The sequence below is a fragment of the Vibrio sp. SCSIO 43155 genome, from assembly GCF_023716605.1.
In the GTDB taxonomy this organism is placed as follows: Bacteria; Pseudomonadota; Gammaproteobacteria; order Enterobacterales; family Vibrionaceae; genus Vibrio; species Vibrio harveyi.
Genome location: NZ_CP071852.1, coordinates 862,378 through 920,048 on the forward strand (window position 1 = coordinate 862,378; position 57,671 = coordinate 920,048).

Genomic DNA, 57,671 nt, shown 5'->3' on the forward strand with positions numbered 1-57,671 from the left:
TAGGTGGTCACGACAACCTAACTTCAATCGACGCGTGTATCACTCGTCTACGTCTAACACTTAAGGATCGTTCTGTTGCAGACGAAGCAGTACTTAAGAAATTAGGCGCGAAAGGTGTTGTTAAGCTAGGCGAAAACAACCTTCAAGTTATCCTTGGTCCTCTTGCAGAAATCGTTGCTGGTGAAATGAAAGCAATCGGTGCAGGTGAAGACCTATCAGATGTAAAACTTCCTTAATTACATCTTAATGACTCTCTATAAAGACCTCCTTCGGGAGGTCTTTTTTTGTTTATACGGATTTAATATGCTGCGCTTTCAAGCGAAGAACAGAAATATTCCCGTTTTAACGACGGTTCTTGTTGTCTAATCGCTAAGAATTGTGGATCATTAGGAACAATGCACTCTGTAAACCGAGTAAGGCTACGGAGTACTGTTTTCTCTGACAATACTAATATTTTTGAGGTGCTATAGATGAGTGAAGCTGATGCTCGTCCATCAAACTTTATTCGCCAGATCATTGATAAAGATCTAGCGGATGGTAAACACACTAGCGTGCATACTCGATTCCCGCCGGAGCCAAATGGCTACCTGCATATCGGTCATGCTAAGTCTATCTGTTTGAACTTCGGTATTGCTCAGGACTACCAGGGTCAATGTAACTTACGTTTCGACGATACAAACCCTGAAAAAGAAGACATCGAATACGTTGAGTCTATCAAGAAAGATGTAAACTGGTTGGGCTTCGAGTGGGATGGTGAAGTATGTTACTCATCAAACTACTTCGACAAGCTTTACGAATATGCAATTGAATTGATTAATAAAGGCTTAGCGTACGTTGATGAGCTAAGTCCTGAGCAGATTCGTGAATACCGCGGTACGCTAACGGCTCCGGGTAAACCAAGCCCATACCGTGATCGTCCAATCGAAGAAAACCTAGCGCTATTTGAAAAAATGCGCGCAGGTGAGTTCGAAGAAGGTAAAGCGTGTTTACGTGCGAAGATCGACATGGGTTCTTCATTCATGGTAATGCGTGACCCAGTTATTTACCGTGTACGTTTCGCGACTCACCACCAGACTGGTGATAAGTGGTGCATTTACCCAATGTATGACTTCACGCACTGTATCTCTGATGCGCTAGAGGGCATTACGCACTCTATCTGTACTCTAGAGTTCATGGACAACCGTCGTCTGTACGACTGGGTTCTAGACAACATCACGATTGATTGTCGTCCACACCAGTACGAATTCAGCCGCCTAAATCTTGAATACACAGTGATGTCTAAGCGTAAGCTAAACCAACTAGTGACTGAGAAATTGGTTGATGGTTGGGACGACCCACGTATGCCTACAGTGTCTGGTCTGCGTCGTCGTGGCTTCACATCAGCATCTATTCGTGAATTCTGTAAGCGCATTGGCGTAACGAAGCAAGAGAACATGATTGAGTTCGGTTCACTAGAATCTTGTATTCGTGACGATCTAAATGAAAACGCACCACGTGCGATGGCTGTTCTAGATCCAGTTAAGATCGTTATCGAGAACTTCGAAGCAGGCGCGGTAGAGACGCTGACTGTTGCTAACCATCCAAACAAACCTGAGATGGGTGAGCGTGAAGTGCCATTCACTCGTGAAGTTTGGATCGAGCGTGAAGACTTCCGCGAAGAAGCGAACAAGAAGTACAAGCGCCTGGTTCTAGGTAAAGAAGTACGTCTACGTGGCGCATACGTGATCAAAGCTGAGCGCATCGAAAAAGACGCAGAAGGCAACATCACAACAATCTTCTGTACTTACGATGCTGAAACGCTAGGTAAGAACCCTGCAGATGGCCGTAAAGTGAAAGGCGTAATTCACTGGGTATCAGCAGACAAAGCATTGCCTGCAGAAATCCGCATGTACGATCGTTTGTTCACAGTACCAAACCCAGCGGCTGCGGATGACTTTGCTGCGACAATCAACCCAGAATCACTAGTGGTTCTAAACGGTTTTGTTGAGCCAAGCCTAGTAAACGCAGAAGCGGAAACAGGTTATCAGTTTGAGCGTATGGGTTACTTCTGTGCAGATTCAAAAGACTCTTCAGCAGAGAACCTAGTATTCAACCGTACGGTTGGTCTACGTGATACTTGGGCGAAAATCGAGAACCAATAATCTCAATCCTTCGCTAATAAAAATGCCAGCATCATTGCTGGCATTTTTGTTTGTTATTCCAATCTAGTTGGTTTTGATGTCGTGACGCTGCCTGTTTTTGAGTCATACCATATGACGAAGCTAGAGTTATCAGGATTGCGATCGTAACCTTTTTTAGTAAAGGTATAATAACAAACAGATTGGTGGGATTCTTTGTCTTGGACTCGTCGGGTAATAAAATCAAACCTATCGTTCGCGTTACGATTATTTGATAGAGAGTATTCATTGCCGAGTAAAGCTTGCCACACGGCAATACAACCAGCATTCCCTTGTCCTATGTTATACGGGTTGCCAATCACGCCATTTCTGTTGCCCTTGTTAGTGCCAAGCGGAAAGCCAAACTCATTTACATCCAGTTCGCCACCACCATATCCATCGATATCTGTTTGAGCTTCCTGTGTTCCACCATTGACTAACCATTGGCTTTGGGTAAATCGCACGCCTGTTTCGAATTGGTCAGCGATGGATTCCATTTTTGCTTGATACGCATCGTCTTGGAGGTTTAAAAAACGAGGAGCTGCAACAACAGCTAGGATGCCGAGAATGACGATCGCAATGATAAGTTCTAGTAGGGTAAAGCCTTGAGGATTCCTTCTCTTCATTGCTCTTCTCCATAAAAAACGTCAGCCTTAGCTGACGTTTTACTATGTTTATCAATAAAAAGAAATACTTCTTATTTTACTGGTTTGTGTGCGTCTGGATTATCTTTGCAAGAACCGTCGCTGCATTTGCCGTATAGGTATAAGCTGTGGTTAGTCAACGTCACGTTGTACTTAGCGGCGATTTCTTTTTGACGTTGCTCAATAACATCGTCAGAAAATTCAATAACTTCACCACAATCCAGACAAACAAGGTGGTCGTGGTGGTGTTGCGTTGATAATTCAAAAACTGATTTGCCGCCCTCAAAGTGGTGACGAGTTACAATACCAGCATCATCGAATTGGTTGAGTACACGATAAACGGTTGCAAGACCAATCTCTTCACCGAGATCAATCAGCTTTTTGTACAAATCTTCAGCACTGATGTGCTGGCAGTCTGGCTGCTGAAGTACTTCTAGAATTTTTAGCCTCGGAAGGGTTACTTTTAAGCCCGCATCCTTCAGCGCCTGATTATTGTCTGACATATACTTTCCCGTTGGATCATCTGCAGCGATTTAACAGAATTCAATATTCCTACCATTATAGGCGAAGCGTTCGAAACATTAAACCACGAACTTCAAAGGGTTAATAGATTCTTTTTGTAAATTAGAAACAGGTCGATTATATTACAGATCAGACCAGTTACAAATTGATAACATCAGAATCGCAAAGACATGGAAAGTTATGAATAAGCGACTTGCTAAGATATATAAACCGGGAATTGTGAAATTTGCGCTCAATATTTGGCCGCCATTTTGGGGGGCGGGTATTAAAATCTTACATATTTCTGAAGACTTTCGAACGGTTAAAGTACGTTTGAAGTTGAGATGGTGGAATAAAAACGCCAATCGCACTCAATATGGAGGGAGCATTTTTTCCCTGACGGATCCTATCTACTCGCTGATGCTCATGGGTATTCTACGTGAAGAATATTATGTATGGGACAAAGAGGCGAGCATCAACTTTATCAAGCCAGGACAAAGTGATTTGTTTGCTGAATTTGAGGTGACGGAAGGAATGCTGGACGACATCTATCAGATGACGCGCAATGGAGAAAAATGTTTCCCTGAGTTTATTACCCACGTCAAAGATAAGGAAGGCAATGTGGTCTCTGAAGTTCAGCGCAAATTGTATGTACGCAAGAAACCACAATTCCGCGAAGAAGAAATTGCTACTGAGGTATCTTGATTACCGCATACAAAAAGACCTCCAGAGTGGAGGTCTTTTTAATGAATGCTTTTAATTAGCCTTCAAGCTCAGCTAGGCACATCTCTTCGTAGATTTGCTTAACCCAGTTTTCAACACGTTCATCAGTAAGTTCTGGTTGACGGTCTTCATCGATACATAGACCTACAAACTGGCTATCATCACCTTCTACAAGTGCTTTAGATGCTTCGAACTCGTAACCTTCAGTTGAAGTGTGACCCAGAATAGTACCACCTTTCGCTTCAACGATATCACGTACTGTACCCATTGCATCACAGAAGTACTCTGCGTAATCTTCTTGGTCACCACAACCGAAGATAGCAACTAGCTTTGTCGAGAAGTCGATTTGCTCAAGTTCAGGGAAGAAGTCATCCCAGTCACATTGTGCTTCGCCGTAGTACCAAGTCGGAATACCTAGAAGCAGAAGATCAAAGTTATCAATGTCTTCTTTGCTGCTTTTTGCGATGTCTTGAACGTGAACTAGTTGTTTACCTAGTTGCTTTTGAATCATCTTTGCAACGGCTTCAGTATTACCTGTGTCGCTACCGAAGAAGATACCTACACTTGCCATAGAGTCTATACCTTTACATTGTTTGTTACTGGCTATGGGATAGAGAGCTTAACCGAGCCCTGTGCCTTCCCAACTGAGCTGAATCAGACCTTTCGCAATGAAGCCAGCGCAGCCAAGGAAAAGAACCAACCACACAATACGACGACCGAAAACAGGTACGTTACCTTGTTTTAGTACATCTTTTATTGCCATCCCGATGAAAAAGAAGATAGCAGCAAAAAGAAGATCGAGCCCGATCGACTCGAGCATGTCCATATAGTCGTATAGCATTGTCGTCCTTCATGCCAAAAATTCTTGGGCGCACTATACCACTGTTAAACCGTAAAGTTAATGCACAACAAGAAGGGTTATTTCAATAATCTGGCGTTGTTTTCCGAATTTGTTAACTGGAAATATATTTCCTGATCACCCGCATAACTTCTGCTGGTTTTTCTGCATGTAACCAGTGTCCTGTGTTAGCAATAATGTGCGCTTTTGCATTGTTAAACTGACGCTTAACTGCAGGCTGGTGCTCTGGCATCAAGTAGTCGGAATCGCCGCCTTTAACAAATAGAGTTGGAATGTCGGTGGGTGCGATGTCGTTCCAACCGATGATGTTGTCGTAGTTGTTCAGTAAGCCCGTGACGTTAAAACGCCAATCCATTTTGTTCCCGTTTTTATATAGGGACTTTGACAAGAATTGTCTGACTCCATCCATCTCGATGTGTTGAGCGAGAATATCCATAGTTTGTTGTCGATTGGCTGGTTGTTCCTCGATTACTGCTCGCAAGCCATTAAATACATTGTCATGACGGTTGGTTTGATAAGCCACAGGAGCCATGTCTAATACAATCAGCTGTTTGACGAATTCAGGTGCGACATCTGCGAGTTTCATCGCTACTTTGCCACCCATTGAGTGACCAATAACTAACGCTGGCTCGATGTTTAAATGGTGAAGTAAATCAGCAACATCTTGTGCCATCACTTCGTAATTGTGTGTATCTGAATGGAAAGAAAGACCATGATTTCGGAGATCAATGCTGATCACTGAGTGATCTTGAACGAGATCGCGAGCCAGTAAACCTAGATTACTGAAACTGCCAAATAATCCATGAATCAAAACAACCGTTTGGCCTTGCCCTTCCTGCTTATAGTTGAGTAATGCTGACATTTTATCTTATTCGTGATGGGTTTAACGTGGAGTATCCGCGAGGATCTCGTTATAATCCCCCAGAGTTTAAACATTGAGAATGTGAAAAGCGAATGAAAACAATTGAGGTTGATGAGGATCTATACCGTTACATTGCAGGTCAAACCAAGCATATCGGTGAAAGTGCCTCGGATATTTTACGACGCCTTTTGAACCTTGATGGTCAGTTGCAGGAAGCAGTCGTTGCACCTGTAGTAGAAAAGCCACAAGGGATTGTAGTAAGTAAAGATGCAGGTAAAGCAGAATCAGTAGATACCGTAAAAGAGATGCGTTCTCTACTTATCTCTGATGAGTTTGCTGGTCTTAAGAAAGCGATTGATCGCTTCATGTTGGTACTATCAACCTTACACAAACTAAATCCAGAGAGTTTCTCCCAAGCGACAAAAGTGAAGGGACGCAAACGTGTTTACTTTGCTGATAACGAAGAGACTCTACTAGCAAATGGTAACACTACCAAACCTAAAGCAATTCCTGGTACGCCATTTTGGGTAATCACTAACAACAACACCAGTCGTAAACGACAAATGGTGGAGCAGGTGATGACGCACATGGAATTCCAGCCTGACTTAATAGAGAAAGTAACAGGTTCAATCTAAGAAACCTGATAGAAGCCTCATAATGTGTAGCGTGTAGCGGATATTATGAGGCTTTTTTGATTTTATTTGTATTTAAAGAAAGGATGTCAAACATGGCTATGCACCCTCGTGCTGGGCAAAAAGCGCAGCAGGAAGATCTTCACAATATCCCAGCACTCGTTGCTAATTACTTCTTACTTCAGCCAGATGCAACTAATGCAGAACATAAAGTTCAATTTGGTACTTCTGGTCATCGCGGTACTGCAGACAAACACACTTTTAACGAAAACCACATCTTAGCGATTGCTCAAGCGGTAGCGGAAGTTCGTGCAGAACAAGGCACAACGGGTCCATTGTTTGTGGGTAAAGACACTCACGCGCTTTCTGAGCCTGCTTTTTCAAGTGTGGTTGAAGTATTGATTGCAAACGGTGTACAAGTGATTGTGCAGCAAGACAACGGCTACACACCAACGCCGGGTATTTCTCATGCGATCCTGACTTACAACATCAAGCACGATGATAAGGCAGATGGCATAGTGATCACACCATCTCACAACCCACCACAAGACGGCGGTATCAAATACAATCCGACTCACGGTGGTCCTGCAGAAGCTGAACTGACTCAAGCGATCGAAGATCGTGCAAATGCGCTAATTGCCGAAGGTCTACAAGGTGTTAAACGCTTACCTCTAGCAGAAGCAAAAGCATCGGATCTGTTTGTAGAGATGGACTTGGTGAAACCGTACATCGATGACCTAGTTAATGTTATCGATATGGAAGCAATCCAAAAAGCAAACTTGAAAATTGGTGTTGATCCATTGGGTGGTAGCGGTATTGATTACTGGCGTCAAATTGGTCAGGTGTACAACCTAGACCTAACGCTAGTAAGTGAAGCGATTGATCCTTCTTTCCAATTCATGTCTCTCGATAAAGATGGCGTTGTACGTATGGATTGTTCTTCTCCTTACGCAATGGCTGGTCTATTGGCATTGAAAGATGAATATGATTTAGCTTTTGGTAATGACCCTGACTACGACCGTCACGGTATCGTTACGCCAAAAGGTTTGATGAACCCGAACCACTTCTTAGCGGTTTGTATTGACTACCTATACCGTCATCGCGATGCGTGGGGCAAAGATGTTGCTGTTGGTAAAACGCTAGTATCAAGTGCTCTTATTGACCGTGTTGTGGCTGATTTAGGTCGTGAACTGTGCGAAGTACCAGTCGGTTTCAAATGGTTTGTTGATGGTCTATACACTGGTAAGTTCGGCTTCGGCGGTGAAGAAAGTGCTGGTGCGTCTTTCCTTCGTAAAGATGGTACGCCTTGGTCAACAGACAAAGATGGCATCTTGTTATGTCTTCTAGCGGCAGAGATCACTGCGGTAACGGGTAAGAACCCGCAAGATTACTATGAGGAGCTAGCTGCGAAGCATGGTGAGTCTAAGTACAACCGTATTCAAGCTGTAGCGAATGGTCCGCAAAAAGACGTACTGAAGAAGCTTTCACCTGAAATGGTAGCGGCTGAAACACTAGCAGGCGATGCAATCACTGCTCGTCTAACGCACGCTCCTGGTAACGGCGCTGCAATTGGTGGTCTTAAAGTCACGACCGCTAATGGTTGGTTCGCAGCTCGTCCATCAGGCACTGAAGACATCTACAAAATTTACTGTGAAAGCTTCAAAGGTGAAGAGCACCTAAAACAAATCGAAGCTGAAGCACAAGAAATCGTTAATCAAGTATTTGCAGCCGCTGGTTTGTAACTTAAGCGATTATTGTTTGAAAGGGTCGACTTTGTGTCGACCCTTTTTTGTTTGTGAAGAGGTAATGCTTCGCTTCAAGATTCGAAGGAGTCTCGCTTGGAGAGGCGAGCAAAAAGACAGGGAGCCCAACTCGTTCGTTTCTCCCTTGTGAAGGTGATGAACTGGATATACTGGACCTCGGCAGCGTCATTCTCGAAAGCGGCGAAAGGTTGTGGTCGAGAATCTTTCTTATAACCGGAAATGTCAAGATTAGCTCGTTGAAAGAACTTGTCCCTAAAAAGACAAAATAAAATGTCTTTCGTTTTTAATTGGGCCACGTATCCGGTACAACAAACCAAAACTGACCGTCCTTTGTCTGCGCGTGAACAAACCTATCAGATGGTTTGTCGATTGGATCCAAGAATTCCTCATTACCAGTTGCCCAGAGCGGTTTAGGAAGTGCGTAAAGTGGCTGTTTAATTTGTTCCCATTGGCTTTGATAACACCAGAAACCAGATATTTGTATAGGGTCTAATTCATAACCTAAACAGGTTGTAGGGATAGGCTCTTTTGAAAAAGGGTTTACGTACAGACGTCCCTGCATTAGTAAATGTTCACTCGGTTCACTGTTTAGCAGTAGTTGCTGACGAAACTCTTCCCTTTGGCTCATTTTTAGCTGGTGGTTGAGCATGCGTTCGAGCTTTTTGTGCAGTTGGTCGTGAGCATTCGGTCCATACCAAACGCCTTGATGAAGTAAGTAGAATTTAATTGCGACTTCCCAATGCTCATGTTGATTACTTTCTACGTCTTTTAAGATCAGATCGACAGCACCAATGGTTCGCCCTGTGGCGTCATTTAATTGAATCTCTTCAGCAACCAGTTCATAACGAGGCGAACAGGTTAGCAACTTGGTGCAAAGGTACTGATACAGAAAACCAAGGCGAGGGTTTCCATCATATTTTTCATTGTCTGGCAGAGTCTGCGTCTGAATATCTTTGACAGTGACAAAAGGGGACTTAAGTTTGAAAAGTGGAGGGGTGTTAGCAATCCATTGTTGGAAACGTTGTAGTGAATTCATCCATTATCCTTGTTGTCACGGGTAAAGCCTTTCTATTGTATCTAAATTTGTTTGAGTTGGGGATGTCACAACTGGCATCTGGGTTGCGGTTCGATATACACTTTGCTCAAGCCACAAGTATTGGAAGTAATAATGAATAATTTACAGTTGGAAAAGATCCTCAACGAGAAATTGTCGCCGCAACTTATCAAAGACTACGCGCCAAATGGAATGCAAGTAGAAGGTAAATCAGAAATCAAACGTATCGTAACTGGTGTCACTGCTTCACAAGCCTTGATCAATAAAGCCATCGAGTTGGAAGCTGATGCTCTGCTTGTGCATCATGGGTACTTTTGGAAAGGTGAACCAGAGCCTATTCGTGGTATGAAAGGTAAGCGCATTCGTAGTTTGATTAAAAACGACATCAACCTTTACGGCTACCACTTACCGTTAGATATTCACCCAGAACTCGGCAATAACGCTGAGCTTGCTCGTTTGTTGAATATCTCGGTTGAAGGTGGGTTAGAAGGTCACCCTCAGTCCGTGGCGATGTTTGGTCGTTTAAAACAAGCGATGACAGGTGCTGAGTTTGCGAACAAAATTAATCAAGTCCTAAACCGTGAACCTTTGCATATCGCACCTGAAAATGCAGACAAAATGATTGAGACCGTCGGTTGGTGTACTGGCGGTGGTCAAGATTTTATTGAGCTTGCCGCTCAGCACGGATTAGATGCGTTTATTTCGGGTGAGATCTCAGAGCGAACAACTTACACCGCTCGTGAGTTAGACATTCATTATTTCTCTGCGGGTCACCATGCTACAGAACGTTACGGTATTAAGGCGTTGGGTGAATGGTTGGCGCAAGAGCACGGGTTAGATGTCACGTTTATCGATATTGATAATCCAGTATAGACGGGACGGACTTCATCCTTCGTGATACGGGGACGCTCTGCTTTCTAAACAGAGAGAAAGAGCAGATCCCCAACTCACTTGTGCCTCGCTCATAAAGAAGACGAAAACTCTGAAGTCTTCACGACGTCATCTCCGATTGTGAGGTAGGAGCAACGTCAGGAATTTCTTGTGTAATAGCTGTAAGAGCGTAGAGAAATAGTCTCTCGATGCGACGCATTTCATAGAACGCTGCGTGTTCTCATCTCTTCAAATAAAGAAAGGGTTGACGCTTTCACGTCAACCCCAACTCTTATCCGATTATCGATTCTAACGGTTATTCACGCTCGTGCAGTGGAGAGAACTCACGCTGAGTTTCACCTGTGTATAGCTGACGAGGACGACCGATTCGGTTTAGTGGGTCGCTGTGCATTTCGTTCCAGTGAGCGATCCAACCGATAGTACGAGAAATCGCGAAGATTACCGTAAACATCGATACAGGAATGCCGATCGCTTTTAGAATGATACCTGAGTAGAAGTCTACGTTCGGGTAAAGCTTCTTAGACACGAAGTATTCGTCAGAAAGTGCAATACGCTCAAGCTCCATTGCTACGTCTAGTAGTGGATCTTTAATGTTTAGCTCTTTTAGAACTTCGTGACATGTTTCGCGCATAACTGTAGCACGTGGATCGTAGTTTTTGTAAACGCGGTGACCAAAGCCCATTAGACGGAACGGGTCATCTTTGTCTTTTGCACGCTCAACGTACTCAGGAATGTTCTCTACACTGCCGATCTCTTCAAGCATCTTCAGACATGCTTCGTTTGCACCACCGTGTGCAGGACCCCATAGAGAAGCAATACCTGCGGCAATACATGCGAATGGGTTCGCACCAGAAGAACCAGATAGACGAACGGTTGATGTTGATGCGTTTTGTTCGTGATCTGCGTGAAGCGTAAAGATTTTATCCATCGCACGAGCAACAACAGGGTTTACTTCGTATTCTTCACATGGGTTTGCGTACATCATGTGTAAGAAGTTTTCTGCGTAGCTTAGGTCGTTACGAGGGTAGATAAATGGCTGACCGATTGAGTACTTGTAACACATCGCCGCCAATGTTGGCATTTTCGATAGCAGACGGTACGCCGCAATTTCACGGTGTTCGTCGTTGTTGATATCTAGTGAATCGTGGTAGAAGGCCGCTAGTGCACCAACCACACCACACATTACTGCCATTGGGTGAGCGTCGCGACGGAAGCCATGGAAGAAGCTTGCGATTTGCTCGTGCACCATTGTATGGCGAGTAACCGTTGTTTTGAATTGCTCGTATTGCTCACGGGTAGGGGCTTCGCCATAAAGCAGGATGTAACATACTTCCAAGTAATCTGCGTTATTGGCTAATTGGTCAATTGGGTAACCGCGGTGCAAAAGAATACCTTTGCCGCCGTCGATGTACGTGATTGACGATTCACAAGATGCAGTGGCAAGAAAACCTGGGTCAAAAGTAAAGTAACCATTGGCTCCCAGTTTACGAACATCAATCACAGGTGTACCTAGCGTACCGTCCATAATTGGCAGTTCGATCGGCGCATGACCTTCAACATGAAGGGTAGCTTTCTTATCCGCCATAACAATCTCCTTTGTTTATTATTTAATCCGTCCAGGATGTTTATGTGCCATTTTTGTACTGTTGTTAAAGCTTAAAGTCAATTTTTCTCCATTTTTGTGTGCACTTGTTATGATTTTTCTCATGAAAATCGTTAAAAATCTGTTCTATGTAGCATAATTTGTTACATCAATTGTATTAGAATGTTGCTAGCCGTATATTGGCACAGAAAATTTTAGTTAAATCCTTATAAATTCGGGGCTAGAAACAAAAGTGAGGTTTGTTTGTGGACTCCGGTTGTTAACAAAGTGTTTACAATTATCTCCGAGCTTATTGCGAGTATTTGTTAATCAAATGTTAACTTTTGTACGTTTGGAAGCTGAAATTGGTTATAACAATAAATGCTCAATGGAGCTGAGTGAGCAAGCCCGTGAAAGAAAGAAAGTCAAGACCTGTTAATTTAGATTTACAGACCATCCGCTTTCCCATCACAGCAATCGCGTCAATCCTACACCGTGTATCTGGTGTGATTACGTTTGTTGCGGTGGGTATATTACTTTGGTTACTGTCCATTTCTCTGTCGTCCCCGATGGGTTTTATGGAAGCCGCTGACATTGTCGATAGCTTCTTCGTGAAATTCATTCTATGGGGCATTCTAACTGCACTTGCCTACCACATTGCTGGTGGTGTTCGTCACTTATTGATGGACCTAGGTCATTTCGAAGAACTCGATTCAGGCGCGATGAGCGCTAAAGTCGCATTTGGTGCAACTGCAGTGTTATCACTACTGGCGGGGATCTTGGTATGGTAAAACACGTTTCTTCATTTGGTCGTAATGGTGTTCACGATTTCTTATTGATTCGTGCTTCAGCCATCATTATGACGCTATACACGATTTATCTAGTGAGCTTCTGTGCTTTCTCAGATATCTCTTACGCATCTTGGACCCAATTCTTTGGTGGTACTTTCACCAAAGTTTTCACCATGTTGGCACTTGTTTCTATTCTGATTCACGCGTGGATTGGTTTATGGCAAGTCTTAACCGATTACATTAAGTGCTCGAAACTTCGCGGTGCACTTCAACTTGGTGTTGTTGCCGTTCTGTTCGGCTATGTCTTCTCTGGTCTATTTATTCTGTGGGGTGCGTAAGTGTCTATTCCAGTTCGTGAGTTTGATGCCGTAGTAATCGGCGCTGGTGGTGCGGGCATGCGCGCTGCACTACAAATTTCGGAGCAAGGCTTATCATGTGCTTTGCTATCTAAAGTTTTCCCAACTCGTTCTCATACTGTATCCGCGCAGGGTGGTATTACAGTTGCGCTTGGTAACTCGCACAAGGACGATTGGCAATGGCATATGTACGATACGGTAAAAGGTTCTGATTACATCGGTGACCAAAATGCGATTGAGTACATGTGTAAAAATGGTCCTGAGTCAGTTATCGAACTAGAAAAAATGGGTCTTCCATTCTCTCGCTTTGATAACGGAACAATCTACCAACGTCCATTTGGTGGCCAGTCAAAAGAGTTTGGTGGTGAGCAAGCGGCTCGTACAGCAGCAGCGGCAGACCGTACTGGTCACGCACTTCTTCACACGCTCTACCAACAAAACGTAAAACACAAAACAACCATTTTCTCTGAATGGTACGCTCTAGATTTGGTGAAAAACCAAGACGGCGCGATCATGGGTTGTACGGCTATCTGTATGGAAACGGGTGAGATTTGTTACTTCAAATCGAAAGCAACCATCCTAGCAACAGGTGGTGCAGGCCGTATCTACGCGTCGACTACTAACGCGCACATCAATACTGGTGATGGTGTTGGTATGGCACTTCGCGCAGGCGTTCCAATGCAAGACATGGAAATGTGGCAGTTCCACCCAACGGGTATTGCTGGTGCAGGTGTTCTTGTTACAGAAGGTTGTCGTGGTGAAGGTGGTTACCTTCTAAATAAAGATGGCGAGCGCTTCATGGAGCGTTATGCGCCAAACGCGAAAGACCTTGCGGGTCGTGACGTAGTAGCTCGTTCTATGATGATTGAAATCCGTGAAGGTCGTGGTTGTGACGGTCCTTGGGGTCCACACATCAAGCTGAAATTGGATCACCTAGGTAAAGATGTTCTTGAGTCGCGTCTGCCTGGTATCTGTGAGCTTTCGCGTACATTCGCGCACGTTGATCCAGTTAAAGAGCCAATTCCAGTAATCCCAACTTGTCACTACATGATGGGTGGTGTTCCAACGCAAGTTTCAGGTCAAGCAATCAAACAGACTGCTGACGGTAATGATGTCGAAGTCCAAGGTCTATACGCTTGTGGTGAAATTGCTTCTGTATCGGTACACGGTGCAAACCGTCTGGGCGGCAACTCACTGCTTGATTTGGTGGTATTCGGTCGCGCAACAGGTCTACACCTTGGCGAAACACTGGCTGCACAAGCTGAAGCTCGTCCAGCAACAGAGTCTGACATCGAAGCTTCACTAGCGCGTACTATGCGTTGGGAGAACAGCACTGGTGGTGAAGACCCAGTTCAAATTCGTAAAGATCTACAATCTTGCATGCAAAACAGCTTCTCGGTATTCCGTGAAGGCGACGCAATGGCAACAGGTCTGGAAGAGTTGAAAGTGATTCGTGAGCGCCTAAAAGATGCACACCTAGCTGACAAGTCTTCTGAATTCAACACGCAACGTATTGAGTGTTTAGAGCTAGACAACTTGATGGAAACTGCATTCTCTACAGCAGTAGCGGCGAACTACCGTACTGAAAGCCGTGGCGCACATGCTCGCTTCGACTTCCCTGAGCGTGATGATGAAAATTGGCTATGCCACTCAATCTACAACCCGGAAACTGAAGCAATGACTAAGCGTGATGTGAATATGACGCCAACTCATCGTGAAGCTTTCCCTCCGAAAGTACGTACTTACTAAAGGGAGGATATGACTATGAAACTGAACTTCTCTTTATACCGTTACAACCCGGATGTAGACACAAAACCTTACATGAAAGACTACGTTCTTGAAGTGGAAGAAGGCTCAGACATGATGGTTCTGGACGCGCTGATTTTACTAAAAGAGCAAGATCCGAGCATTGCATTCCGTCGTTCATGTCGTGAAGGGGTATGTGGATCTGATGGTCTGAATATGAATGGTAAAAACGGTCTAGCGTGCATTACTCCGTTATCTGCGCTTCAAGGTGACAAGATTGTCATCCGACCGTTACCTGGCCTACCAGTAGTACGTGATCTTATCGTTGACATGACACAGTTCTACGATAACTATGCGAAAGTTAAGCCTTTCTTGATTGATGACGGTGCTCTACCACCATCGCGAGAGAACTTACAATCGCCAGATGAACGTGCGCATTTAGATGGATTGTATGAATGTATTATGTGTGCATGTTGTACAACTTCTTGTCCATCATTCTGGTGGAACCCAGATAAATTTATCGGCCCTGCTGGTCTCTTAGCGGCTTACCGTTGGCTAATTGATAGCCGAGATACAGCAACTGATGAACGTTTGTCCGATCTTGATGATGCATTTAGCGTTTTTCGTTGCCATGGCATCATGAATTGTGTAAGTGTTTGTCCTAAGGGGCTAAATCCTACGAAAGCCATCGGTCACATCAAGTCGATGCTGGTGAATCGTTCGATTTAATTAACAACAAAAATTGCCGACCCAAATGGGTCGGCTCTTAATAGCTCGGCGCAGACCGAAGCAAACGTGAAAACTACTGGTTAAGGGAAAATATGCACAACGGCGTGATGAAGGCATGGCTCGAGTCTTCACACTTGGCTGGCGCCAATGCAACGTATGTAGAGGACCTCTACGAACTGTATCTAAGTGATCCCGATCTGGTAAGTGAGGAGTGGAAACGCGTATTTGATGAGTTACCTAAAAACTCAGAAGAAGTGGCAGAACAGCCGCATTCGCGTGTCCGTGACTACTTCCGACGACTCGCTCAAGAAACAAAGCATTACAGTGTCCAAGTTAGTGATCCAGATGTCGACGCTAAGCAAGTAAAAGTTCTACAGCTTATCAACGCATACCGCTTCCGCGGTCATGAAGCTGCTGAGCTTGATCCTCTAGGTCTATGGCAACGTCCACCTGTGGCGGAGCTAGACCCTGCATTCCACAATCTCACCGAAGATGACTTCGAAGAAACTTTCAACGTAGGTTCTTTTGCTATTGGGCAAGAAACCATGCAGTTGAAAGACATCTACTCAGCTCTGAAGAAAACGTACTGTGGTTCTATTGGTGCTGAATACATGCACATGACAGACACAGAACAGAAGCGTTGGATTCAGCAACGTTTAGAGTCTGTGGTTGGTCAGCCATCTTTCGATAAAACTGAAAAACGTACATTCCTTGAGGAGCTAACTGCTGCTGAAGGTCTTGAGCGTTACTTGGGTGCTAAGTTCCCGGGCGCTAAACGTTTCTCTCTAGAAGGTGGTGATGCACTAATTCCGATGACAAAAGAGCTGATTCGTCATGCTGGTAAGAGCGGCATGCGTGAAGTGGTTATCGGTATGGCTCACCGTGGACGTTTGAACATGCTAGTCAACGTTCTAGGTAAGAAGCCACAAGATTTGTTTGACGAGTTTGCAGGCAAACATGACGAAACATGGGGTACGGGTGACGTTAAGTACCACCAAGGTTTCTCTGCAGACTTTGCAACGCCAGGTGGCGATGTCCACTTAGCGCTAGCATTTAACCCATCTCACCTTGAGATTGTAAACCCAGTAGTTATCGGTTCGGTTCGTGCGCGTCAAGATCGCCTTGGTGATTTTGATGGTAGCCGCGTGCTGCCAATCACTATTCACGGTGACTCAGCAATTGCAGGTCAGGGCGTGGTAGCAGAGACGTTTAACATGTCTCTAGCGCGTGGCTTCTGTGTCGGCGGTACGGTACGTATCGTTGTGAACAACCAAGTTGGTTTTACAACATCGAACCCTCGTGATACTCGCTCGACGATGTACTGTACTGATATTGCGAAGATGGTACAGGCTCCGATTTTCCACGTTAACGCTGACGACCCAGAAGCAGTTGCTTTTGTCACTCGTATTGCTCTGGATTACCGCAACGAGTTTAAGCGTGATGTTGTGATTGATTTGGTTTGTTACCGTCGTCATGGTCACAACGAAGCGGATGAGCCGAATGCGACTCAACCGTTGATGTACCAGAAAATCAAAAAGCACCCAACACCACGTAAGCTATACGCTGATGTACTGATCGATAAAAATGAATCAGACATTGAAGTTGCAACTCAGCTTGTGAATGAGTACCGCGACGCGCTTGATAAAGGTGAAGTTGTGGTGAAAGAGTGGCGTCCAATGGCTCTTCACTCTGTTGACTGGTCTCCGTACTTAGGTCACGACTGGGATGTTGAGTGGGATAACAAATTTGATTCAACTCGCTTGAAAGAGCTTGGTCAACGCCTAATTCAATACCCGGATAGCCATAAGCTACAAAGCCGTGTAAACAAGCTTTACAACGATCGTGCTGCAATGATCAGTGGTGAGAAGCCATTAGATTGGGGTATGGCAGAGACACTTGCGTACGCTACCTTAGTTGACGATGGCAAGCGTATTCGTATCTCTGGTCAGGACTCAGGTCGTGGTACTTTCTTCCATCGCCACTCTGTTTTGCATAACCAAAACGATGCGAGCACTTACATCCCGCTAGCGAATATTCATGACAAACAAGGTCCATTCCAAGTCTTTGACTCTGTATTGTCAGAAGAAGCGGTACTGGCGTTTGAGTACGGTTACGCAACGGCAGAGCCAAGCGGTTTGACCATTTGGGAAGCACAATTTGGTGATTTCGCAAACGGTGCGCAAGTGGTGATCGACCAGTTCATTTCGTCGGGTGAGCAAAAATGGGCTCGTCTATGTGGTCTGACGATGCTGTTGCCACACGGTTATGAAGGTCAAGGTCCTGAGCACTCGTCAGCGCGTTTAGAACGTTACCTACAATTGTGTGCTGAACAAAACATGCAGGTTGTAGTGCCATCTACACCAGCACAGGTTTACCACATGATCCGTCGTCAGGTGGTGCGTCCAATGCGTCGTCCACTGATTGTTATGTCACCTAAGTCGCTACTGCGTCATCCACTTTGTACATCGTCTTTGGAAGATCTTTCTGAAGGTACATTCCAGCCAGCGATTCCAGAAATCGATAATCTGGAACCAAGCAAAGTGAAACGTGTTGTGTTCTGTTCGGGTAAGGTTTATTTCGACCTTCTAGAACAGCGTCGCAATAACGAACAAGATGATGTTGCTATTGTGCGTATTGAGCAGCTATACCCCTTCCCGATGGAAGAAGTTCAAGCCGCTATTGAGCAATACACGAATGTTGAAGACTTTGTATGGTGTCAGGAAGAGCCTCAAAACCAGGGTGCTTGGTACTGTAGCCAACACAACTTCCGTGCTGCTATTCCAGCAGGCGCAGATCTTAAATACGCAGGTCGCCCAGCTTCTGCTTCGCCAGCAGTAGGCTACATGTCGGTGCACTTGAAACAACAAAAAGCGTTGGTTGAAGACGCTCTGAACGTGAACTCAAAAACTTCGAATTAAGAACTAGAAGTTAAAGGAAGAAACAGATATGACAATTGAAATTCTGGTTCCAGATTTACCTGAATCAGTTGCTGACGCAACCGTAGCGACATGGCACAAACAACCAGGCGACGTAGTCGAGCGTGATGAAGTTCTGGTTGATATCGAAACTGATAAAGTCGTGCTTGAAGTACCTGCTCCGGAAGCGGGCGTTTTAGAAGCCATTATCGAAGAAGAAGGTGCGACAGTACTTTCTAAGCAGTTGATTGCAAAACTTAAGCCAGGTGCCGTAGCAGGCGAACCAACGACAGATTCAACAGAAGACAAAGAAGCATCTCCTGACAAGCGTCATAAAGCAACGCTGACAGAAGAGAGCAACGATGCGTTAAGCCCTGCGGTTCGTCGTCTTCTTGCTGAACACGGTCTAGAAGCAAGCCAAGTGAAAGGCTCTGGTGTTGGCGGTCGCATTACTCGCGAAGATATCGAAGCGCACCTTGCAAACGCAAAAGCAGCTCCGAAAGCAGAAGCTCCAGCAGCCGTTGAAGCGCCTGCGGCAGCTCGCAGCCAAAAACGTGTTCCAATGACGCGTCTACGTAAGACAGTGGCAAATCGTCTTCTAGAAGCGAAAAACAACACGGCAATGCTAACTACGTTTAACGAAGTGAACATGAAGCCAATCATGGACCTTCGTAAGCAGTACAAAGACCAGTTTGAAGAGCGTCACGGCACTCGTCTTGGCTTCATGTCTTTCTACGTGAAAGCAGTAACTGAAGCACTAAAACGTTACCCAGAAGTGAATGCATCTATTGATGGTGATGACATCGTTTACCACAACTACTTTGATATCAGTATGGCGGTTTCTACGCCACGCGGTCTAGTGACGCCAGTTCTAAAAGACTGTGACACGCTAGGTTTTGCTGACATCGAAAAAGGCATCAAAGAGCTAGCAATCAAAGGTCGTGACGGCAAGCTAACGGTTGATGAGTTGATGGGCGGTAACTTCACTATCACTAACGGCGGTGTATTTGGTTCATTGATGTCTACGCCAATCATTAACCCACCACAATCAGCAATCTTGGGTATGCACAAGATCCAAGAGCGTCCAATGGCGGTTGATGGCAAAGTAGAAATCTTGCCAATGATGTACCTAGCACTATCTTACGATCACCGTTTGATTGATGGTCGTGAGTCAGTGGGTTTCCTAGTAACAATTAAAGAGCTACTAGAAGATCCAGCGCGTCTGTTATTAGACGTTTAATATCGCTAAAACGTCGAGTTGTCCCTGATAGCTCGACGCCTACAGCATCCAAGGCTAGACTGGCTCAGCGTCTGGCCTTCACTTGAACTGCCCCCGATATAATCTATAAGCAGTTGATTTGAGAAGACCCTACAGACGCACCGCATGAAGTGGTGTTATGGAAATAATAAATCCCTTAAGGGATAAACAAACGGAATATCAAAATGAATTTGCATGAATACCAAGCCAAACAGCTGTTTGCAGAATTCGGTTTGCCTGTACCGGAAGGCTACGCATGTGATACGCCACAAGAAGCTTTTGAAGCAGCGGGTCGCATCACTACTGAAAAGAAAGTTGTAAAGTGTCAGGTTCACGCTGGCGGTCGCGGTAAAGCGGGCGGCGTAGAGCTACACGATACAAAAGATGGTGTAAAAGAATTCGCACAAAAATGGCTAGGTAAGAACTTGGTTACTTACCAAACAGACGCAAATGGTCAGCCTGTTACTAAAATCCTTGTAGAAGAAGCATCTAACATTGCTAACGAACTTTACCTTGGTGCGGTTGTAGACCGTGCAAGCCGTAAGATCGTATTCATGGCTTCAACTGAAGGTGGTGTGGAAATCGAAAAAGTTGCGGAAGAAACACCGGAGCTAATCCACAAAGCAGCAATCGATCCACTAGTAGGTCCTCAGGCTTACCAAGGTCGTGAGCTCGCGTTCAAACTTGGTCTTGAAGGTGACCAAATCAAACAATTCGTTAAGATCTTCATGGGTCTTGGCACTATGTTCTCTCAGTACGACCTAGCGCTACTAGAGATCAACCCACTGGTTATTACTGGCGAAGGCAACCTGTTGTGTCTTGACGGTAAGATCAACATCGACTCAAACGCGTTATACCGTCAGCCTAAGCTTCGTGAAATGCACGATCCTTCACAAGAAGATGAGCGTGAAGCGCACGCAGCTCAGTGGGAACTGAACTACGTAGCACTAGACGGCAACGTTGGCTGTATGGTTAATGGTGCAGGTCTGGCGATGGGTACAATGGACATCGTAAACCTACACGGTGGCAAGCCGGCTAACTTCCTAGACGTAGGTGGCGGTGCAACAAAAGAGCGTGTAGCGGAAGCGTTCAAGATCATCCTATCTGATGACAACGTGAAAGCAGTTCTAGTCAATATCTTCGGCGGTATCGTTCGTTGTGACATGATCGCAGAAGGCATCATTGGTGCAGTGAAAGAAGTTGGTGTAACGGTACCTGTTGTTGTTCGTCTTGAAGGTACTAACGCTGACCTAGGTCGCGAAGTTCTTGCTAATTCTGATGTTGATATCATTGCTGCTGAGTCGCTAACAGATGCTGCTCAGAAAGTTGTTGCTGCTGCGGAGGCTAAATAATGTCTGTACTAATTAACAAAGACACTAAAGTAATCTGTCAGGGCTTCACGGGTGGTCAAGGTACTTTCCACTCAGAGCAGGCAATTGCTTACGGTACACAAATGGTTGGTGGTGTATCTCCAGGTAAAGGTGGTCAAACTCACCTTGGTCTTCCTGTATTCAACACTGTACGTGAAGCAGTCGAAGTGACTGGCGCAACAGCAACAGTAATCTACGTGCCAGCGCCATTCTGTAAAGATGCAATCCTAGAAGCGATTGATGCGGGTATTGAGCTTATCGTGACCATCACGGAAGGCATCCCAACAACAGATATGATCGATGTTAAAGTGAAGCTAGAAGAAACTGGCGTTCGCATGATCGGTCCAAACTGTCCGGGTGTTATCACACCTGATGAATGTAAGATCGGTATCATGCCTGGTCATATTCACAAGAAAGGTAAAGTAGGTATCGTTTCTCGTTCAGGTACTCTAACGTACGAAGCGGTTAAGCAAACAACGGATGAAGGCTTCGGTCAATCAACGTGTGTTGGTATCGGTGGTGACCCAATTCCTGGTTCAAACTTTATCGATATCCTTAAACTTTTCCAAGAAGACCCAGAAACTGAAGCAATCGTAATGATTGGTGAAATTGGCGGTACTGCGGAAGAAGAAGCTGCTGCTTACATCAAAGAAAACGTAACGAAGCCAGTGGTTTCTTACATTGCTGGTGTAACGGCTCCTCCTGGTAAACGTATGGGTCACGCTGGTGCGATTATCTCTGGTGGCAAAGGTACTGCTGAAGACAAATTCGCAGCACTAGAAGCGGCTGGCGTTAAGACTGTGAAATCTCTAGCAGAGATTGGCAAAGGTCTACGTGAAGTGACAGGTTGGTAATCAACCAAACCATTACAAAAGCATCAAAAAAGCCTGCGATTTCGCAGGCTTTTCTTTTTCTATCAGTACATTAGGCTTTACGTCTAATCAATTGGCTAAGCATAAACAGGAATGTTGCACTAATGACAACAGAAGGACCTGCTGGCGTATCGAAGTGCCAAGATAGGCTTAACCCCATTAACACTGCAATCGAACCGATAATCGAGGCAAACAATGCCATTTGCTCTGGTGATGAGGAAACTTTACGCGCAGTGGCTGCAGGGATAATCAGTAGAGAAGTCATGATCAATGCGCCAACAAACTTCATACCTACTGCTATGACCACACCCACCATCAGCATTAATACCAAACGCACTAGATCGGTATTCACGCCCTCCACGGCGGCAAGCTCTTCGCTGACTGTGCTGGAGAGCAGTGGGCGCCAAAAGATGTACAAACACGCACTTACAGCAACAACACCAGCGTAGATGAACATCAGATCTTGTGGCGAGACCGCAAGCAAGTCACCGAATAGGTAGCTCATAAGATCTACGCGAACGTTGTCTAAGAAACTGACGGACACTAAACCAATGGACAGTGCACTGTGCGCCAAAATACCAAGCAAGGTATCTGTCGCCACAAGCTGTTGTTTTTGCAGAGTCACAAGCAGGACCGCTAACGCTAAACAGCAAACTAGTAGCGCAAGATATAGGTTCACATTGAGTAAAAAGCCCAGCGCTAACCCCATTAACGAGGCGTGAGCAAGGGTATCGCCAAAGTAAGCCATTTTTCGCCAAACCACGAATGAGCCAAGTGGACCTGCGATGAGCGCAATACCAATACCAGCCAGAATTGAAGGCAATAAAAACTCAATCATGATGATGATGTCCGTGAGAATGGTTTGAACAAGATGTAGCATCGCCAGTGACTGGTGAACCCGCTAAATCGTGGTGGTGATGCTCATGATCATGATGGTAAAAAGCCAGAGATTCTCGAGTCGCATTACCAAACAGCGCAATGTAAGAAGGGTGCTGGGTGATGGTTGCCGGTGAGCCAGAGCAGCACACATGATGATGCAAGCAAATCACATCGTCAGTTTTAGCCATCACTAAGTGCAAGTCATGAGACACCATGAACACACCGCAGTCAAATCGGTGGCGGATGCTCTCAATTAAGTCATAGAGATCGATCTGACCTTGAACATCGACCCCTTGAGCGGGTTCATCTAATACCAACAATTCTGGACGTTGTAGTAGGGCGCGTGCGAGCAATACTCGTTGGTTCTCTCCGCCAGATAGACGGTGCATGTTACTTGCGATGAGATGCTCAGCTCCAACAAGGCGTAGCGCATCGAGACATTCCTGCTTGCTATACTTGCCAGCAAGGTTCAAAAAGCGAATGACATTGAGTGGCAGTGAATCGTTGAGTTTCAGTTTCTGAGGAACATAACCAATTTTCAGTTTACGTTGCTTCGTTAACTTACCGCTGGTCGGTTTTTGGAGACCTAGAATGACTTTGACTAATGTCGATTTTCCCGCTCCGTTGGGACCAATTAGGGTGGTGATCTTGCCCTTTTCTAATTCCATAGTGATATTGTCGAGAACTCTGCGTTCGTCAAACTCGACGCACAGTTGCTCAAGACGGACTAGTGAAGACATGAATGAAACTCATTTGCAAAATAATAATGTTATAATGTAACATTATCTCACTTTCCACGCCATACCCCAAGTAAAACTATGAAAAGAGCTATTATTCTTGCTGTCTCAGCAATATTAACGTTACCTGCTCACGCGGTAACTGTGTTAACCAGTATCAAACCAATTCAAATGATCACGACCGAGCTTACTGAAGGCGTAACAGCTCCGGACGTATTGCTACAAAACAATGCATCTCCGCATGATTACGCGTTGCGCCCTTCTGATGTCCAGAAAGTAGCAGCAGCGGATCTGGTGATTTGGTATGGGCATGACCTCGAACCATTCCTTGAAAAAGTGGTGACAGATAGAGGGAACACACTGACACTAAGCCAAATTCCAGGTTTGTCGCTGCGAGAGTTTGGTAGCGAGCATTCTCATGATCACGATGGTCATGACCATGGTACACATGATCCTCATTTTTGGTTGGGTGTTGAAACAGTACAACAGGTCGCTAATGCAATTGCACACAAGTTAGCGGAAGTTGATCCAGTACATGCCGATACGTACGCCAACAACCTGAAGAAATTTGAAGTAAAGTTGAACGCGACTGATTCTGAGATTAAACAGCAGCTTGCTCCAGTCAAAGATAAAGGTTACTTCGTATTCCATGATGCTTATGGGTATTTTGAAGAGCGTTATGGTTTGAATCAAATGGGTCACTTCACCGTTTCACCGGACCGTAAACCTGGTGCAAAAACACTGATTCGTATCCGTAAAACGTTGGGAACCGGTGATGTAGCGTGCGTGTTCTCTGAACCTCAGTTTACTCCGGCGGTTATTGAGAGTGTGATGCGCGGCAGTGACGTTCGTTCAGGTGTTCTTGATCCGCTGGGTAGTGAGGTTGAGGTGAAATCTGGAAGTTACTTCGAATTTCTTAAAGGAATGTCCAACAGCTTTAGTCAATGTTTGAGCGAAAAGTAACAATTGTGTTGTGCTTCTCTACACGGAATACGTTTTTAACGTGATCTGGCAGTAAGAATTACAAACCTTAAGCGCAGTGAGTCTTTTCTATCAAAGGATTTGAGATATCATTATCAATAATTAGCGGCTCAAAATAACCATATAGACACTTAGCTATGGAAGGCATGAGTGAACCATGAGTCGCATGTATTGATACATGTAAGGATTTTATCTTGCTGCGCCAATTAGCCCTCTTTTTCTGGGCTTTTATCCTCTCATTTCAAGCGTTTGCTTCAAGTGAAGCGAATGCGATCTTTTACCCTTTGCCAAATCAGGTTAAGGGGACTTTTATTGCGGCAAAAAAATTGTTCCCGGGTGAGCATGGTGGGCTTTGGATTCACGATGTCCACGGACGGGTGCTGTTTTATGATGGGCAAACCACTTTGCCAAAATCAGGCAGTTTTCTACGAGCGAAAGTAGAACAACTGGCATACCACAAAGGCTCATTCTGGACGTTTATCGAAAACGAGGTATATCAGACTTACCCTAACCAAGAACGTCGCTTGGTCTTTAGTCTCAATCCTGGTTCTCAAATTCGTAAGATTGGCTCATCTGGCAATTTTATCTGGGTTAGTGACGGCGCGCATTTCTATACCTACAATATTGAAACCAGTGAACTTAACTCCTTCTCTTTACTGCAACTCTATCAGCATAGTAACAACAGTTACGTCTATATTAATGACGCCATTTTCGTCGAAACGAAGTGGGCGTTAGCGACGACATCAGGTGTATATCTATCAGAGGGGAGCAAGTTCAACCATGTTGTTTCGTCGGGTAAACACTACATAGAAAAAGTGTATTACTCACATACTCGTCGAGAGATTCTGGTCGGAACGCTAAAAGGCGCGCTGATTTTTAATATCTCCGAACCAGATAAACCTGTCATTCGAATTGGTACATCTCACGTTCTTACATTTGCAGAAACCAACCAAGAGTATTGGGTCGGAACGGAGCAAGGGCTTTATTTGTATTCGTTCTTAAGCGGAGATGTAACTCAAGTCACCCCGGCAAGCTTCCTTGAGCTGGAATTAGCGACCACTAAGATCTACTCGTTATTGAACGACAACATGGGCGGTATGTGGATTGCTACCAACCAAGGTATTCGTTATTACTCATTATTTAGTAAAAAATTCGAGCGAACAACGTTCAGTAGTTACGATCAATTGACACTTTCTGGGCGAATCCGCCAAACGTTGACGGGACCTGATGGTGCGCTTTGGTTTGCTGATGATCATAAGCTTTATCGCTCAGGACCCAAGGCAATTAGTGAGGTTTTAGATTTATCTTCTCAGATTAATGAGTTCGCTTTTCAAGGTGATAAGTTATGGATAGCGACAGCAAATGGCCTTGAAATATTCGATCTTGAGAACTTAACCCCAATGACCTTCCCGTATTTGCAAGTCATTGCAGGACGAGCCGTTGATCATATTGTGGCTGACGGGGCGAGCCGATTGTGGGTATCAAGTGGTTATCAACTGTTTAATATCGACGCTGAAAAGCAAGAAATGCGTAACTTTGGCAGTGACTGGTTAGTGAGTCAGTATCTACCTGCCAAAATTACTCGTTTGTATGACAAAGAAGAGTTGCTGCTGATTGGTACCGATCACGGTGTCTATGAGTATGATGGAGAGCGGATTCGTTTTAACCGTTTCTCTGAAAAGTACGGAGAGTCGCTTGATATCATTACTGCCAATGATGGCTCCCAGTGGTTTGCATCTGCTTACGGTGTTTTTCGAACCATCCCGGGTCGTAACGAAAAGCAGGTGATGGAAATGAGTGTTTCAAACTCTCGGCCCACTTGTTTACTGAGTGATTCTGAAGGGGTTTGGCTCGCTTCATCGGTAGGGTTAAGCTATTACCATCTCTCCGGTCAGTTGATGAAGCACTATTCCTCTTCTTCAGGCTTAATTAATAATGAATTTCTTCCAGGCGTTTGTAATCTGATTCGACGTTCAGAGGATAGTGACCGCCAACTTATCTTTGGATCTCAATACGGTTTAGTGAAAGCTGATTCATCAAAACTGCTAGTGTCTAATACGCCAGAGTCCAAACTTATTGTTAGCCAAGTCATGTTGGAAAATGATGTTGTTCAAGTAGGAAGCTCTAACTTAGAAGATATGAAGTTGCCTTATGGGTCTTCATTGAGTTTCTTGTTTGGTGTGATGCCAAAACCAGATAACCAAAACCTCTACTATCGCTTGAATGAGAGTGAACAATGGCAATCTTTGGAAGGTGGACAGTTAACACTAGAGCACTTAAATTCCGGAGATTATCACCTTCAAGTAAGTAATGACTCACAGCTCGCCTCTGGTTTGATTGGACTTGAATCTAAGTTTACGGTACTCAAGCCTTGGTATTTGTCAAAGTTGGCAATATCTGGATTTACGTTAATTACGATCGCAACGTTAGCACTCCTGATGTACTGGCGTTCGCGATTTGTATTGCAAGCGAACCGTGATCTAGCGGCGCAGGTGACATTAAAAACCAATCAGTTACGTCATCAAAGTCGAGTTCTATTGACGAGCAATCAACAGCTTAGAAAGCAAATTCAAGTGAGAAACTTGCTGGTGGACCATGTTGCACAATCAATTAAATCTAGTGTGGATTCGATTGCCCATAAGCTTCCACTGGATTTAGATTCAGTAACTCAAGATCACCTTTCTAAAACCTATTGGCAATTGAACGAGCTTAAGAGCTCACCAGAAGATACCAGCAATGGTAGTCAAAACTATAACTTAAGCCAGATTACCCAGTCCGTCGTTGATGTGTGGCGAGAGGACTTCACTAAAGCTGGCATTAGTGTTGAGTTAGAAGATGACAACAAAGCGAGCCGTATTTCACTCGAAAGCTTTAATCTTGATGTCATTTTTAACAGCATCTTCGCCAATATTATTAAACGCTCTTTTAGAGGGCAGTCGGTTAAGCTGGTATTGGAGGAGGGGAATGACATTGTCTCGTTAAGTTTTATCGATCATGGTACCCAGTTACCGAGTAAGGCTTCGACGATGCGACCATCAAACAGCAGCAATGTTGATTTAAGTATGGATAATTTGCCTCAATTGGTGGCGGTCAGCGGTGGTCATTTATCTATGTTTGCGTCGGATGCTCAAAATAAAATTGAAATCACGTGGCCATGTGCTCAAGAACCGAGTCATGTCGAAGAGGTCTTGCCGGAGTTTGCAGAAGTAGAGAAACCACAGCAAGATACATCGCCGGAACAAGAATGGTTGATGAAAGTGTATCAACTTGTCGCAGAACATTATCACGACCCAGAATTTGGTACAGCGTCTGCAGCGAAGATGCTCTACATGTCAGAAAGAAGCCTACAACGACGATTTAAATCTGCTTCTTCACGAACATTGAAAGACTACTTAACGGAAGTTAGGTTGGAAACCGCATGTGAACAATTGCTCGCTGGTGAGAAGATCAGTGAAGTTGCCTTTAACTGCGGCTTTAATGACCCGTCGTACTTTAGCCAGAAGTTTAAGCTACATTTCGGGCTGCCACCTTCTAAGTTCGCAATGACTCAAGAGAGCCAAACAAGCCTCTAGCTCTTAATTCGACATTACCGAGCCCAGCCTTAGCGTTGGGCTTTTTTACGTCTGTAAGGTAAACGGTATCGTAAAGAGCTCAATATAGATTCTGGACACAAGGGAATGACATTTAGTCTGGCGTGATGCGTGATGCGTGATGCGTGATGCGTGATGCGTGATAAAGGGCTCGAGCTATATAACGCAGAGTACGTGCAGCACAATGGCGATATAGTGTTGATAGATAATGAGAATAACAGGGATTTGTTCGAGTAAAACGTTTAGGAATTATTGGGACTTAATTGAGAAGCGAATGAAGAAAGAGAAGAAAAAAATATCGTGGTATAGCCGGGGGGACTATACCACGGGTGTCAATGACACCTTCGCTTGCTGCCGGAGTGACATGTTGCCATGCCACCTCTGGAATTCTTTTGAGAGGCTGTTGTCTCTCGATGGGTTAACTATACGAGACCTTACTTATTTTTCTTATAAAAATAACGACAGCTTTATGTGAGAAAAGCGACAAGTTGCCTTTTTCTATTTAAGGTGCTGAATTTATTGGTTTTTTAATTTTTCGAAACTGCAAATGTTACGCTTGTGTTAATTTGCATTTGTCTGAAAATATTCAATTTTGACGAAAATGACGTGAAATTAATTAACGGAGTTGACGTTAGATTTCGCCAAAAGCATTAATGAAATCTTTGATTTCACACAATGAATGAGAGGGTATAGAAGAGTAACATTAGCGCCCTATACTATTAATAATAATATTTATCATTTGCACTACTCTTAAGGGCCACTATGAAGCTATCAGAAATCAAACCTGGCGAAACAGTGACAATTCGGTTGTTAGAAGGACTTACGTCGGACGTCAGAAAAAAGCTAATGGTAATGGGACTACTTCCTAATACTGAGGTTAAAGTTATTCGACGCGCACCAATGGGAGACCCACTGCAAGTTGAAGTTCGTGGTGTTTCTGTTGCATTACGAGAGACTATTGCGCAAAACATCGAAGTGGAGCGAGCATAATGCAATACCAAATTCTTACTGTTGGTAACCCAAACAGCGGTAAAACCACACTTTTTAATGGCCTGACTGGTGCAAAACAACAAGTTGGTAACTGGGCTGGTGTAACGGTTGAAAAGAAAACTGGTCAGTTCAAACATGCTGGTGATGAATTTCTTCTGACGGACCTTCCGGGTATCTACTCCCTCGACAGTGGCAATGACAGTAATAGTATCGACGAATCTATCGCGTCGCGTGCGGTTTTGACGCACCCTGCTGATCTGATTATCAACGTAGTAGACGCAACGAGTCTTGAGCGCAGCTTATACATGACGCTACAACTGCGTGAACTTGGTCGTCCTATGATTGTTGTATTAAACAAAATGGACGCACTGAAGCGTGAACGCCAAGTCATCAATGTTGCAGAACTAGAAAAAACCTTGGGTTGTCCAGTCGTTAGCCTATCAGCGACAAATAAAGCACAAGTTGCAGAATTTAAAGAGAAGTTGCACAAGTCAGTGGTTCAAGGTGTTGCACTAAAAGACATCGCTTTGAATTACGGCGAACAAATGGAAGCGGCGATCAACAACGTTTCGGCTCTTTTCAATGATCAAACCGTTTCTAACCGTGCTCTAGCAATTCGTGCACTGGAAAAAGATGCACTGGTCCTTAACAGCATGTCGGATGCAGACCGCAATAGTGTTGAAAATACGATTGCCGAGCTTGAGCTTGATGTTGACTTACATGTTGCAGATACAAAATACACACACCTTCATGAAGAGTGTAAGAAAGTACGTCGCAGTGAGGGCAAGCTAAGTCGCAGTGTGACTGAAAAGCTAGACCAATTTATCTTGAACAAGTGGGTGGGCATTCCATTCTTCTTCATTGTTATGTACCTAATGTTCATGTTCTCTATCAACATTGGTAGTGCGTTCATCGACTTCTTTGATATCGGTGTCGGTGCTCTGTTGGTTGATGGTGGACACCACTTGTTAGACGGTCATTTGCCTGTGTGGTTAGTGACGGTGCTTGCTGATGGTATTGGTGGTGGTATCCAAACGGTTGCAACCTTTATTCCAGTTATCGCGTGTTTGTACTTGTTCTTAGCGGTACTAGAAAGCTCAGGCTACATGGCTCGTGCCGCATTCGTACTAGATAAAGTGATGCAGAAGATTGGTTTACCAGGCAAAGCATTCGTACCGCTTGTTCTTGGTTTTGGCTGTAACGTACCGTCAATCATGGCAACCCGTACTCTAGATCAAGAGCGTGAGCGTAAACTAGCTGCATCTATGGCGCCATTTATGTCATGTGGTGCTCGTCTACCAGTATACGCACTATTCGCTGCGGCATTCTTCCCAGGTTCTGGTCAGAACATTGTATTCGCACTTTACCTACTTGGTATTGTGGCAGCGATCTTCACGGGGCTTTTCCTTAAGCACACGCTTTACCCAGGTAGCAGTGACAGCCTAGTAATGGAAATGCCTGACTATGAGCTTCCAACGTTACAAAACGTGGTGATCAAAACTTGGCAAAAGCTAAAGCGCTTCGTTCTTGGTGCAGGTAAAACCATCGTTATCGTTGTTGCTATTCTGAGTTTCTTCAACTCATTGGGTACTGATGGCAGCTTTGGTAACGAAGACAGCGAAAACTCTGTGCTTTCTAAAGCAGCGCAAGTTGTGACTCCAGTATTCGCGCCAATCGGTGTTCAAGAAGACAACTGGCCGGCGACGGTAGGTATCATTACCGGTATCTTCGCAAAAGAGGCGGTAGTTGGTACGCTTAACAGCCTATACACTACACCAAGCGATGGTGAAGACGCAGAATTTGACCTAATGGGCAGCCTAGAAGAGGCAGTAATGAGTATCCCTGAAAACCTAGCAGGTTTGAGCTACTCAGATCCACTAGGCATTGAAGTGGGTGACTTAACTGACTCAAATGCAGTTGCAGAAGAACAAGAAGTCGATGCTTCTATCTTCGGTAACATCAAATCGCAGTTTGCTTCTGGCAATGCCGCATTTGCTTACCTAATCTTTATCCTACTGTACACACCTTGTGTGGCGGCGATGGGTGCTTACGTACGTGAGTTTGGTCATAAGTTCGCACGCTTTATCGCGGTTTGGACAATGGGCTTAGCTTACCTATGTGCGACGTTCTACAACCAATTGACGCATTTCGCAGATAGCCCAGTGACAAGTGGTATTTGGATGGCTGTGATCGTTGCTATCTTCTTTGGTACCTACCGCGTGTTCAAACAAGTTGGTAAGAAACAAAACGGTGCATTAGAGGCGCAAGTAGCATGATTTTAAAAGAGCTTTATCAATACATTGCAGACAAAGGAACCGTCTCCCAGTCAGATCTGGCTAAACAGTTTGGGATGAGTGAAGATGGCGCCGACGCGATGTTAAACGTGTGGATTAAGAAGGGCAAAATTAGCCGCCTAGTCGACACTAATAAAGCTCATGATGTGACTCGTGTTCGCTACTCAGTGACTAAACAAGATGGTTTGTCTTTGACAGTCACCATGTAGCGATTGTCAAAATTAGTCACCTAAAAAGTTATTACGTAAAAACGACAAAGCCGCATCAGCAATGATGCGGCTTTTCTTTTGCTGGTTATTGTTTGTGAATACAGCGAAATTAATGCTCTTCAGAGTGTTTAGTCACGCCTAACCCTAGGAACTTCAAACCAAGACTTAAAACTAAAATCGAAATAGGTAATGTTAAGATCGTCCAATCTAAGCTGTCGAAGTTAATCAGCACGAGCTCTAAGAACTTCACAAACAAGATCACGATGATGACTTCAGCCAAAATGTTTTTTAGGTGGCCGATGTTTGGGGTTCTGATCCAATGCAAAACCGACGGTTCTTGTGTTTTCGCTTTAGCTTTGTTGGAAATAAACAGTGTGTAGATGCCGTGAGCAAAGATGAACAAAACTAGTGCGACAAGAAACGTATCCAGTGATTTGATCAAATATGCGATCGCGATGTCTGCTTTATCTAAATGTGCGAGTGCTTCTGGAGGTGTTTGATTGAGAATGAAGACCGCAAATGCCGAATAGGTTTTTGCTGCGCCCATAACAAAAAGCAAGAATGAAGCAGCCATAGAACAGATGATGGCGATCCAGCTGACGTATCGGAATGTGTTGAAGACTTGTTTCATGATGACCCTCTCTAACTGAGTTGGCAGTCTACACAAGTTTTATTTTAGTGATAATCCTAGAAAAATGAGAAAGATTGTTACAAATACGTATTAATCTTTCTCTGTCTGTTTCAGCCGTATTCAAAGGCGAATTATTTTCGCTGGCAGCGGCTATGCTTTTTGGAAAATAGAGCTCAGTGATAGCACGTTTTTAATACGACCAAGCAATTCGTTTTGCTCTTCTTCTGTACGGAATTCACCTTTGGTGTTGCCCCAAACTGGTCCCGGCCATGCTACGTCATCTTTGAAGCGAGCAATATGGTGAATGTGTAGCTGAGGTACCATGTTACCTAGTGCGCCTAGGTTTAACTTGTCTGGACGGAATGTTGCTTCTAGTGCTTGGCTTACTGCCTGAGACTCTAGCAAAAACTGTTGCTGTTCTTTCATTGGCAAGTGGTGAAGCTCTTTTAGGTTTGCACGTTTTGGTACCAAGATAACCCATGGCACGGCATTGTCTTTATGCAGAAGCGCCACACACAGTGGGAAGTGACCGATAACGGTAGTGTCTTTTGCCAATTGAGGGTGCAGTTCAAAACTCATTATATTATCCGATTTGAATTGAATGACATCAGTATACGCCAGATAAAACAAAAGGTTGACGCTTTCACGCCAACCTTTCGAAATCATCTCGATTCTCGATTCTCGATTCTCGATTCTCGATTCTCGATTCTCGATTCTCGATTCTCGATTCTCGATTCGCTTACATACGCTCTAGAGTATCAATACCTAGTAGAGATAGACCTTGCTTGATGGTCTTCGCTGTTAGGGCTGCCAGTTTCAGACGGCTTTGTTTCACTGCTTCGTCTTCAGCAACCAGGATAGGGCATGCTTCGTAGAAGCTAGAGAACTGACCTGCTAGTTCGAATAGGTAGCTACACATGATGTGTGGCTGACCTTCGCGAGCAACAGATTGAACCGCTTCTTCGAACTGCATAAGTTTTGCGATAAGCGCTTTTTCTTTCTCGTCAGTGATCTTAATTTCACCTTGTAGATCATCCATAGAGACGCCTGCTTTAGCGAATACAGATGCTACGCGAGTGTAAGCGTATTGCATGTACGGTGCAGTGTTACCTTCGAACGCTAGCATGTTGTCCCAATCGAACACGTAGTCCGTGGTGCGGTGCTTAGAAAGGTCTGCGTATTTAACCGCTGCCATTGCAACTGTGTTCGCGATCGCTTTCTTCTCGTCTTCTGCTAGTTCTGGGTTCTTAGATTCGATCAGTTGTGCTGCACGAACTTCTGCTTCATCTAGAAGATCAGCAAGACGAACTGTACCACCTGCACGAGTCTTGAATGGCTTACCATCTTTACCTAGCATCATACCGAACGCGTGGTGCTCAAGAGATACTGACTCTGGCACGTAACCCGCTTTACGAACGATAGTCCAAGCTTGCATTAGGTGTTGGTGCTGACGAGAGTCGATGAAGTAAAGTACGCGGTCTGCGCCTAGTTCTTCGTAACGGTATTTCGCACATGCGATGTCCGTCGTTGTGTATAGGAAGCCGCCGTCGCGTTTCTGAACGATAACGCCCATCGCTTCGCCGTCTTTGTTCTTGAATTCTTCAAGGAACACAACTTGCGCGCCGTCATCTTCAACCGCAAGACCTTGTGCTTTAAGGTCTGCTACGATCTTAGGTAGCATGTCGTTGTACATGCTCTCGCCCATTACGTCATCACGAGATAGAGATACGTTTAGACGATCGTAGTTACGCTGGTTTTGGATCATGGTTACGTCAACCAGCTTCTTCCACATTTCTGCGCAGAACTCGTCGCCGCTTTGCAGTTTCACAACGTAGTTACGTGCTTTCACTGCGAATTCTTCGTCTTCGTCGTATAGTTTCTTCGACTCACGGTAGAAGCCTTCAAGGTCAGCCAGCTCCATAGAAACTTCGCCAGACTCTTGTTGTACACGCTCAAGGTTTGCGATAAGCATACCGAACTGAGTACCCCAGTCACCGATGTGGTTCGCACGGATCACTTTGTGACCTAGGAACTCAAGAGTACGTACTACTGCATCACCGATGATGGTTGAACGTAGGTGACCAACGTGCATTTCTTTAGCAACGTTTGGTGCAGAGTAGTCAGCAACGATAGTTTGAGCTTCGTCTGCTGCAACGCCAAGACGTGAATCAGCCAGTGCTGCTTCCGCTTGTTTTGCTAGGAACTCTTCGCTTAGGAAAATGTTGATGAAACCAGGACCAGCGATTTCTGTTTTGCTCGCAATACCATCTAGGTCTAGAACATCCAGTACTTTCTGTGCAAATTCTCGTGGGTTAGTACCCAGTTTTTTAGCAACGCCCATTACGCCGTTTGCTTGGTAGTCACCAAATTGTGGCTTTGCTGATTGGCGTACTGCCGCAGGACTGCCTGCAGGTGCGCCAGCGGCTTCTAGAGCCTGAGATACTTTGTCATTAATAAGTGCTTGGATATTCACACGCGTTTCCTTCAATTCAAGGACGAAGAACTCGGCGAAGTAAGTGCCGAGTTCTGTTGGAGTTCACAAAAATGGGGCTAATGATAACAACTTTATTGCTTTTCATACAGAGAGGAATTGGGGAAATTTATACTTTTTCGATTGAATGGAAATGTGGCTTGGTTTGCGTTTACTATTGCGCTCAGAGTAATGAGATAAATCGCCCCATGAGAGAGCCACAATGACGACTCAACTAGTTGAAAAACGCCTAGCGCCTGAATTGATGATCCAAGATCTGGATGCATTTATGGCGAAGATTGAAGAGCTTGCATCCTTGTTAAAACTGGATCTGAGCTTTGCTCAAGCTGACCATATTGCGCTGCGTATTAATGATACTGAAACAGCGAAAGCCGCGCATGAAGCATGGAATCAATACGGTAAGGTGATTTCACAAGCGAAAATTAACGGTCGCCCAATTATTGTTATCGAATTCGACAAAGCGTTGGAAAGCCGTGGTTGGAAGATTGAGTGTCTGGAGCTGCCATACCCTGCGGAAGGCAAAATCTACCCAAGCGAAAGTTGGGAGCATGTGGAGTTCGTGATTCCATCTCACGCCGATACCGCAGATGAGTTTCTTGCTGATTTGAAACACACTTACCCAACGTTTGGCGCGCGTTTTGACGAGTTGGAAGAGCTGGGTGTGAAGATCAAACTGTCGAGCCCGAAAGGGGAAGGCGAACGCTTGAACAACCCAACTGTGGCGTTTAAGTATCAAGGCATTTGTATCAAGCTGCACCCGCATTCACTTAAGCGTATTGTGGAATCTGAGCAGGCTGAATAAGTTGGCTCTGAATAACTATAAAAAAGAAAGGGTTGCCAAATGAGCAACCCTTTCTTTTTTCAAATGCGGTGAACTTAAAGGATAACCGTCTTATTGCCGTAAACAAAAACGTGGTCATTGATCACTTTATTCAAAGCTTTACTCAATACGTTCTTCTCTACATCACGACCTGCTTGCGCCATATCTTGTGCGCTGAACGTGTGATCCACTGGAATAACGTCCTGCTTGATGATTGGACCTTCATCCAAGTCATTTGTCACGAAGTGCGCTGTTGCACCGATGATCTTCACACCGCGGTCATAAGCTTGTTGGTATGGCTTAGCACCGATAAACGCGGGTAAGAAGCTGTGGTGGATGTTGATGATCTTGTGACGGTATTTCTCTACGAAAGTCGGAGTGAGAACTCGCATGTACTTCGCAAGTACAAGGTAATCGGCATCGTATTGATCAATCACTTCAAGCATCTTCTGTTCGTGCTCTTCACGGCTAAGATCTTCGTGAGTAACGTGATGGTAGGGAATATCAAAACGCTCAGTGAGTGTTTGCAGTTTGTCGTAGTTACCAACAACCGCAGCAATTTCAACATCTAAGCTGCCATCGTAAGTCTTCATCAGAATATCACCCAGACAGTGTGCTTCTTTAGTTACTAGGATAACGATGCGTTTGCGGCGAGAGCTAATGAGTTTGCGTTTTGCACCTTGTGGCAGTGCTTGGTCTAAATCGGCGAGTAGCGTTTGATCGTTGAAGTAACCCTCCAACTCGGTTCTCATGAAAAAGTGTCCACTGGTGTTATCAACAAACTCGTTATTATGAACGATATTCAGCTGATGCTTATAACAGATATTGGTGATTTTTGAGATCAAACCCGGTGCGTCAGAACAATGGGTTAACAGTGTTTTCTTTTCCATAAATCAGATACTTCCATGCATTATTTTTCTAGCGTACGAATAAAAGGGTCACGTCAGAAGCGTGAATCGTACTGCAATCTGACTTCATAAATAATCTATTCTCGGCGCGGTTTCAACAAATTATCCGCGCGATGCTAAAACCTAGTGCTTTTGTTGGCTGATGTTTACGCTCAACTCCTGATATACTCTCGACAATTTTTCCAACCAGATGTCAGGCATGATCGCAAAAACATTCTCCTCTGAGGGCGCGTTAGGCAAAGCCATTCCGGGCTTTCAAGCTCGCCAGCCACAAATCGATATGGCAGAAGCTGTCAGCAGTGCGATCAAAGACCAAACTCAGCTGGTGGTTGAAGCAGGAACGGGAACGGGTAAAACCTTCGCTTACCTTGTGCCTGCGCTATTAAGCGGCAAAAAAGTCATCATCAGTACCGGGTCGAAGAACCTGCAAGAGCAGTTGTATCACCGTGACTTGCCGTTGATGGTCAGTGCTTTAGGCTTTTATGGACAAGTCGCGCTACTAAAAGGTCGATCCAATTACTTATGTTTGGATCGTCTAAGTCGACAAATGGTCGAGAGCCATACCAATGAAGCCGATCCAACATTGTTGACCCAACTGGTGAAGGTTCGAACTTGGTCGTCTGAGACCAAAACGGGCGATTTAGGGGACTGTGAGGATCTGCCAGAAGACAGCATGATCATCCCGACCATTACTTCAACCAACGACAACTGTTTGGGCAAAGAGTGTCCGAGCTACACCGATTGTTTCGTCTTAAAAGCACGCAAACGAGCAATGGATTCAGACATTGTTGTCGTTAACCACCACTTGTTCCTTGCAGACCTTGCGATCAAAGAAACTGGCTTTGGTGAACTGATCCCTGAGGCAGATGTATTCATTTTCGACGAAGCTCATCAGCTTCCAGACATTGCCAGCGAATACTTCGGACAATCGATCTCTAGCCGACAGATCCAAGAGCTCGCTAAGGACATTGAGATTGCCTACCGTACTGAAGCAAAAGACATGCGCCAGCTACAAAAAGTGGGCGATAAGCTGATGCAAAGTGCCATGGATATGCGCATCGTACTGGGTGAACCGGGCTTTCGCGGTAACTGGCGTGAAGCGCTGCAGTCGGAATCGATCAAACGTGAATTGGTGCGCTTAACCGATAGCTTAGACTTGGCGATTGACGTATTGAAACTGGCATTAGGTCGAAGCCAATTGCTGGATACCGCCTTTGAGCGTGCCAATCTGATCAAAGGGAGAATTGACCGCGTCTGTGATGTCGATATTACTGGTTACTCATACTGGTACGACACATCTCCCCGCCATTTTGCTCTGCACATTACGCCGCTATCGGTGGCAGATAAATTCCATGAGCAAATCGAAATCAAACAAGGTGCGTGGATTTTTACCTCAGCAACCCTTGCGGTTTCGGGGGACTTTAAACACTTTACCGACCGTCTTGGATTGAAGCCGAAGCAGCAGTTTTCGTTGCCATCTCCGTTTGATTACGAGAAGCAAGCACGCTTGTGTGTACCTCGTTATCTACCAGAGCCAAACAGCCCTGGCTTAGCCGACAAACTGGTGCGAATGCTTGCGCCTGTAATTGAAGAAAACGATGGGCGTTGTTTCTTTCTGTGTACTTCACACAGCATGATGCGTGAGCTTGGTGAACGTTTCCGTGAAGTACTGGATCTGCCTGTGCTGATGCAAGGTGAGATGAGCAAACAAAAGACCCTTGCCGAGTTTATGGAACTGGGTAACGCGCTGCTGGTGGCGACTGGGGCATTCTGGGAGGGGATCGATGTTAGAGGTGATGCGCTGAGCTGTGTTATCATCGACAAATTACCGTTTACTGCCCCTGATGACCCGCTACTCAAAGCCCGAATCGAAGATTGTCGATTACGTGGTGGTGAGCCGTTTGCAGAAGTGCAAATCCCAGACGCGGTTATCACGTTAAAGCAGGGCGTAGGACGTTTGATTCGAGACCAAAAAGACCATGGGGCTTTAATCATTTGCGACAACCGTTTGGTGACGCGTGATTATGGTGGCATCTTCCTTGGCAGTTTACCGCCAATCCCAAGAACACGGGATTTGGAACGAATCAAAACATTCCTAAAAACAGAACAACCTGCCGCAGACTAATGCGCTGTGGCATCAATAAATTAAAGAAGAATTGTAGAGAGTTACATGAGCGCAAAAATTCTTGCTATCGATACGGCAACTGAGAACTGTTCAGTTGCGCTACTGGTTAATGACCGAGTGATTTCACGCAGTGAAGTGGCTCCTCGTGATCACACTAAGAAAGTGCTGCCTATGGTAGACGAAGTACTGAAAGAAGCCGGTCTAACTCTACAAGATTTAGACGCATTGGCGTTTGGTCGTGGTCCGGGCAGCTTTACTGGTGTTCGTATCGGTATTGGTATCGCGCAAGGTTTGGCGTTTGGTGCTGACTTACCAATGATTGGCGTTTCAACGTTGGCTGCGATGGCACAAGCAAGCTACCGTCTGCACGGTGCAACGGATGTTGCGGTTGCGATTGATGCGCGTATGAGTGAAGTTTACTGGGCACGTTACACTCGCCAAGAAAACGGTGAATGGGCAGGTGTGGATGCAGAATGCGTTATTCCACCAGCACGACTTGCGGAAGAAGCGCAAGCAGACGACAAAACGTGGACTAAAGCAGGTACTGGTTGGGATGCTTACCAAGAAGATCTTGGCAAACTGCCACTCAACTTAACGAGCGGTGATGTGCTTTACCCTGATTCACAAGACATTGTGATTCTTGCTGAGCAGGAGCTTAAGAAAGGCAACACAGTTCCAGTAGAAGAATCGAGCCCGGTTTATCTGCGTGATAATGTGACGTGGAAGAAACTTCCGGGTCGCGAATAATCGGTCTTTCAATGATTTGACAAAGTGCAGGGCATTCGCCCTGTATTTTTATGGAGCGTTATGGCGTCTATCAATGGTTTACCTCCTGCGTTAATACCGGGTGCAAATCGCACCAATAAAGTCGGTAAAAAAGGGCAGGTAAAGAAAGCTCAAGATAAGCAGCCCGTTGGTCAACCTTCTAAGGTGGCGAACGCTGTCGCGCATTCCATTAAGCAAGTGGATGAGTCTCAGATTCATCGCGCTCAAGTGCAATATGATTTGCCCGAGGGTCATGCTCGCAAAGCAATGGAACAGTATATGGACGTCATGAATCGAGCGAAGAAAGAGGAACTTGCTCAGTTACTTGGTGTCGATATCTATGTGTAAAACAACGAATTTATAGTGGGGGTTTATGAAACTTTCTGGACGTATTTTTCTGGTTATTATCGCGGCATTCGGGCTTTCTGCCTGTAGTTCTCTTCCTGAAGAGCTGAATGCAAGCACCGAGCAGGTTTTGACGGATTACAAAGCCTTTGCTGAAGACCAAGGACAGGCTGCTAATGATGTCCGTCTTGGTGGTGTTATCGCGAAAGTGGATAACTTGAAAGACCAAACGCGTCTGGAGATTGTAAACCTACCAATCAGCAAATCAGGCAAGCCAGACATCGACCAAGAACCAACGGGTCGCTTCGCGGTTTATTTTGATGGTTACCTAGAGCCGGTTGCTTTCAGTAAAGGTCGAATCATTACCGTGGTGGGTAAAGGTGCGGGCGAAGAAGAAGGTAAAATTGGCGAGCATCAATACATCTTCCCTGTCATCAAAGGCGATGGTTACCGCTTATGGAAGATTGAAGAGCGAGTACGTATGTACGACACGCCAACCTATTACTACCCTTGTTACTCCATAAACTGCCGTATGATGCGTTCGGATTTCCCGCCAGACGGTAAGGTGATCAAGAAGGTTAAATAATCTGTGATGAATGAGCGCCGTTTCGAACTCCCAAATGGGAGCATGGCAGCCTTAGAGATCGGAAATGAAAAAACGACTGCTTGTTCAGTCGTTTTTCTTCATGGGTGGATGGATAACGCAGGCAGCTTCAAAACCTTGATGCAAGCTATCCATCACTGCAACCCTGATCTTCATTTACTAGCAATTGACCTATTTGGTCATGGCTTATCCAGTCATAAATCCTCAGACAATTACTACCCCTTCCACGACTACATTGCTGATTTACACCAATTATTGGATGAATTATCGCCAAACAGACTGGTGTTAGTAGGTCATTCACTAGGCGCTTTAATCGCAAGTTGCTATAGTGCTGCCTTTCCTGAACAGGTCGAAGCGTTAGTGCAAATTGAAGGAGCGGGTCCACTCGCAGAACAACCTTCCAATAGCGTAAAACGACTGCGTGATGGTGTCCTTAGCCGGCAACGTCAACGCAACAAACCGGAGCGAGCTATCGCTTCTTTCGATCTGGCGTTAAAGCTACGCATGCAAGCGAATCACCTGACCGCCGAGCAGTTGATGCCAATCGTAGAGCGCGGAACCGAATGTCGCGAGAACCAATGGTTTTGGCGACACGATGCCAAATTAAAGTGCGATTCTCTTTATCGCATGGCTCAGGATCACGCGAACTCGATCACCAGCCAAATACGCTGTCCGCACCTAATCATATTGGGTGACAAAGGATTTCAGCATTTACAGTCTAACCAAGTCGATTGGGGCGAAAATCCACCGAAAGTGGTTTCTGTCTCGGGTGGGCATCATTGCCATTTAGAGCAAACACTCGAGGTCGCAAAGCGAATTCTTGGTGTAGTTAACAAAATTTAAACAAGTGTTTGAGAGTTACGTGCTCAAGCACGTTTGCTGTGCTGTAATAGTGCTCAAAATAAAAAGGACGCTATTTTTTAGCCAGTTATAAACGAGGAGTAACATCGTGGATAAACCATGGCTTTCACGTTATCCAAGTGACGTACCTGAAACCATTAATCCAGAGCAATATGAGTCTTTGGTAGAAATGTTCGAGCAGTCTGTTCAAAAATACGCAGACCAACCGGCATTCATGAACATGGGCTCGGTCATGACCTTCCGCAAATTGGAAGAGCGTAGCCGCGCATTCGCCGCATACCTACAAAACGAACTTAAGCTGAAGAAGGGCGACCGCGTTGCTCTTATGATGCCAAACCTGCTTCAATACCCTGTCGCGCTATTCGGTATTTTGCGTGCAGGCTGTATCGCTGTGAACGTGAACCCACTTTACACTCCTCGTGAGCTTGAGCACCAGCTAAACGATGCTGGCGCAACGGCGATCGTTATCGTTTCTAATTTCGCGAACACACTAGAGCAAATCGTAGAAAACACGCCAGTGAAACACGTGGTTCTGACCAGCCTTGGTCAAATGTTGCCACGTGCAAAAGGTACGCTTGTCGACTTCGTGGTTAAGTACGTGAAGGGCATGGTGCCTAAGTACGATCTACCGGGTGCAATCTCAATGCGTAAAGCGTTGCACAAAGGTCGTCGTCTTCAGTACGTGAAACCATTTATGTCTGGCGATGATATTGCATTCCTACAGTACACTGGTGGTACAACGGGCGTAGCGAAAGGTGCAATCCTGACGCACCGCAACATGATCGCTAACGTAATGCAGGCGAAAGGCGCTTATGGTCCTGTATTGTCTCCGGGTCGCGAGCTTGTTGTTACGGCACTGCCTCTTTACCACGTATTTGCACTGACGGTGAACTGTCTACTGTTCGTCGAAATGGGCGGCAACAACCTGCTTATTACTAACCCGCGTGATATTCCTGGCTTTGTGAAAGAGCTGCAAAAATACCAGTTCACTGCGATTACCGGTGTAAACACGCTGTTTAACGCGCTAGTGAACAACGAAGATTTCCATGAGCTAGATTTCAGCAACCTTCGCCTTGCAGTAGGTGGTGGTATGGCCGTGCAGCGTGCTGTCGCTGAAAAATGGCAAAAGACCACAGGCTGTTACCTACTAGAAGGTTACGGTCTGACAGAATGTTCTCCATTGGTGGCGGCTTACCCGCACGACCTAGTGGAATACAACGGCTCTATCGGTCTGCCTGTGCCATCAACTGAAGTACGTATTGTTGATGAAGAAGGTAACCCACTAGCAAATACTGAGACAGGTGAGCTTCAAGTTCGCGGTCCTCAAGTGATGCAAGGTTACTGGCAGCGCCCAGAAGCGACTAAAGAAGTGATCAACGAAGACGGTTGGCTATCGACGGGTGACATCGTTAAGTTTGATGATGAAGGTTTCCTGCACATCGTTGACCGTAAGAAAGACATGATTCTTGTGTCTGGTTTCAACGTTTACCCGAACGAAATCGAAGACGTGGTTGCTCTGCACGGTAAAGTGCTAGAAGTCGCGGCAATCGGTCAGCCTCACGAAGTGTCTGGCGAGTTGGTGAAGATCTACGTTGTAAAACGCGATCCAAGCCTAACCAAAGACGAAGTGATTGCACACTGTCGCCAACACCTAACTGGCTACAAAGTGCCGAAGTTGGTTGAGTTCCGTGAAGATCTACCGAAGACCAATGTAGGTAAGATCCTTCGTCGCGTATTGCGTGAAGAGAACGATGCAGAGCTAGCGAAGAAGAGCGCATAAGCGGATTTCTTTGTGCAACAATCATTTATTGCCAAATAGTGTTAGAATGCCAGCGTTTTGCTGGCATTTTTTTATAGCGAGAAGCATGTGAACTATCAGATCATTACGAAAAACAAAGACCTAGAAGAAGTCTGCGCTCTAGCAAGAGAAGCCGACGTAGTTATGCTGGATACCGAATTCGTGCGAATCAGGACTTACTATCCGCAGCTAGGTTTGATTCAGCTTTTCGATGGCAAACAACTTTCCCTTATCGACCCGACCGAACTGACTGACATGACGTCGTTCGTCGAGTTGCTAAAAGACACCTCAGTGCTAAAAGTACTGCACGCGTGTGGTGAAGATTTAGAAGTCTTCCAAAATGCCTTTGGCTGCACACCATTCCCAATGGTGGATACTCAGCTGATGGCGGCATTTTTGGGTCACGGTCTGTCGACGGGCTTTGCTACGCTGGTGGAAGAATACCTAGGCGTGGAGCTAGACAAGAGCGAATCTCGCACTGATTGGATGGCGCGCCCACTTACTCAAAAGCAGCTTGATTACGCCGCGGCCGACGTACACTACCTAATGCCTCTTTATGAGAAGCTATTAGATAAAGTCAACGAAGCTGGCTGGTGGGAAGCGGTTCAGCAAGAGAGCGACCTGCTTGTATCAAAGCGTATTCGTAACTTAAATGAAGAAACCGTCTACCTCGACATCAAAGGTGCATGGCAGCTAAGACCGGCTGAACTTGCGATTCTTAAGCCTTTGGCGACTTGGCGCTACCGCGAAGCGATTAAGCGTGACCTAGCGTTGAACTTCATCTTTAAAGAAGGCGACTTGCTGACGGTGGCTCGCCTTGGGTTGACAAACTTTAAGAAGATGGAAGCGGAAGGCATCGACATTCGTGCGATTAACCGCCATGGCGCACGAATTGCTGCTATCGTGAAAAGTGCAAAGCAAACACCTGCCGATGATTACCCAGCTAAAATCGAGCGTTTGATGGATTACCCAGGCTACAAGCAAATCTTCAAGAACATGAAAGATGTGGTGAAGGTAGCATCGCAAAAATCAGGCTTGGCGACCGAGTTCTTGGCGTCTAAAAAGCAGATCAACCAAATCATCAGTTGGGTATGGAAGAAAGACCGCGATCCAGCGCGTCTACCGGATGTGATGCAAGGCTGGCGTCTTGAATTACTCGGCGAGAAGATGAATAAGGTGCTGAAGTAAGTACCAAATAAAAAAGGTTGGCATTATCGCCAACCTTTTTTGTAACACGCATTTGTAATTGGCTTTGAAGCCAAAACCTATTTTCAACAACCCGAGCACGCTAGTCGTAGATTCTGAATCACGCTCGTGCCTCGCTGTTCAGAATGACGAAGGGGTCTTGAGTCATTCCAGCGAAGTTGGGTGAAAGCCAAAAGCTTAAGTGAGACTAGGAATCTACTGACAGCCCGCTTTAAAGCCAAAACCTTCTTTCACCAAGCCGAGTACTCTGGTAATAGATTCTGAATCGCGCTCGTACCTCGCTGTCCAGAATGACGAAGAGGAAGACTCTCAAGCAAAGTCGAAAAGTAATTACTTCTCGTCTTCTGGCAACTTCACGTTTAGCTCAAGAACCGAAATATCATCGTCCTTGTGCTCAAACGTCAAATCCACCATGTTTGGATCAATCGCAACGTATTTGCTGATCACCTTCAAGATGTCCTCTTTCAATTGAGGCAAGTAAGAAGGCGCAGGATCGTTCTGGCTACGACGCTCAGCAACGATGATCTGCAAACGCTCTTTGGCTAGATTCGCTGAAGTTTTCTTTTGCGGGCGGAAAAATTCTAATAGTGACATTTCTAGCCTCCGAATAGTCGTTTAAAGATTCCTTTCTTCTCCTCGGTAAGGAAACGAAATTCAACCTGGTTGCCCAGTAGGCGGTCTACCGTATCAGAGTAAGCCATGCCTGCGTCTGTGTTCTCGTCAAAGATCACTGGCACACCTTTGTTTGATGCGTTTAGAACGGCTTGGCTTTCTGGAATCACGCCCAGTAGAGAAATGTGTAGGATCTCTTCTACGTCTTCAACGCTTAGCATTTCACCTTGTGTTACGCGAGATGGGTTGTAACGCGTCAGCAATAGATGCTGCTTAACAGGCTCAAGACCTTGCTCAGCACGTAGAGACTTAGAATCCAAAATACCTAGGATGCGGTCAGAGTCACGTACCGAAGACACTTCTGGGTTGGTCGTTACAATCGCTTCATCTGCGTAGTACAGTGCCATCAGAGCACCTTGCTCGATACCTGCTGGAGAGTCACAGATGATGAAGTCGAAGCCCATTTCATCCAACTCAGTGAACACACGTTGCACGCCATCTTTGGTTAGCGCGTCTTTATCACGTGTTTGAGAAGCTGGAAGAATGAATAGGTTATCTGTGCGCTTGTCTTTAATCATCGCTTGGTTAAGCGTTGCTTCACCGTTGATGACGTTAACAAAGTCATACACCACGCGGCGTTCACAGCCCATGATAAGATCGAGGTTACGCAAGCCGATATCAAAATCGATCACCGCAGTCTTTTTGCCCTTAAGAGCCAGACCAGAGGCGATGGCTGCGCTTGAAGTGGTTTTACCAACGCCACCTTTACCAGACGTTACTACAATAATGCGTGCCATTTTATTTCCTTTTTAGACTAAATCGTGAGTGTTTCTAGATGTAATGATTCTTCGGCTTTACTGATCATTACTTTCTTTTGCCAATACTCACTCTCAATTTGATCGCTCAACCAGTAATCTCCTGCAATGGAAACCAGTTCAGCTTGTAAATCGTGACAAATAATTCGTGCTTCTTGTTGACCACTCGCCCCTGCAATGGCGCGTCCGCGTAGAGTGCCATGAATGTGGATAGAGCCATCAGCAATCACTTCTGCACCAGCGCTTACGTGTGCTAGTACAACCAAGTCACCGTCTTTGGCGTAAATCTGCTGACCAGAACGCACAGGCGTACGAACGATTTTGGTCGGCGCCATTTTCGCTGGTGCTTGAGTTGGAGATTTGCTCGCAGACATGATGGCGAAGCCCGCTTCTGAGGCAAGGTTTTGAACGCGCTTATCTTTACAGCCAGTCACACCAACCGGAATAAACCCTGCATCGGCGATGCCTTGTTTAAGTGTGGTGAAATCAATGTCGCCTTCTACTTTTGCTATATTGATAACCAGAGGTGCGGATGCGAAGAAAGAGGGTGCTTGAGAAACCTTTTCTTGCAAAAATTCGACAGTCTTAGCGATCTCGTTGTCAGAAAGGTGTAAAACTGACAATGTAAAACTGCTACCTTTAAGGTCAGGTGAATGGGTCATCGTGGACTTCTTGCCTTTATTGAAAGAGCGTTGCCTTAAACTAGGTCTGTCATGTTATATTTCATCCTTTAGCGCAGCAAGTTCTCAAGCGGGCAAATAAGTGAATTAATCTCAAATTTGCTATCAAGTTTGCGAGAATTTTACGTTTTCAACAAAATCCGCACTCAAAGCGGGTAAATCAGCACAAAAGGCTCGTCATGCTTTGTTCTATTTATAAAAGCTCCAGAAAAGAAGGCACTTATCTCTATATTCCGAAAAAGGATGATTTCTCACAGGTTCCTGACACGTTAATGCAGATGTTCGGTAAGCCTATGCCGGTGATGACAATCAAACTTGATGGTCGTACTTTGGCACAAGTTGATGTCGAGAAAGTGAAAACGTCACTAATCAATGATGGTTTCTTCCTACAGGTTCCGCCTCCGCCGGAAAACCTACTAGAAAAATACAAAGAACAAAAAGCCCAGCAGAAAGGCGAATAACGTCACCGCTTTTCATCTGGGAATTCTGCCTCGCTCAAGGAGGGCGATATGAAAAAGATACTGGCAGTAATGCTCAGCGTTGGTATGTGCACTTCAGCCTTTGCAAGCAGCGATGGCTTTGATGAATACCTAAATAAATTGCGTGCAGAAGCGCGTGATAAAGGCATTTCCGAACAGGTGATCAGTGCCGCTTTTGCTGATGTGGAATACAAACCACGAGCAGTCAAAGCCGACCGTAACCAACCTGAGAAGAAACTGACGTTAGATGAATACATTCCGCGCGCGGTACCTGAGTGGAAGGTAAAACAAGCGAAGCAACTGTACAAAGAACACTACGCTGAGCTAAAACGCATTGGTGATGAGTTTGGCGTGCAGCCGCGCTTTATCGTTGCACTTTGGGGCGTGGAAAGTAACTTCGGTAAGTTCACTGGTAACTTCCGCGTGATCGACGCGTTGTCGACCATGGCGTTTGAGGGCCGCCGTGAAGAGTTCTTCCGTAAAGAAACCATGGCGGCACTACAAATCCTAGATGAAGGTCATATCGAGCTAGAGAACTTCAAAGGTTCTTGGGCTGGTGCGATGGGTCAATGTCAGTTTATGCCAAGCTCATTCCTACGCTTTGCCGCGGATGGTAACGGCGACGGCAAGAAGGATATCTGGCAATCAGAAGCTGATGTGTTTGCTTCTACTGCGAACTACCTAAGCAAATCTGGCTGGGATGATAAGTTCACTTGGGGTCGTCAGGTTAAAGTGCCACACGGCATTGACCACAACCTGCAAGGTCGCGAAGCGGAAAAAGGTAAGTACCTGCAAGACTGGAGCAAACTTGGCATCACCAAATACGATGGCAGCCCACTTCCTAAGCTGGACGAAGACATCAAGGCTTGGTTGATCATGCCAGACGATGAGAACGGTCGTACTTACCTGGTGTACAACAACTACAATGTGTTGATGAAGTGGAACCGCTCTTACTACTTCGCACTAGCGGTAAGTCATTTAGCTGACCGCATCACATTCTAGATTGAATATATAAACGAATAAAAAGGGGCTCTTCGGAGCCCTTTGTTTTCTCTATTTGAAACGAGGTTTGCGTGTTATCTGAACGTGCTGCACAAATGGTGATCTTCTCAGCGTTGATCAAACATAAGAACTTTACCGCTGCGGCAAAGAGCCTAGGCGTGTCTGTTTCTCACGTCAGTAAACAGCTCAGCCAGTTGGAAGCGTCACTGGGTATCAAGCTCGTGCAACGCACCACGCGCAGCTTCACGCCAACCGAAGCCGGGCAAACCTTCTATCACCATTGTGAACAAGTGGTGCAAGCCGTTAGCAGTGCCACGTTAGAGATGGAAAGCCAACGCGATGAAGTCGCCGGTTTGGTTCGTCTCGGTTTGTCGCAGTCTTTTGGCACGTTGCACATCATCCCTGCCATTCAAGAACTTCGTGAGAAATACCCGCAACTGCAAGTCGAAGTGCATTTGTTCGATTACAAAGTCGATATGCTCGAAGAAGGCTTGGATCTGTGGATTACCAATAATGAACATTTGCCAGAAGGTTACATTGCTCAGCGCTTAGCAGATTGCCAATTTGTGGTTGCTGCTTCGCCAGATTACTTACTCAAGTTCGATACGCCAACCGAACCGAATGACTTGTCGCAGCACAACTGCCTTATTTACCGCAGTTGGGAGCGTGACTACACCAGTTGGGCGTTCACCAATCGCGAGCAAGAGCTCAACGTGAAAGTCTCTGGTAACTACTCGGTCGATTTAGCAGAAGCGGTGCGTGATGCCGCAATCGCAGGGTGGGGGATTGCTTACTTAGCCACTTATTTGCTGGGGGATGAATTCCGCTCAGGCAAACTAATACAGCTTCTACCTGATTGGAGAGCCAGCCAATCCATGCCGTTTTATGCGGTGTACCCAAGCCGTCAACATATGCCGAAAAAGATCTCAGCAGTGATCGAATTCATCAAACAAAAGATCGGATCGCCTTGCCATTGGGATCAGCGATTAGCACCGTATATTTCGATTCCGAAGTAGGGAATACATAAGGTGATTTGAATCACAAAATTTTTCCAAATCCAGAAACATCTTTTCCATTTGGAAATAATAACTTTAGGCAAACGTTTATCTTTATTTAATTCAAAGAGTTATTTTGCTGATTAAAGAGTGAGCAGACAAGATTCTCAGCCTGTTAACATCCCCAACTTGCAGCATTTTTTACGCTCTATACAATCCGACGCCTTTCCTGTTCCCCCTTTTGTCGGATTCATTTTATGAACTCAATTCTTGGTATCGTAGCCATCCTATTCGTAGCATGGCTGCTTTCGACTAACCGTAAGAACATTCGTCTACGAACGGTGTCTTTGGCTTTTGCTCTGCAAGTAATCTTCGCGCTATTGGTACTGTATGTACCAGCGGGTAAAGAAGCGCTTAACGCAGTAACTGGCGCGGTTTCTAACCTAATCAACTACGGTCAAGAGGGCATCGCGTTCCTATTCGGCGGTCTTGCGACCAACGGCTTTACCTTCGCGATTAACGTACTTGGTATCATCATCTTCTTCTCGGCACTGATTTCTGGTTTGTACCACATCGGTCTAATGCCAAAAGTGATCAACCTAATCGGTGGTGGTCTTCAGCGTTTGCTAGGTACAGGTCGTGCAGAATCGTTATCTGCAACAGCGAACATCTTTGTTGGTATGATTGAAGCGCCGCTTGTAGTAAAGCCATACCTGAAGCACATGAGTGATTCTCAGTTTTTCGCAGTAATGACTGGTGGTTTGGCATCGGTTGCTGGTGGCACGCTAGTAGGTTACGCATCACTGGGTGTGGATCTTAACTTCCTAATCGCGGCAGCATTCATGTCAGCACCTGCAGGTCTTCTGATGGCAAAAATCATGATGCCAGAGACAGACACCACAACACCAGATATCGACCTAGACCAAGTAGAAATGCCACGCGCAACCAACGTGGTTGAAGCAATGGCAGACGGCGCAATGTCTGGTCTACGTATCGCAGTGGCGGTAGGTGCAACCCTATTGGCGTTCGTAAGTGTTATTGCGATGCTAAACGGCATTCTAGGCTGGTTCGGCGGTCTATTCGGTATGGAACTGAGCTTCGAGCTAGTACTTGGCTACCTATTCGCACCAATCGCATGGTTGCTAGGTATTCCTTGGAATGAAGCTATCGTGGCAGGCTCCCTGATCGGTAATAAGATCGTGGTAAACGAGTTCGTTGCCTTCATCCAACTGATGGAAGTGAAGTCTCAGTTAAGCGCACACTCACAAGCTATCGTAACCTTCGCACTGTGTGGTTTCGCAAACATCTCAACCATGGCGATGCTAATTGGTGGTCTAGGTTCACTCGTACCGGAGAAGCGTTCATTCATCTCTAAATACGGCTTCCGTGCAATCGCAGCAGGCGTAATGGCGAACCTGATGAGTGCATCAATCGCTGGCGTGATTTTGAGTCTTTAATTGAAAGGCGATGGAAGGTTCCCTTAAGTGGGGATCTTCTTCCAATTGAAGTAATAGAAAGAGAAGAAATGAGTATCCCTAAAGGCATTTAGGGATACTTTTTTCGTTAAGCAGCTTTAAGATCTTTTGCTTGAGCTAGGTGCTCTTGAATGCTTAAAGCCAATGCTTTTGCAAAAGGGACAGCAACAGCATTACCGATCATCTTGTAGCCCGCAGCAACATTGTTGTAAACGAACTCAAAGTCATTCGGGAAGCCCTGAATTCGTGCACACTCACGCACACTCAGACGACGATATTTGTCTTCATGACCTTCCACAAACTTAAACTTGTCTGTCTCTACTTTTTCCATTTTTGGCGCGCCTGGGTGAATTGGTGCATGGCGACCGCCAGCCTGAATGGTAAAAGAAGGCTCATCCCAAGTTCTCACTCGGTTTCGAGACATAAACATCGTAGAGAAACCGCCAATCATGTATTCGTGGTTTAGCACTTTTACATCTGGGTTTGGCTTCTGCTTGTCTAATGCAGGCACTGCCGTTCCATCAAGGTCTGCAATCACGTGCTTCAAGGTGCGACGTTCTGTTTTTTCCATTGGTTCTGGGAACGTGTACTTGATGTTTAAGTCACTTCTGAAGCCAATAAAGATAACGCGCTTTCTGTCTTGCGCAGCACCGTAGTCAACTGCGTTCATCATCTGGTAATACAAATCATAACCAGCATCTTTAAACATCTGCTTGATGTTGTTGAGCGCGTTTGCATGGCGTGTGTGCTGCATACCACTTACGTTTTCAGCCAAGAAGAACTTAGGCTTTTTCGCTTCTAGGATACGGATAAAATCGAAGAACAGCTGACCACGCTTGTCTTCGATACCACGTTGCGCACCCGCTTCACTCCAGCTTTGGCATGGTGGACCACCAATAATACCATCACATTCAGGCACTTCATCCGCATCAATGTTTGTAATACTACGTCTGTCCAACGTAGTGTGAGGATGGTTCTTCTCGTATGTCGCCCAAATATCTTTATCGTATTCGTTAGCCCAAGTTACATTGAACCCAGCTTGTTCGAACCCTAGGTCTAAGCCACCAGCCCCAGCAAAAAAAGAAACGATTCGTTGTGTCATGCTCTGATATATGTCGTCTAAATAATGGGCGTATTGTACCAACTTACTGTACATAAGGCCAGTGATTTTTTCTCACGTTATTTCAATAAGTTGAATGTATGGCTGCACTTATACCCAAGTAACCTCGATATGCTAGGTTCAGCGAGACTGACTTGGTTTGTAGACGCGGCGGCGATTTAAAGGTTTAGTGGGTCTAAATCAAGAATCGGCAACAAAGTATACAAGCCAAGGCAGCTCGCCCTTTGGGAGCGTGTCATTGACCCGATTGCTGCGTCAAACAACTTGGAAAGAGCTGGCTATTACACTGCGTTGTTTTCCTTACTCTCGAATCAATGACAACGCTCTGAATCCTGCATCTTGAAGTCACTTGGGTATAGTAGAAGCCAGACTCAGAAAGCGCGATGGGTGAGAGGGCATTGAGTTAATACTTCAAAATAAGTGACAAGCTCATCGGCAAGTTTTGGATTGTTGCGACTCAAATAGTAGGCATTCACCTCGGAATGTGTCCCTTCGTAGGTGGTATCAGGCATGTTGACGAGATTCATTGATGCAACATAACGGTAAATAAATTGAGTCTCTGTCAGGTTACCCGTGGAGATAATGATTGTGTCATCGACGATGATAAATTTAGCGTGCAAAGAGGTGTTGAAGTAATACGCCGTGTTTGGTCTTTGTTTGAGGAAGTTGACCATCTGGAGAAAGTTAGTGGTATTAGAAGGCATCCGCGTTTCCACTAACTGCTGGCTGATGCAAACGTAGTGTTTACCTGATTTTTTAATTTTGTGTTCATCCGTATAGGTTTGGGAAATGACGCGCAGCTCGACATCGGGATGGTTAGGTATTAAGTTCTGATCATTAATGTGCTGTGCACACAGAATGACCCTTTTTCTCGCATTGCGAATCAGGGTATAAATTTTATCCTGCACAATGGTATTGGATTCATTTAAAAAGTGAGCGGTAAAGTAGATGCCTTGATCCCATGAGGGGGAAGACAATCTCTCTTGTGTCTTCTCTTGATAGCTATACCCTCGTTTTTTCTCGTAATGTTTGATGTTTTCGCTATTGATTTTTAAGTGGTCAAAAAACTCCTGACACCTTTGATGATCGTGTTCTGAGTTTTCCGTATGAACCAATAACTCATGCTTAATTAAGTCCCTGACAGCCATATTTGAAGACGTGACCATGGAGTGACTAGACCCCGATTTGAACTTAATAAATAGGTGTTTGATATGGAGAGAGTAGGGCATTCTTCCTCGAGAGAAGGGCTTAACATACTTCGATCGGACATACATATGATCACAGATGTACAAGTTGATTTTTGGATTCTCAGACTTGGCAAATCTGCCATATAAATATTGGGCGATGTCCTTTTTGGAGAACGGTTTTTTCTGTTTACTTTGTAGTGCTTTGTTTTTGCTTAGCTTGGGTGCGAAAGTGGGAGATTGCGCCGGAGTTTTATCGTAGCCCTCTAAAGGAATAGAGAAGATATTCAATGTAATTCCAGCCTTCAACGCTGATCCAATCATACTTTCCAGCATCAACTTGTTATTGCATAAATACAGCGCGAGATTGATCTCTTCGATCTGCTCTTTTTGTTGGTCGATAAAATTGCAAATGAAATCAGTAAATTTGGGGCTTCCACCTTCCGCGTAAAACTCATAATCCGGTAGGTTTTGTTTTGGTGATGGACCATCAAACAGTATTCTTTCTCGCATGGTGTTTAGCTGTACAGAAACAAATAAAAACCACTATACCGCGACTAAATTGTGTATTGGCTGTGTTTGAATGAACTTAGAAGTGGTTCAAAAAATACTCACTCTCTATTGAGTCATATTGTTATTAACGGCTGGGGTTAGAGTTACAGCCAATAAAAAAGGCTCCGCTGGAGCCTTTTTTCATCGGGGGGCGTACTTACTTTTTGGTGTGGAACTGTTCGCATGCCAGCATTGTGTTCTCAATTAGGCTTGCCACTGTCATCGGACCAACACCACCTGGTACTGGGGTAATGAAGCTCGCGTTTTCACGCGCTTTATCGTATTCCACGTCACCCACTAGTTTGCCTGACTCAAGACGGTTGATACCCACATCAACCACAACCGCGCCTTTCTTAATCCACTCTCCAGGAATGAAGTTCGGCTTACCAACCGCAACTACAACAAGGTCTGCTTGGCGAACGTGACCTTCTAGGTCTTTGGTAAAGCGGTGACAAGTCGTTGTTGTGCAGCCAGCAAGAAGCAGCTCAAGAGTCATTGGGCGACCAACAATGTTTGATGCACCAACCACAACTGCGTGTTTGCCACGTAGTTCGATGTTGTAACGATCAAGAAGCGTAATAATGCCTTTTGGTGTACAAGAACGAAGCTTAGGAATGCGCTGTGCTAGACGACCCACGTTGTAAGGGTGGAAGCCATCCACGTCTTTCTCTGGGTGAATGCGCTCAAGAACGTGCGTTGCGTCGATGCCAGCAGGAAGAGGCAACTGAACAAGAATACCGTCGATTTCTGCGTCGTTGTTCAACTCATCAATTAGAGCCAGCAATTCTTCTTCCGACGTTGTCGCAGGAAGGTCAAAAGACTTAGAGACAAAGCCAACTTCCTCACACGCACGGCGCTTACTGCCAACGTATACTTGAGAAGCTGGATCTTCACCAACTAGAACAACTGCAAGACCAGGAGCGCGAAGACCAGCTTCAATACGAGCTTTCACACGTGCTGCAACTTCGGATCGAACAGTTTGGGAAATAAGAGTTCCATCTATATTTTGAGCAGTCATGACTTTCCTTTTAAATTGAGAAGGCAAATTATTTGCGGCGCATTGTCGCAGAAAATCTATTTAACATCCATACGCAAACGTTTGCTTTGTGGTGTTTTTGAACATTTAGCCTTTTGGTGCCCTTTTTTTAGGCATTCAGATCAGAATGTTATGAAAACTCGTTGATTTAAGCGCTTGAACTCGTATAATCCTGTCCCTGTAGCGCGCCCTTAGCTCAGCTGGATAGAGCACGTCCCTTCTAAGGATGTGGTCATAGGTTCGAATCCTATAGGGCGTGCCATTTATTCAAAAGCCCCGATAACTCTCTGAGTTGTCGGGGTTTTGTCGTTTTGGATTGTCCAAAATGACTCATTTCATAGAATTTGGTTCTCTTCTATTCCATTTAGTAAATCATGAAAAAAATAATTCTAACCGCAGTTGTGCTTTCTATTTTAAGTGGATGTGTCACGCGTAAAGTTCGTGTGCTTCCACAAGCTGTCAATATTTCTCCGATTACTGACGTAGCAATTAAAAATCTTAATTGTCAGATGGTGGACTCTTACACGATTGAAGATATCCATCCTAACAACGTTGACCGTATGTTGAAGAATCAAACATACGCATCGGGAGGTAACCGTTATCACATTGCTACCGTGCTCGATACCAGTCGTGGTCGTCCTTCCAGTGTGGTTGCTGAGTTGTATCATTGTCCATCGGCACCGAGCGTAAGTGTGGCTAAAGCAACCAAGACCATGCTATTGCCTGGTGCCAATGAGGTGCAGCCAATCTCATTTGCAGAGGTGGAAAACAATGAGTGTAAAGTCATCGGTAACCAAGTTGTGTCTGAGCAACAAAAAGGTTCGTTATTTGAGGAACTTGCAAACCAAGTTTATATGGCGGGTGGTAACCGATATCACGTGGTGAAGGTGATAGAAACCGATGGACAAACCCCAACGTCAGTTTCAGCAGATATTTATCGCTGTAAGCACCGCTCTGTAGCTTACGAATAGAACAAAAAAGCGCTAGTTAAGAAGCTAGCGCTTTTTGTTTAAAAGGGGTTTAGATCTTTTTAAAGATGAGTGAGGTGTTGATACCGCCAAACGCAAAGTTATTGCTCATTAGGTATTCAACATTGAGCTCGCGACCTTGTCCTGAGATGTAATCTAGGTCGCCACACTGTGGGTCTAGGTTCTCTAGGTTAAGGGTCGGGTTAAACCAACCTCCGTGCATCATCTCTAGGCTTAGCCACGCCTCGATAGCACCACAAGCACCTAAGGTATGACCAAAGTAGCTCTTCAATGAGCTGATTGGCACTTTACCGAGTGCATTTGCCGTGGCGTTGCTTTCTGCAATGTCGCCGCGGTCAGTCGCCGTACCGTGCGCCGATACATAATCGATTTGATCTGCCGAAATGCCTGCGTTCTGTAGCGCCATCTCCATACAGATTTGCATGGTTTCCATTTGAGGTTGTGTTACGTGTGCAGCATCGCAGTTGCTTGCAAAACCAATGATCTCGGCATAGATTTTCGCGCCGCGAGCCACTGCGTGTTCGTACTCTTCTAAAACCAATGTACCTGCGCCTTCGCCAATTACTAAGCCATCGCGCTCGGTATCGTAGGGTCTTGGGGTACTTTTCGGTGCGTCGTTTTTCAAACTGGTCGCGAAAAGGGTATCAAACACAGCCGATTCTGTTGGGCAAAGCTCTTCAGCGCCACCTGCAACCATCACGGTTTGGTAACCGTGCTTAATGGCTTCGTAGGCGTAACCAATCGCTTGGCTGCCAGAAGTACATGCGCTACTGGTTGGGATTACGCGACCTTTTAAGCCAAAGAACAGACCAACGTTAACTGCAGTCGTGTGTGGCATCATTTGTACGTAAGTTGTCGCGGTAATCGCTTTGGTGGTTTTATCATTTAGCATTACACCAAATGCGCCAATGGCATCGGTACTGCCTGTAGATGAGCCGTAAGCGATACCGGTTTGACCGTTAGTGAGAACATCATTGCCAATCAGACCAGCTTGGCTTAGCGCGTTTTCTGTTGCGACAGTCGCAAGCTTAGAGACACGACCCATACCGCGGACTTGTTTGCGTTTGTAATGCTTCGGTAGTTCGAAGTCAGTTACAGGTGCAGCAAGCTTGGTGTTCAAACCATCATATTGCTCATAAGAAGGCATGTATTGAGTGGCGTTCTGGCAGTCGCGCAGTTTAGGCTCTACTGCTGACCAATCGTTACCAAAGGCGGTAACACCGGACATACCTGTCACAACGACTCGACGACTCATACTAAGCCTCCATTTACTGAGATAACTTGGCGGGTAACATAACCTGCGATATCAGACATCAAGTAGCTTACCAGACCAGCCACTTCCTCTGGTTCACCCATGCGACGAAGAGGGATTTGCGGCATCGCGTGCTCTTTTACGTGCTCATCCACCATGCCAGTATCAATAAGACCTGGTGCCACACAGTTCACGGTGATCTTACGTTTTGCGAGTTCAAGCGCGAGAGATTTCGTTGCACCAATCACGCCAGCTTTTGCCGCGCTGTAGTTGGTTTGACCACGGTTGCCCATCAGACCAGACACCGACGCGAGAGTCACAATACGACCGCCTTTGCGTTTTTGTACCATTGGCATTACGCAAGGGTGCAGTACGTTGTAGAAACTATCTAGGTTGGTATGAATCACGCCATCCCATTCTTCTTCCGTCATAGCTGGGAAAGCAGTGTCGCGAGTGATGCCAGCATTGTTGACGACACCGTAGTAAGCACCATGCTCTGCGATGTCGGCTTCTAGTTTAGTACGGCATTCTTCGCGGTTGCTGATATCAAACTGGATCAGACGACCTGAGCCACCATGTTGTTCAATGGTCTCTAAAGTGTTTTGTGCGCCTTGTTGATCGCCCATGTAATGCACGACGATGTGGAAACCGTCTTTGGCAAGTTGAACGGCGATGGCTTTACCAATGCCTTTACTGGCACCAGTTACGAGGACTTGTCGGGTCATTGTTGACTCCTGATTTTCATTTCTTTTAATTTTTCTTCTGATGGAACGTATACGTTCAACTGACAGGTAGCGATGGTTTTTTCTTGCCACTCCATGCGAGCAGAAAACACCGCCATGCCATTGTCTTCCATCATTTTCTCGGCATATACGTCGAGCTGTTGACCTTGAGTAAAGGCATCGCACTCAGAGGTGTAACGTCGACTGCCTAATAAGAACCCAATAGGTGGCTCCTGTCCTTGAATAAGGGCATGGTAGCCAGACCAAGCGGCAACAGACTGTGCCATAAACTCTATGCCGACATACGCCGGAACCGTTTGAGTATGACGGTTGAAAAAAGGGTTATGCTCGCCAATATCAACCTGACAATGGATGGTGTCTTGTTGAATATCGATAGCACGATCAACCAAGATCATTGGTCTATCGTGCGGAAGCAGTTGTTCAATTGGGGGAAGTTTAGTCATGAGCGTAACCAAAAATAAGACTAACGTTATTACCGCCGAAAGCAAAAGAGTTGCTTAAAATCGCTTTTCCACCAAGTTTTGATGGTGCTTCAACGAGGGAGATTTCGATATCTTCCGCTTTGTTCGCGCAATGCTGGGCGGGGAGATCGAGATCGTAATTCAAAATATGCCATGCGATTGCCGCTTCAGTTGCGCTGGCCGCACCTAGAGTATGACCGGTTAACGGTTTGGTTGAGCTCACTCGTACAGCATCGCCAAAGCAGCGGAAAATGGCTTTGCTTTCCATCGAATCGTTCAATGGGGTCGCGGTTCCATGCGCATTGATGTAACCAATATCTTCAGCCGTTAAGCCTGCG

55 protein-coding genes and 1 tRNA gene (2 of these 56 only partly in view) are annotated in these 57,671 nt (G+C 45.4%); 33 read left to right on the plus strand and 23 right to left on the minus strand.

Features of this window, described 5'->3' with window-relative positions:
• A protein-coding gene (nagE, locus tag J4N44_RS04045) for an N-acetylglucosamine-specific PTS transporter subunit IIBC (protein ID WP_005446396.1) crosses the window boundary here: on the plus strand, positions 1-236 show its final stretch. It extends 1,339 nt beyond the left edge of the window; the window shows 236 of its 1,575 coding nt (coding positions 1,340-1,575); its start codon lies beyond the left edge, outside the window; the stop codon is at positions 234-236.
• A gap of 234 nt (positions 237-470) precedes the next feature.
• Positions 471-2,141 carry a glutamine--tRNA ligase gene (gene glnS, locus J4N44_RS04050; protein WP_005446398.1) on the plus strand — a complete coding sequence of 557 codons (1,671 nt, stop codon included), beginning with the start codon at positions 471-473 and terminating at the stop codon, positions 2,139-2,141.
• Positions 2,142-2,194: 53 nt separating this feature from the next.
• On the opposite strand, the gene J4N44_RS04055 is transcribed toward glnS, so the two are convergent.
• Together J4N44_RS04055 and fcrX are read right to left on the minus strand one after the other, a co-directional pair.
• On the minus strand, positions 2,195-2,782 hold the full coding sequence (locus J4N44_RS04055) for a pilus assembly FimT family protein (protein ID WP_005446400.1): 588 nt from the start codon (positions 2,780-2,782) through the stop codon (positions 2,195-2,197).
• Between the two features lie 71 nt (positions 2,783-2,853).
• Positions 2,854-3,303 (minus strand): ferric iron uptake transcriptional regulator FcrX, encoded by a 450-nt coding sequence (gene fcrX, locus J4N44_RS04060; protein ID WP_005446402.1) that lies wholly within the window; start codon positions 3,301-3,303, stop codon positions 2,854-2,856.
• Positions 3,304-3,502: 199 nt separating this feature from the next.
• On the opposite strand from fcrX, the gene J4N44_RS04065 reads away from it, so the two are divergent.
• The gene (locus tag J4N44_RS04065; RefSeq protein ID WP_005446404.1) at positions 3,503-4,006 is read left to right on the plus strand and encodes a DUF4442 domain-containing protein; all 504 of its coding nucleotides are present in this window, start codon (positions 3,503-3,505) and stop codon (positions 4,004-4,006) included.
• Between the two features lie 55 nt (positions 4,007-4,061).
• Here the strand turns inward: J4N44_RS04065 and fldA are convergent, their stop codons facing one another.
• The 3 genes from fldA to J4N44_RS04080 all read right to left on the minus strand — a co-directional run bounded on the left by fldA (position 4,062) and on the right by J4N44_RS04080 (position 5,745).
• Entirely contained in the window at positions 4,062-4,595 is a 534-nt protein-coding gene (fldA, locus tag J4N44_RS04070; RefSeq protein ID WP_005446405.1) for a flavodoxin FldA, read from the minus strand.
• Positions 4,596-4,643: 48 nt separating this feature from the next.
• Positions 4,644-4,865: a DUF2788 domain-containing protein gene (locus J4N44_RS04075; RefSeq protein WP_005446406.1), complete on the minus strand. Its 222-nt coding sequence runs from the start codon at positions 4,863-4,865 to the stop codon at positions 4,644-4,646.
• A gap of 112 nt (positions 4,866-4,977) precedes the next feature.
• A complete protein-coding gene (locus J4N44_RS04080) occupies positions 4,978-5,745 on the minus strand; it encodes an alpha/beta fold hydrolase (RefSeq protein WP_009698588.1) in 768 nt (255 codons plus the stop codon).
• Positions 5,746-5,837: 92 nt separating this feature from the next.
• On the opposite strand from J4N44_RS04080, the gene seqA reads away from it, so the two are divergent.
• Both seqA and pgm read left to right on the plus strand, forming a co-directional pair.
• The gene (gene seqA / locus J4N44_RS04085; protein ID WP_005446408.1) at positions 5,838-6,380 is read left to right on the plus strand and encodes a replication initiation negative regulator SeqA; all 543 of its coding nucleotides are present in this window, start codon (positions 5,838-5,840) and stop codon (positions 6,378-6,380) included.
• A gap of 92 nt (positions 6,381-6,472) precedes the next feature.
• Positions 6,473-8,119 (plus strand): phosphoglucomutase (alpha-D-glucose-1,6-bisphosphate-dependent), encoded by a 1,647-nt coding sequence (pgm, locus tag J4N44_RS04090; protein WP_005446413.1) that lies wholly within the window; start codon positions 6,473-6,475, stop codon positions 8,117-8,119.
• 304 nt (positions 8,120-8,423) lie between these two features.
• On the opposite strand, the gene J4N44_RS04095 is transcribed toward pgm, so the two are convergent.
• On the minus strand, positions 8,424-9,176 hold the full coding sequence (locus tag J4N44_RS04095; RefSeq protein ID WP_252044864.1) for a DUF1853 family protein: 753 nt from the start codon (positions 9,174-9,176) through the stop codon (positions 8,424-8,426).
• 132 nt (positions 9,177-9,308) lie between these two features.
• Here J4N44_RS04095 and J4N44_RS04100 point away from each other — a divergent pair, with 132 nt between their 5' ends.
• Entirely contained in the window at positions 9,309-10,067 is a 759-nt protein-coding gene (locus J4N44_RS04100) for a Nif3-like dinuclear metal center hexameric protein (RefSeq protein WP_005446417.1), read from the plus strand.
• A 313-nt stretch (positions 10,068-10,380) separates the two neighbouring features.
• Here J4N44_RS04100 and J4N44_RS04105 read toward each other — a convergent pair whose 3' ends face one another.
• The gene (locus J4N44_RS04105) at positions 10,381-11,670 is read right to left on the minus strand and encodes a citrate synthase (protein WP_005446419.1); all 1,290 of its coding nucleotides are present in this window, start codon (positions 11,668-11,670) and stop codon (positions 10,381-10,383) included.
• A gap of 395 nt (positions 11,671-12,065) precedes the next feature.
• On the opposite strand from J4N44_RS04105, the gene sdhC reads away from it, so the two are divergent.
• The 8 genes from sdhC (at position 12,066) to sucD (ending at position 21,686) form a co-directional block, all read left to right on the plus strand.
• Positions 12,066-12,458, plus strand: coding sequence for a succinate dehydrogenase cytochrome b556 subunit (gene sdhC / locus J4N44_RS04110; protein ID WP_005446421.1), 393 nt, complete (start codon positions 12,066-12,068; stop codon positions 12,456-12,458).
• A complete protein-coding gene (gene sdhD / locus J4N44_RS04115; protein WP_252044865.1) occupies positions 12,452-12,796 on the plus strand; it encodes a succinate dehydrogenase, hydrophobic membrane anchor protein in 345 nt (114 codons plus the stop codon). The genes sdhC and sdhD overlap by 7 nt, the downstream gene beginning before the upstream one ends.
• On the plus strand, positions 12,797-14,563 hold the full coding sequence (sdhA, locus tag J4N44_RS04120; RefSeq protein WP_009698584.1) for a succinate dehydrogenase flavoprotein subunit: 1,767 nt from the start codon (positions 12,797-12,799) through the stop codon (positions 14,561-14,563).
• 15 nt (positions 14,564-14,578) lie between these two features.
• Positions 14,579-15,289 (plus strand): succinate dehydrogenase iron-sulfur subunit, encoded by a 711-nt coding sequence (locus tag J4N44_RS04125; protein WP_005446424.1) that lies wholly within the window; start codon positions 14,579-14,581, stop codon positions 15,287-15,289.
• A gap of 92 nt (positions 15,290-15,381) precedes the next feature.
• Complete coding sequence (gene sucA / locus J4N44_RS04130; protein WP_009698583.1) at positions 15,382-18,207, plus strand: 2-oxoglutarate dehydrogenase E1 component; 2,826 nt, start codon at positions 15,382-15,384, stop codon at positions 18,205-18,207.
• Positions 18,208-18,235: 28 nt separating this feature from the next.
• Entirely contained in the window at positions 18,236-19,444 is a 1,209-nt protein-coding gene (odhB, locus tag J4N44_RS04135) for a 2-oxoglutarate dehydrogenase complex dihydrolipoyllysine-residue succinyltransferase (RefSeq protein WP_005426699.1), read from the plus strand.
• Positions 19,445-19,647: 203 nt separating this feature from the next.
• Positions 19,648-20,814 carry an ADP-forming succinate--CoA ligase subunit beta gene (gene sucC, locus J4N44_RS04140; protein WP_005446426.1) on the plus strand — a complete coding sequence of 389 codons (1,167 nt, stop codon included), beginning with the start codon at positions 19,648-19,650 and terminating at the stop codon, positions 20,812-20,814.
• On the plus strand, positions 20,814-21,686 hold the full coding sequence (gene sucD, locus J4N44_RS04145) for a succinate--CoA ligase subunit alpha (RefSeq protein WP_005436989.1): 873 nt from the start codon (positions 20,814-20,816) through the stop codon (positions 21,684-21,686). Before sucC ends, sucD begins: the two co-directional genes overlap by 1 nt.
• Positions 21,687-21,756: 70 nt before the next feature.
• Here sucD and znuB read toward each other — a convergent pair whose 3' ends face one another.
• Positions 21,757-22,542 carry a zinc ABC transporter permease subunit ZnuB gene (gene znuB, locus J4N44_RS04150; protein ID WP_009698582.1) on the minus strand — a complete coding sequence of 262 codons (786 nt, stop codon included), beginning with the start codon at positions 22,540-22,542 and terminating at the stop codon, positions 21,757-21,759.
• A complete protein-coding gene (gene znuC, locus J4N44_RS04155; protein WP_009698581.1) occupies positions 22,535-23,323 on the minus strand; it encodes a zinc ABC transporter ATP-binding protein ZnuC in 789 nt (262 codons plus the stop codon). Before znuC ends, znuB begins: the two co-directional genes overlap by 8 nt.
• Positions 23,324-23,401: 78 nt before the next feature.
• On the opposite strand from znuC, the gene znuA reads away from it, so the two are divergent.
• From znuA to J4N44_RS04180, 5 genes are all read left to right on the plus strand, one after another.
• A complete protein-coding gene (gene znuA, locus J4N44_RS04160; protein ID WP_017188397.1) occupies positions 23,402-24,283 on the plus strand; it encodes a zinc ABC transporter substrate-binding protein ZnuA in 882 nt (293 codons plus the stop codon).
• A 212-nt stretch (positions 24,284-24,495) separates the two neighbouring features.
• Positions 24,496-27,873, plus strand: a complete 3,378-nt coding sequence (locus tag J4N44_RS04165; protein WP_252044866.1) for an AraC family transcriptional regulator — start codon at positions 24,496-24,498, stop codon at positions 27,871-27,873.
• A gap of 780 nt (positions 27,874-28,653) precedes the next feature.
• Complete coding sequence (locus tag J4N44_RS04170; RefSeq protein WP_005426705.1) at positions 28,654-28,881, plus strand: FeoA family protein; 228 nt, start codon at positions 28,654-28,656, stop codon at positions 28,879-28,881.
• On the plus strand, positions 28,881-31,157 hold the full coding sequence (feoB, locus tag J4N44_RS04175; RefSeq protein ID WP_005446432.1) for a Fe(2+) transporter permease subunit FeoB: 2,277 nt from the start codon (positions 28,881-28,883) through the stop codon (positions 31,155-31,157). Before J4N44_RS04170 ends, feoB begins: the two co-directional genes overlap by 1 nt.
• A complete protein-coding gene (locus J4N44_RS04180) occupies positions 31,154-31,384 on the plus strand; it encodes a FeoC-like transcriptional regulator (RefSeq protein WP_005382192.1) in 231 nt (76 codons plus the stop codon). Before feoB ends, J4N44_RS04180 begins: the two co-directional genes overlap by 4 nt.
• A 109-nt stretch (positions 31,385-31,493) precedes the next feature.
• Here the strand turns inward: J4N44_RS04180 and J4N44_RS04185 are convergent, their stop codons facing one another.
• The 3 genes from J4N44_RS04185 to argS all read right to left on the minus strand — a co-directional run bounded on the left by J4N44_RS04185 (position 31,494) and on the right by argS (position 34,488).
• The gene (locus J4N44_RS04185) at positions 31,494-32,015 is read right to left on the minus strand and encodes a YqhA family protein (RefSeq protein ID WP_017818955.1); all 522 of its coding nucleotides are present in this window, start codon (positions 32,013-32,015) and stop codon (positions 31,494-31,496) included.
• A gap of 150 nt (positions 32,016-32,165) precedes the next feature.
• A complete protein-coding gene (locus J4N44_RS04190; protein WP_005446436.1) occupies positions 32,166-32,594 on the minus strand; it encodes an HIT family protein in 429 nt (142 codons plus the stop codon).
• A 160-nt stretch (positions 32,595-32,754) separates the two neighbouring features.
• Entirely contained in the window at positions 32,755-34,488 is a 1,734-nt protein-coding gene (argS, locus tag J4N44_RS04195) for an arginine--tRNA ligase (RefSeq protein WP_005446437.1), read from the minus strand.
• Positions 34,489-34,708: 220 nt separating this feature from the next.
• On the opposite strand from argS, the gene J4N44_RS04200 reads away from it, so the two are divergent.
• Positions 34,709-35,308, plus strand: a complete 600-nt coding sequence (locus J4N44_RS04200) for a VOC family protein (RefSeq protein WP_252044867.1) — start codon at positions 34,709-34,711, stop codon at positions 35,306-35,308.
• 74 nt (positions 35,309-35,382) lie between these two features.
• On the opposite strand, the gene purU is transcribed toward J4N44_RS04200, so the two are convergent.
• Complete coding sequence (gene purU / locus J4N44_RS04205) at positions 35,383-36,216, minus strand: formyltetrahydrofolate deformylase (protein ID WP_005428723.1); 834 nt, start codon at positions 36,214-36,216, stop codon at positions 35,383-35,385.
• A gap of 217 nt (positions 36,217-36,433) precedes the next feature.
• On the opposite strand from purU, the gene yoaA reads away from it, so the two are divergent.
• From yoaA to rnd, 7 genes are all read left to right on the plus strand, one after another.
• Positions 36,434-38,359 carry a DNA repair helicase YoaA gene (yoaA, locus tag J4N44_RS04210; RefSeq protein WP_009698575.1) on the plus strand — a complete coding sequence of 642 codons (1,926 nt, stop codon included), beginning with the start codon at positions 36,434-36,436 and terminating at the stop codon, positions 38,357-38,359.
• Positions 38,360-38,404: 45 nt separating this feature from the next.
• On the plus strand, positions 38,405-39,106 hold the full coding sequence (gene tsaB, locus J4N44_RS04215; protein WP_005446440.1) for a tRNA (adenosine(37)-N6)-threonylcarbamoyltransferase complex dimerization subunit type 1 TsaB: 702 nt from the start codon (positions 38,405-38,407) through the stop codon (positions 39,104-39,106).
• Positions 39,107-39,166: 60 nt separating this feature from the next.
• On the plus strand, positions 39,167-39,472 hold the full coding sequence (locus tag J4N44_RS04220) for a hypothetical protein (protein WP_005437006.1): 306 nt from the start codon (positions 39,167-39,169) through the stop codon (positions 39,470-39,472).
• A gap of 25 nt (positions 39,473-39,497) precedes the next feature.
• Entirely contained in the window at positions 39,498-40,055 is a 558-nt protein-coding gene (locus tag J4N44_RS04225; protein ID WP_252044868.1) for a Slp family lipoprotein, read from the plus strand.
• 6 nt (positions 40,056-40,061) lie between these two features.
• Positions 40,062-40,916, plus strand: a complete 855-nt coding sequence (locus tag J4N44_RS04230; protein WP_252045078.1) for an alpha/beta fold hydrolase — start codon at positions 40,062-40,064, stop codon at positions 40,914-40,916.
• A 106-nt stretch (positions 40,917-41,022) separates the two neighbouring features.
• Entirely contained in the window at positions 41,023-42,714 is a 1,692-nt protein-coding gene (fadD, locus tag J4N44_RS04235; protein WP_005437015.1) for a long-chain-fatty-acid--CoA ligase FadD, read from the plus strand.
• Between the two features lie 87 nt (positions 42,715-42,801).
• Positions 42,802-43,920, plus strand: a complete 1,119-nt coding sequence (gene rnd, locus J4N44_RS04240; RefSeq protein WP_005437016.1) for a ribonuclease D — start codon at positions 42,802-42,804, stop codon at positions 43,918-43,920.
• 348 nt (positions 43,921-44,268) lie between these two features.
• Here rnd and minE read toward each other — a convergent pair whose 3' ends face one another.
• The 3 genes from minE to minC are packed head-to-tail and all read right to left on the minus strand — an operon-like array spanning position 44,269 to position 46,027.
• Positions 44,269-44,532, minus strand: a complete 264-nt coding sequence (minE, locus tag J4N44_RS04245; RefSeq protein ID WP_005437690.1) for a cell division topological specificity factor MinE — start codon at positions 44,530-44,532, stop codon at positions 44,269-44,271.
• Between the two features lie 2 nt (positions 44,533-44,534).
• Positions 44,535-45,347: a septum site-determining protein MinD gene (minD, locus tag J4N44_RS04250; RefSeq protein WP_005446449.1), complete on the minus strand. Its 813-nt coding sequence runs from the start codon at positions 45,345-45,347 to the stop codon at positions 44,535-44,537.
• 17 nt (positions 45,348-45,364) lie between these two features.
• Positions 45,365-46,027 (minus strand): septum site-determining protein MinC, encoded by a 663-nt coding sequence (gene minC, locus J4N44_RS04255; RefSeq protein ID WP_005446451.1) that lies wholly within the window; start codon positions 46,025-46,027, stop codon positions 45,365-45,367.
• Positions 46,028-46,224: 197 nt separating this feature from the next.
• On the opposite strand from minC, the gene J4N44_RS04260 reads away from it, so the two are divergent.
• The 4 genes from J4N44_RS04260 to J4N44_RS04275 all read left to right on the plus strand — a co-directional run bounded on the left by J4N44_RS04260 (position 46,225) and on the right by J4N44_RS04275 (position 49,978).
• On the plus strand, positions 46,225-46,506 hold the full coding sequence (locus J4N44_RS04260; protein WP_005430875.1) for a YcgL domain-containing protein: 282 nt from the start codon (positions 46,225-46,227) through the stop codon (positions 46,504-46,506).
• A 48-nt stretch (positions 46,507-46,554) separates the two neighbouring features.
• Positions 46,555-47,526 carry a lytic murein transglycosylase gene (locus J4N44_RS04265; protein ID WP_005446455.1) on the plus strand — a complete coding sequence of 324 codons (972 nt, stop codon included), beginning with the start codon at positions 46,555-46,557 and terminating at the stop codon, positions 47,524-47,526.
• A gap of 71 nt (positions 47,527-47,597) precedes the next feature.
• Positions 47,598-48,542, plus strand: coding sequence for a LysR family transcriptional regulator (locus J4N44_RS04270; RefSeq protein ID WP_005446456.1), 945 nt, complete (start codon positions 47,598-47,600; stop codon positions 48,540-48,542).
• 236 nt (positions 48,543-48,778) lie between these two features.
• The gene (locus J4N44_RS04275; RefSeq protein ID WP_005446458.1) at positions 48,779-49,978 is read left to right on the plus strand and encodes a NupC/NupG family nucleoside CNT transporter; all 1,200 of its coding nucleotides are present in this window, start codon (positions 48,779-48,781) and stop codon (positions 49,976-49,978) included.
• 106 nt (positions 49,979-50,084) lie between these two features.
• On the opposite strand, the gene J4N44_RS04280 is transcribed toward J4N44_RS04275, so the two are convergent.
• The 3 genes from J4N44_RS04280 to folD all read right to left on the minus strand — a co-directional run bounded on the left by J4N44_RS04280 (position 50,085) and on the right by folD (position 53,870).
• A complete protein-coding gene (locus tag J4N44_RS04280; RefSeq protein WP_005446460.1) occupies positions 50,085-51,098 on the minus strand; it encodes a DNA cytosine methyltransferase in 1,014 nt (337 codons plus the stop codon).
• Positions 51,099-51,487: 389 nt separating this feature from the next.
• Positions 51,488-52,813: a phospholipase D-like domain-containing protein gene (locus tag J4N44_RS04285; RefSeq protein ID WP_252044869.1), complete on the minus strand. Its 1,326-nt coding sequence runs from the start codon at positions 52,811-52,813 to the stop codon at positions 51,488-51,490.
• Positions 52,814-53,009: 196 nt separating this feature from the next.
• Complete coding sequence (gene folD / locus J4N44_RS04290; RefSeq protein ID WP_005446463.1) at positions 53,010-53,870, minus strand: bifunctional methylenetetrahydrofolate dehydrogenase/methenyltetrahydrofolate cyclohydrolase FolD; 861 nt, start codon at positions 53,868-53,870, stop codon at positions 53,010-53,012.
• A gap of 203 nt (positions 53,871-54,073) precedes the next feature.
• Between folD and J4N44_RS04295 the strand changes: the two genes are divergently transcribed.
• A tRNA-Arg gene (locus tag J4N44_RS04295) sits at positions 54,074-54,150 on the plus strand.
• Positions 54,151-54,262: 112 nt separating this feature from the next.
• On the plus strand, positions 54,263-54,859 hold the full coding sequence (locus J4N44_RS04300) for a hypothetical protein (protein ID WP_009701281.1): 597 nt from the start codon (positions 54,263-54,265) through the stop codon (positions 54,857-54,859).
• 49 nt (positions 54,860-54,908) lie between these two features.
• On the opposite strand, the gene J4N44_RS04305 is transcribed toward J4N44_RS04300, so the two are convergent.
• The 4 genes in view from J4N44_RS04305 to J4N44_RS04320 are tightly spaced (each overlapping or abutting the next) and all read right to left on the minus strand, a layout consistent with a single transcriptional unit that may run on beyond the window.
• On the minus strand, positions 54,909-56,132 hold the full coding sequence (locus J4N44_RS04305) for a beta-ketoacyl-ACP synthase (RefSeq protein ID WP_005446466.1): 1,224 nt from the start codon (positions 56,130-56,132) through the stop codon (positions 54,909-54,911).
• Complete coding sequence (fabG, locus tag J4N44_RS04310) at positions 56,129-56,854, minus strand: 3-oxoacyl-ACP reductase FabG (protein ID WP_005446468.1); 726 nt, start codon at positions 56,852-56,854, stop codon at positions 56,129-56,131. Before fabG ends, J4N44_RS04305 begins: the two co-directional genes overlap by 4 nt.
• Complete coding sequence (locus tag J4N44_RS04315) at positions 56,851-57,315, minus strand: hotdog family protein (protein WP_252044870.1); 465 nt, start codon at positions 57,313-57,315, stop codon at positions 56,851-56,853. Before J4N44_RS04315 ends, fabG begins: the two co-directional genes overlap by 4 nt.
• On the minus strand, positions 57,308-57,671 hold the final stretch of the coding sequence (locus tag J4N44_RS04320; RefSeq protein WP_252044871.1) for a beta-ketoacyl-[acyl-carrier-protein] synthase family protein. It continues 824 nt past the right edge of the window; 364 of the gene's 1,188 nt are visible here — the last part of the coding sequence; its start codon lies off the right edge, out of view — the gene reads right to left on this strand; its stop codon occupies positions 57,308-57,310. Before J4N44_RS04320 ends, J4N44_RS04315 begins: the two co-directional genes overlap by 8 nt.

What these genes read in the sequence shown, in the direction of transcription:
- glnS (WP_005446398.1), top strand. Translation starts at nt 471, where the DNA reads ATGAGTGAAGCTGATGCTCGTCCATCAAACTTTATTCGCCAGATCATT.
- J4N44_RS04055 (WP_005446400.1), bottom strand. Translation starts at nt 2,782, where the DNA reads ATGAAGAGAAGGAATCCTCAAGGCTTTACCCTACTAGAACTTATCATT.
- fcrX (WP_005446402.1), bottom strand. Translation starts at nt 3,303, where the DNA reads ATGTCAGACAATAATCAGGCGCTGAAGGATGCGGGCTTAAAAGTAACC.
- J4N44_RS04065 (WP_005446404.1), top strand. Translation starts at nt 3,503, where the DNA reads ATGAATAAGCGACTTGCTAAGATATATAAACCGGGAATTGTGAAATTT.
- fldA (WP_005446405.1), bottom strand. Translation starts at nt 4,595, where the DNA reads ATGGCAAGTGTAGGTATCTTCTTCGGTAGCGACACAGGTAATACTGAA.
- J4N44_RS04075 (WP_005446406.1), bottom strand. Translation starts at nt 4,865, where the DNA reads ATGCTATACGACTATATGGACATGCTCGAGTCGATCGGGCTCGATCTT.
- J4N44_RS04080 (WP_009698588.1), bottom strand. Translation starts at nt 5,745, where the DNA reads ATGTCAGCATTACTCAACTATAAGCAGGAAGGGCAAGGCCAAACGGTT.
- seqA (WP_005446408.1), top strand. Translation starts at nt 5,838, where the DNA reads ATGAAAACAATTGAGGTTGATGAGGATCTATACCGTTACATTGCAGGT.
- pgm (WP_005446413.1), top strand. Translation starts at nt 6,473, where the DNA reads ATGGCTATGCACCCTCGTGCTGGGCAAAAAGCGCAGCAGGAAGATCTT.
- J4N44_RS04095 (WP_252044864.1), bottom strand. Translation starts at nt 9,176, where the DNA reads ATGAATTCACTACAACGTTTCCAACAATGGATTGCTAACACCCCTCCA.
- J4N44_RS04100 (WP_005446417.1), top strand. Translation starts at nt 9,309, where the DNA reads ATGAATAATTTACAGTTGGAAAAGATCCTCAACGAGAAATTGTCGCCG.
- J4N44_RS04105 (WP_005446419.1), bottom strand. Translation starts at nt 11,670, where the DNA reads ATGGCGGATAAGAAAGCTACCCTTCATGTTGAAGGTCATGCGCCGATC.
- sdhD (WP_252044865.1), top strand. Translation starts at nt 12,452, where the DNA reads ATGGTAAAACACGTTTCTTCATTTGGTCGTAATGGTGTTCACGATTTC.
- J4N44_RS04125 (WP_005446424.1), top strand. Translation starts at nt 14,579, where the DNA reads ATGAAACTGAACTTCTCTTTATACCGTTACAACCCGGATGTAGACACA.
- sucA (WP_009698583.1), top strand. Translation starts at nt 15,382, where the DNA reads ATGCACAACGGCGTGATGAAGGCATGGCTCGAGTCTTCACACTTGGCT.
- odhB (WP_005426699.1), top strand. Translation starts at nt 18,236, where the DNA reads ATGACAATTGAAATTCTGGTTCCAGATTTACCTGAATCAGTTGCTGAC.
- sucC (WP_005446426.1), top strand. Translation starts at nt 19,648, where the DNA reads ATGAATTTGCATGAATACCAAGCCAAACAGCTGTTTGCAGAATTCGGT.
- sucD (WP_005436989.1), top strand. Translation starts at nt 20,814, where the DNA reads ATGTCTGTACTAATTAACAAAGACACTAAAGTAATCTGTCAGGGCTTC.
- znuB (WP_009698582.1), bottom strand. Translation starts at nt 22,542, where the DNA reads ATGATTGAGTTTTTATTGCCTTCAATTCTGGCTGGTATTGGTATTGCG.
- znuC (WP_009698581.1), bottom strand. Translation starts at nt 23,323, where the DNA reads ATGTCTTCACTAGTCCGTCTTGAGCAACTGTGCGTCGAGTTTGACGAA.
- znuA (WP_017188397.1), top strand. Translation starts at nt 23,402, where the DNA reads ATGAAAAGAGCTATTATTCTTGCTGTCTCAGCAATATTAACGTTACCT.
- J4N44_RS04170 (WP_005426705.1), top strand. Translation starts at nt 28,654, where the DNA reads ATGAAGCTATCAGAAATCAAACCTGGCGAAACAGTGACAATTCGGTTG.
- feoB (WP_005446432.1), top strand. Translation starts at nt 28,881, where the DNA reads ATGCAATACCAAATTCTTACTGTTGGTAACCCAAACAGCGGTAAAACC.
- J4N44_RS04180 (WP_005382192.1), top strand. Translation starts at nt 31,154, where the DNA reads ATGATTTTAAAAGAGCTTTATCAATACATTGCAGACAAAGGAACCGTC.
- J4N44_RS04185 (WP_017818955.1), bottom strand. Translation starts at nt 32,015, where the DNA reads ATGAAACAAGTCTTCAACACATTCCGATACGTCAGCTGGATCGCCATC.
- J4N44_RS04190 (WP_005446436.1), bottom strand. Translation starts at nt 32,594, where the DNA reads ATGAGTTTTGAACTGCACCCTCAATTGGCAAAAGACACTACCGTTATC.
- J4N44_RS04200 (WP_252044867.1), top strand. Translation starts at nt 34,709, where the DNA reads ATGACGACTCAACTAGTTGAAAAACGCCTAGCGCCTGAATTGATGATC.
- purU (WP_005428723.1), bottom strand. Translation starts at nt 36,216, where the DNA reads ATGGAAAAGAAAACACTGTTAACCCATTGTTCTGACGCACCGGGTTTG.
- yoaA (WP_009698575.1), top strand. Translation starts at nt 36,434, where the DNA reads ATGATCGCAAAAACATTCTCCTCTGAGGGCGCGTTAGGCAAAGCCATT.
- tsaB (WP_005446440.1), top strand. Translation starts at nt 38,405, where the DNA reads ATGAGCGCAAAAATTCTTGCTATCGATACGGCAACTGAGAACTGTTCA.
- J4N44_RS04220 (WP_005437006.1), top strand. Translation starts at nt 39,167, where the DNA reads ATGGCGTCTATCAATGGTTTACCTCCTGCGTTAATACCGGGTGCAAAT.
- J4N44_RS04225 (WP_252044868.1), top strand. Translation starts at nt 39,498, where the DNA reads ATGAAACTTTCTGGACGTATTTTTCTGGTTATTATCGCGGCATTCGGG.
- J4N44_RS04230 (WP_252045078.1), top strand. Translation starts at nt 40,062, where the DNA reads ATGAATGAGCGCCGTTTCGAACTCCCAAATGGGAGCATGGCAGCCTTA.
- minE (WP_005437690.1), bottom strand. Translation starts at nt 44,532, where the DNA reads ATGTCACTATTAGAATTTTTCCGCCCGCAAAAGAAAACTTCAGCGAAT.
- minD (WP_005446449.1), bottom strand. Translation starts at nt 45,347, where the DNA reads ATGGCACGCATTATTGTAGTAACGTCTGGTAAAGGTGGCGTTGGTAAA.
- minC (WP_005446451.1), bottom strand. Translation starts at nt 46,027, where the DNA reads ATGACCCATTCACCTGACCTTAAAGGTAGCAGTTTTACATTGTCAGTT.
- J4N44_RS04260 (WP_005430875.1), top strand. Translation starts at nt 46,225, where the DNA reads ATGCTTTGTTCTATTTATAAAAGCTCCAGAAAAGAAGGCACTTATCTC.
- J4N44_RS04265 (WP_005446455.1), top strand. Translation starts at nt 46,555, where the DNA reads ATGAAAAAGATACTGGCAGTAATGCTCAGCGTTGGTATGTGCACTTCA.
- J4N44_RS04275 (WP_005446458.1), top strand. Translation starts at nt 48,779, where the DNA reads ATGAACTCAATTCTTGGTATCGTAGCCATCCTATTCGTAGCATGGCTG.
- J4N44_RS04280 (WP_005446460.1), bottom strand. Translation starts at nt 51,098, where the DNA reads ATGACACAACGAATCGTTTCTTTTTTTGCTGGGGCTGGTGGCTTAGAC.
- J4N44_RS04285 (WP_252044869.1), bottom strand. Translation starts at nt 52,813, where the DNA reads ATGCGAGAAAGAATACTGTTTGATGGTCCATCACCAAAACAAAACCTA.
- folD (WP_005446463.1), bottom strand. Translation starts at nt 53,870, where the DNA reads ATGACTGCTCAAAATATAGATGGAACTCTTATTTCCCAAACTGTTCGA.
- J4N44_RS04300 (WP_009701281.1), top strand. Translation starts at nt 54,263, where the DNA reads ATGAAAAAAATAATTCTAACCGCAGTTGTGCTTTCTATTTTAAGTGGA.
- J4N44_RS04305 (WP_005446466.1), bottom strand. Translation starts at nt 56,132, where the DNA reads ATGAGTCGTCGAGTCGTTGTGACAGGTATGTCCGGTGTTACCGCCTTT.
- fabG (WP_005446468.1), bottom strand. Translation starts at nt 56,854, where the DNA reads ATGACCCGACAAGTCCTCGTAACTGGTGCCAGTAAAGGCATTGGTAAA.
- J4N44_RS04315 (WP_252044870.1), bottom strand. Translation starts at nt 57,315, where the DNA reads ATGACTAAACTTCCCCCAATTGAACAACTGCTTCCGCACGATAGACCA.